This window comes from Pseudomonas sp. PB105 (assembly GCF_009764655.1).
In the GTDB taxonomy this organism is placed as follows: Bacteria; Pseudomonadota; Gammaproteobacteria; order Pseudomonadales; family Pseudomonadaceae; genus Aquipseudomonas; species Aquipseudomonas cyclaminis.
Window position 1 is genome coordinate 1 of the sequence record NZ_RWIO01000093.1, and the last position, 53,577, is coordinate 53,577.

Genomic DNA, 53,577 nt, shown 5'->3' on the forward strand with positions numbered 1-53,577 from the left:
AAGCCCCCTCCCACATATGGGAGGGGGCTTGCCCCCGATGGCGTCAGCTGAAACAGTGCAAAACCTTCAGGGATACCCCAACACCTGCTTCACCGAAGCCAGATTGCCTTCGATCCAGCGCCGATCAATTGCGCCCCAATCACGAATCCGATAGTGCCCGGCATGGTTACGGGCACCGTCCTCTTGCTCGAATTCACACACGATATCCAGGTCAGCCAATGCCGCAATCGTGTCCTGCGCCGTGCGCCGAGGCATGCCGGTGGCGTCGGTCAGCGCCGGCACACTGCTGGCCAGCCCACTGTCGATCAGGTACGCCACGTACAGGCGGCGGTAGAAGCTGCTTTTGGTCTTGCTCACATCCATGGTCAGTCGCCTTGTGCGGTCAGGGTTTGCCCTGCAGGTCGCGATACGTGAGGTACACCCGCAGGTCGAATTCCACCTGGTGGTAACCCGGCATCATGTAGTCGCAGAGTTTGTAGAACGCCTTGTTGTGGTCCGATTCCTTGAAGTGTGCCAGTTCGTGCACCACGATCATGCGCAGAAATTCCGGCGCGGCGTCCTTGAACAACGCAGCAATGCGGATCTCTTTCTTGGACTTGAGGTTGCCGCCCTGCACCCGCGAAATCGTGGTGTGCAGGCCGAGGGCGCGGTGGGTCAGGTCCAGGCGATTATCAAACAGCACCTTGTCGATGGCCGGCGCGTTGCGCAGGTGTTCCTGCTTCAAGGCCAGCGCGTAGGCGTACAGGGCTTTGTCGCTCTGCACCGCGTGGCGCTCGGGGTAGCGCTGCTCCAGGTAGGCACCCAACTGGTCCTTGGCGATCAGTTGGCGTACTTGCTCCTGGAGGGCGGCGGGATAGGCCTGGAGGTATTTCAGCGCGGTCATGGAGGTCTGCAACAGGGTTCGAATGGGCGCCAGTGTAGCGAATTCAGCGCATGCGGGCGCGAGACCAGTCGAGCACTTCATCGGCCATCAGCGGTTGTGCGGCCCACGGCCCTTGGATAAACGGGCAGCCATGGGCCTTGAGCCACTGAGCTTGTTCCTGGGTTTCCACGCCTTCGGCCACCACGACCACATCAAAATGCCCACACAGCTCGATAATGCTGCGCGCCATCGCCGTGTCCCTCACCGAACCCGGCAGGCGCGCAACCAATTGCGGGTCAAGTTTGAGGGTGTCGAACGCCAAGTCACGCAGATGCGACAAGGAGCACTGCCCCGCGCCGAAGTCATCCAGCGCAATGCGTACGCCGATGCGGCGCAGCAATTTAAGCTGTTTGGCGGCCTCTTCCAGGTTACTCATCAGGCAGTCTTCGCCGATTTCCACCTCCAACTGGTGCGTCTGCAGCCCATACCGCTCCATCATCTGCTGCAACTGGTTCGCCAGGTTGGGCATGTTGAACTGGCTGCTGCTCAGACTCACGCTCAATACCAACTCATCATCGAAGGCGCTTTGCCACATCTGACGCTGGGCAGCGACCTGCTGATAAATCCACGCGCTCAGTTGGCTGATCAGCCGCGCCTCTTCCAGCAACGGTAAAAACAGCCCTGGCGGCACGTCGCCGACGCTGGGGTGCTGCCAGCGCAACAACGCCTCGACGCCGCGCAAGCGTCCATCCGCCAGGGAAACCTGGGGCTGATAGACCAGGGTGAACTCCCTGTTTTGGATCGCCGTGCGCACACTGTCTTCGAGCATCAGCCGCGAGCGCGCACGGCCGTTCATTTCCTGGTCGTAATAACGATATTGCTGACGGCCTGCGCGCTTGGCTTCGTACATGGCGATGTCGGCCGCACGCAGCAAACCATTCAGATCCGAGCCGCAATCCGGGTAGGTCGCAATGCCGATGCTCACACCGAGCATCACATCCAGACCGTCGACCTGCTGGCACACCGAGACGCGCTCGATCAACTTCTCCGAAATCTTTGCCGCCTGCTCCGGGAATTCCAACTCCAGCAGCGCGGTAAATTCATCCCCGCCCATGCGGCCGATAATGTCGTAGGAGCGCAGGCAGCCCTGCAATTGCTCCGAGACCCAGCGCAGCACCCGATCACCGGCGTCATGGCCCAGGGAATCGTTGACCCGCTTGAAGCCGTCGAGGTCCAGGTACAGCAACACCAGGGACTGCTCCGTGCGCTCGCTGCGCAACAGTGTGTTTTCCACTGCCTGATGGAAGCCGCGCCGGTTCAGCAGCCCGGTCAGTGGGTCGGTGACGGCCTGGAATTCCAACTGCTGATGCAAGTGGCGGACCTCGGACATGTCCAGCACCGTCACCACCATGGCCTTCTGCTCGGCGGGCAACGGCGCGCAGGACAGTGCCACCGGCACCTGCTGGCCACGGCGGGTGCGCAGCAGCGCATCGTGCAGACGCCAGGTTTCGCCCTTGCGATAACCGGCGTACATCTGCGAGTCCAGCCAGGCGGGCACATGGGGTTTTTGCAGGAAACTCAGGAAGTCCTGATCTTGCAACTCCTGGATCGTGGCGTTGAGCAGCCGCGAAATCGCCGGGTTGGCGTATTCGATCACGCCCTCCTCACTCACCACCAGAATGCCCTCGGCGGCGTTATCCAGCACCGACGCATTAAAGGCCCGCGCGGACTCCAGGTCATGGCTCAGGCGCTGCAACGCCCGGCGATTGCGCTGGTGCTCCAGCAACGCCTGGACCTTGGGCTTGAGGATATGCGGGTCGAAGGGTTTGAACAGATAGTCGATGGCACCACTGGCATAGCCTTCCAGCACGGCGGCGGGCGACTGGGCGTTGGCACTCAGAAAGATGATCGGGGTCATGCGCGTGCGCTGGCTGCCGCGCATCAACCGCGCGACTTCGAAGCCGTCCATGCCGGGCATCATCACATCCAGCAACACCAAATCGACTTCATGTAGCAGCAACAACTCCAGGGCTTCCATCCCGGATGCGGCGGTGATCACCTGCCAGTCATCGCGTTGCAAAAGCGCACGCATGCTGATCAGGTTTTCCGGGTAGTCATCGACCACCAGAAGAACCGAACTGCCATCGCCGTGATGTGGAGCGCATTCCATGCTGGGACTCTTCCTTAGGTCTAATCCGGTCATTTCTGACAGAAAACCCGGACAAACATCAAGGCCTCACTCTAGCCCCGGATCCTGAAAATCAGAAGTGACGTGGATGCCATCATTGCGCCAAAGTTCAGTCAGCCGACTAACGGTCAACCTCTACAGCCCACGGTTCATGGGAAACATGGCTTTTTGGCATTCCTATGGCGTCAATAAATTGCCAGCAAATGTTTAACAACTGGACGGCCACCGCCTATAAAGAACCTGTCAGGCCCCCGGGCCAAAGCCGTCACCCCCTGTAAAAGGCCAACGCCATGATCGACCTCTCCACGTGGAACCTGAGCATTCCGGTCGGCTCGCCCCCCGCGACTATCGACACGCCAAAGCTGCTCAGCGGCTTCAACGACCAGTATTTCCAGGCCGAAGGCAGCAACGTGCAATTCTGGACCCCCGTCACCGGCACCCGCACCGAAAACGCCATCTACCCGCGCAGTGAATTGCGCGAAACCTACGCCGACGGCCGCCTGCGCAACTGGACCTACCCCGACGCCGACAACTTCCTGCGCGCCACCCTGGCCGTGAACCAGGTGCCCTCCAGCGGCAAGATCGTCATTGGCCAGATCCACGCCTATGACAGCCAAAAACCACTGATCAAGCTCGAATACCAGTTCAAGGAAAAGACCCAGACCGGCAACATCGTCGCCAAAGTGCGCATGCGCCCGGATGAAGATGAAAGCCGCGTGATCATCGTCGCGTCCAATGTGCCGCTGGAGAAAAGCTTCACTTACGTGATCAACCTCAACAAGGCTGGGCTACTCAGCGTGTACGCCGCCGACAGTGAATGGAACGAGCGCATCGGCGCGGCCTGGGCGGCCAAGCCGCTGTATTTCAAGGCGGGCGCGTATGTGCAGGACAACAGTGGGGACAGCAAGGAAGGGGCGAAGGTGACGTTTGCGAAGTTGGATATAGATCACGAGTGAAGTGTCCGGTGGTGCCAAGGACGATTCCTCGGTGAAGCTACCTTGTTAAACACACCGCGATTCCTGTGGGAGCCGGGCTTGCCCGAGATAACGGCAGAGTTATGCTTAAAGGCTGACACGTAACTCTGTGGTGAGCGGGCTTGTCCCGCGCTGGGCTGCGAAGCAGCCCCAAAACCTTCACCTCAAGTGATTCTGGCATTCTGCGGTGACCAAGTTGGGGCTGCTGCGCAGCCCAGCGCGACTTGAATAACGTGGCCAATACCGCACGCATTCCGGTGCAGGACGTGAGCGATGTGTTTCGAGTGATTGAACATCGGGGTTTCTATTCAACACCTGCAAGCTGATCAAATCCCAGACAAAAAAAGCCCGCATCGCTGCGGGCTTCTTTGTTAGACGCTTGAGGCTTAGTTCACCTTAGCGTTCAACTCACCTTTCAAATACCGCTGATACATTGCTTCCAACGATACCGGCTTGATCTTCGAAGCATTACCCGCAGTACCAAACGCTTCGTAGCGTGCGATACACACATCACGCATCGCGGTCACGGTGGCGCCGAAGAATTTACGTGGGTCGAATTCGCTCGGGTTGGTGGCCATCAGGCGACGCATTGCGCCGGTGGACGCCAGGCGCAGGTCGGTGTCGATGTTGACCTTGCGCACGCCGTGCTTGATGCCTTCGACGATTTCTTCAACTGGTACGCCGTAGGTTTCTTTGATGTCGCCGCCGTACTGGTTGATGATCGCCAGCCACTCTTGCGGGACCGAGGAAGAGCCGTGCATCACCAGGTGGGTGTTGGGGATGCGCTTGTGGATTTCCTTGATACGGTCGATGGCCAGCACGTCGCCGGTAGGCGGCTTGGTGAACTTGTAGGCGCCGTGGCTGGTGCCGATGGCGATGGCCAGGGCGTCGACCTGGGTCTTCTTGACGAAGTCGGCGGCTTCTTCCGGGTCGGTCAGCATCTGGCTGTGATCCAGCACGCCTTCGGCGCCGATGCCGTCTTCTTCGCCGGCCATGCCGGTTTCAAGCGAACCCAGGCAACCCAGCTCGCCTTCAACCGAGACGCCGCAGGCGTGAGCCAGGGCCACGGTTTGTTGGGTCACGCGCACGTTGTATTCGTAGTCGGTCGGGGTCTTGCCGTCTTCGCCGAGGGAGCCGTCCATCATTACCGAGCTGAAGCCCAGTTGGATGGAGCGCTGGCACACGTCAGGGCTGGTGCCGTGGTCCTGGTGCATGCACACCGGGATGTGCGGGAATTCTTCGATGGCTGCCAGGATCAGGTGACGCAGGAACGGGGCGCCGGCGTATTTGCGCGCACCGGCCGACGCCTGGACGATCACTGGGGAGTCGGTCTTGTCAGCGGCTTCCATGATGGCGCGCATCTGCTCAAGGTTGTTGACGTTAAAGGCTGGGACGCCGTAGCCGAACTCGGCTGCGTGGTCCAGCATTTGACGCATGCTGATAAGTGCCATTGTGTTGTCTCTCCCGGTCGAGGGTCGTTAATCGTGCAAGCCTGCCGTAGCGGCGGCTGCTATTCAAGTTATTGCCGGTCAGGTTTTGCATGCCTGGCCTGCTGAATCGTTATTGCTGTCAGGCTTATTGGGCTTTGCAGCCGCGCCCGATCAAATCGTCGGTAGCCACCCAGTAAACCAGGCCTTCCTCACCTTTCGTGTGAAACGCCAATTGGTCGTTGCTGTACAGCACGCCAGAAGCCGCAACATCCTGTTTAAGGCGGTAAACCTGGTCGGAACCACCGAGGCGTACATCCACCTCGGATTTGGCCGCATTGGCAAAGCGCCAGTTGACCTCGGCCTTGCTGTCGCAGGTCCAGGTGGTCCACTTGTCGGCAGGCTCTGCCTTGTTGAACATGTTCATGCTGCTGCAACCGGCCAGTAGGGCCACGGCTGCCAGGGCGAAAACGCCTTTCATTGCCAATCCTCGCAGCGGCGCCAAAGGCCGCCGATGCTGTCGGTTAGTTGATCAGACCCGTCAAGGGCAACCCTGTTCCTGACCGTTGGGCGCGGAGTCGTATTTCTCCAGCCGCTCATTGCCGATGCGCTTGTTGATCACCGGCATGGTCTCGGCTTGCCAGTCCGCCTGGTAGCAGCTCGTTTTCTGCTGCGATGCCGGCTTTCCAGCCTGCTGCGCCGCGCTTGGCGTGCTGCCGCAACCGGCCAAAAGGCCCGCTGCGATCACCAGTGCCAACGACTTGATCATGGGAATGCTCCTTTTCCTGATCACGGGCCTTAACCTTTGGCTCGGGTTTCCAGCACGTCAACGGCAGGCAGGACTTTGCCTTCGACGAATTCAAGGAACGCGCCACCACCGGTAGAAATGTAGGAGATACGGTCAGCCACGCCATATTTATCGATGGCCGCCAGAGTGTCGCCACCGCCGGCAATGGAGAAGGCCGAGCTTTCAGCGATGGCGTTGGCCAGCACTTTGGTGCCGTTGCCGAACTGGTCGAATTCGAACACGCCAACCGGGCCGTTCCACAGAATGGTCTGGGAGGCTTTCAGCAGTTCGGCGAAGTTGGCTGCAGTTTGCGGGCCGATGTCCAGGATCATGTCGTCTTCAGCCACGTCAGCGATGAGCTTGACGGTAGCGGCGGCGCTTTCGGCGAATTCCTTGGCTACCACTACGTCTACTGGCAGCGGCACACTGACTTTGGCAGCAATGGCGCGGGCGGTGTCCAGCAGGTCCGGCTCGTACAGCGACTTGCCCACCGGGTGGCCGGCAGCGGCCAGGAAGGTGTTGGCAATGCCGCCGCCGACGATCAATTGGTTGCAGATCTGGCTCAGGCTGTTGAGCACGTCCAGCTTGGTGGACACCTTGGAGCCCGCCACAATGGCAGCCATCGGCTGGGCCGGTGCGCCGAGGGCTTTGCCCAGTGCATCCAGTTCAGCAGCCAGCAGCGGCCCAGCAGCGGCGACCTTGGCGAACTTGGCCACGCCGTGGGTCGAACCTTCAGCACGGTGGGCGGTACCGAACGCGTCCATTACAAACACGTCGCACAGGGCCGCATATTGCTGGGCCAGTTCGTCGCTGTTCTTTTTCTCGCCTTTGTTGAAGCGCACGTTTTCCAGCAGCACGAGGTCGCCGGGCTTCACGTCAACGCCACCCAGGTAGTCAGTCACCAGTGGCACGTTGCGGCCCAGGGCATTGCTCAGGTAATCGGCTACAGGCTTGAGGCTGTTTTCTTCCGAGAACTCACCTTCGGTCGGACGACCCAGGTGGGAGCAGACGATGACGGCTGCACCTTTTTCCAGGGCCAGCTTGATGGTCGGCAGCGAAGCCCGGATCCGCGCATCGCTGGTGACAACACCGTCTTTGACTGGGACGTTGAGGTCTTCGCGAATCAGTACGCGCTTACCTTGCAGATCGAGGTCGGTCATCTTCAACACGGTCATGGGTCGCAGTTCCTGAGTTACTGTTGTTGAGGTTGTTTAGAGGCGATGTGCAGATAATGTTCCGCAACATCCAGCATACGGTTGGCAAACCCCCATTCGTTGTCGAACCAAGCCAGGATGTTCACCAACCTGGGGCCGGAAACGCGAGTCTGGCTGGCATCGACAATCGCCGAATGCGGGTCATGGTTGAAATCACAACTGGCGTGGGGCAACTCGGTGTAGGCCAGCAAGCCTTTGAGCGGGCCGCGGGTGGCGGCGTCGCGCAGAATCCGGTTGACCTCCACCGCATCGGTGTCGCTGACGGTTTGCAGGGTGATGTCCAGGCAGGACACGTTCACCGTCGGCACCCGTACGGCTTTGGCCTGAATTCGCCCGGCAAGTTCCGGCAGCAGGCGCTCGATGCCGCGGGCCAGACCTGTGGACACCGGAATCACTGACTGGAACGCCGAGCGTGTACGACGCAGGTCTTCATGATGATAGGCGTCGATCACAGGCTGGTCGTTCATCGCCGAGTGGATGGTGGTGATCGACACGTAATCGATGCCGATCGCCTGATCCAGCAGGCGCAACAGCGGCACGCTGCAGTTGGTGGTGCAGGAAGCGTTGGATACCAGCAGCTCATCGCCGGTCAGGCAATCCTGATTGATGCCGTAGACGATAGTGGCGTCGACATCCGCCTCGCTGGCCATCGGCTGGGAAAACAGCACACGCGGCGCGCCGGCATCGAGAAAACGCTGGCCATCGGCGCGGGTGTTATAGACACCGGAACATTCCAGCACCAAGTCGACGCCCAATGCTTTCCAGTCGATGCCTTCGGGGGTGGCACTGCGCAAGACCTGCACGCAGTTGCCATTAATATGCAGACAATCGTCTTCGACCCGCACTTCGCCAGGGAAGCGGCCGTGAGTGGAGTCAAAGCGTGTCAGGTATTCGATGCTGGCCATGTCGGCCAAATCGTTGATCGCGACAATTTCAAACCCGGCAGCCGCCCCTCGCTCGAACAGAGCACGCAAGACGCAACGACCAATGCGGCCGTAGCCGTTGAGTGCAACTTTGTAGGGACGCGGTTGGGGCATGGGGTTCTCGATCAAGGTTAGTTCGGTGTCGAATGTTCTGACGCCATCGCGGGCAAGCCCGCTCCCACATTAGACCGCGATCCAAATGTGGGAGCGGGCTTGCCCGCGATAGCGCCAGTACAGACAACGCAGACTGACTTAGTCTTCCAGCAGCTCTTCAGCCTGACCCAGGATGTTTTCCAGGGTGAAACCGAATTCTTCGAACAAGGCTGGCGCCGGCGCCGACTCACCGTAGGTGGTCATGCCGATGACGCGGCCTTCCAGGCCCACGTACTTGTACCAGTAGTCGGCGTGAGCCGCTTCGATGGCAATACGCGCGCTGACCTGCAACGGCAGGACCGATTGCTTGTAGCCAGCATCCTGGGCTTCGAACACGCTGGTGCACGGCATGGACACAACGCGCACGTTACGGCCCTGGGCAGTCAGCTTGTCGTAGGCCTGAACGGTCAGGCCGACTTCGGAACCGGTGGAGATCAGGATCAGCTCCGGCTCGCCGATACAGTCCTTGAGCACGTAGCCGCCACGCGCGATGTCGGCGATCTGTGCGTCGGTACGCACTTGGTGTTGCAGGTTCTGACGCGAGAAGATCAGCGCCGACGGGCCGTCCTTACGCTCGATGGCGTGCTTCCAGGCCACAGCGGATTCCACCGCGTCGGCTGGACGCCAGCAATCCAGGTTCGGCGTGGTACGCAGGCTGGTCAGTTGCTCGACCGGCTGGTGCGTCGGGCCGTCTTCGCCCAAGCCAATGGAGTCGTGGGTGTAGACATGGATCACACGCTTCTTCATCAGCGCGGCCATACGTACTGCGTTACGTGCGTATTCCATGAACATCAGGAAGGTCGCGCCGTACGGCACCAGGCCGCCGTGCAGCGACACGCCGTTCATGATGGCGCTCATGCCGAACTCGCGCACGCCGTAGTACATGTAGTTACCGCTGGCGTCTTCGGCCGAGACACCTTTGCAACCTTTCCACAGGGTCAGGTTGGAACCGGCCAGGTCGGCCGAACCGCCAAGGAACTCAGGCAGCAGCGGGCCGAAGGCATTCAGGGTGTTCTGGCTGGCTTTACGGCTGGCAATGGTCTCGCCCTTGGCCGCAACTTCGGCGATGTAGGCCGAGGCTTTTTCCGAGAAGTCGGCAGGCAGATCACCGGCGAGGCGGCGCACCAGCTCATTGGCCAGCTCTGGGAATTCGGCGGAGTAGGCAGCAAAACGCTGGTCCCACTCGGCTTCGGCCGCCAGGCCTTTTTCCTTGGCGCTCCACTCGGCGTAGATGTCAGCCGGGATTTCGAACGGGCCGTGGTTCCACTTCAGCGCTTCACGGGTCAGGGCGATTTCCGCGTCACCCAGTGGGGCGCCGTGGCAGTCTTCCTTGCCTTGCTTGTTCGGCGAACCGAAACCGATAGTGGTCTTGCAGCAGATCAGGGTTGGTTGCGCGCTCTTGCGAGCGGTGTCGATGGCGGTCTTGATTTCTTCAGGATCGTGGCCGTCGACGTTGCGGATCACCTGCCAGTTGTAGGCTTCGAAACGCTTTGGCGTGTCATCGGTGAACCAGCCTTCGACTTCGCCGTCGATGGAAATGCCGTTGTCATCGTAGAAGGCGATCAGCTTGCCCAGGCCCAGGGTACCGGCCAGGGAAGCGACTTCGTGGGAAATGCCTTCCATCATGCAGCCATCACCCAGGAACACGTAGGTGTGGTGATCAACGATGTCGTGGCCAGGACGGTTGAACTGCGCGCCCAGGACTTTTTCAGCCAGCGCGAAGCCAACAGCGTTGGCCAGGCCTTGGCCCAGGGGACCGGTGGTGGTCTCGACGCCTGGGGTGTAGCCGAATTCCGGGTGGCCCGGTGTGCGGCTGTGCAGTTGGCGGAAGCTCTTGAGGTCATCAATGGTGACGTCGTAGCCGGTCAGGTGCAGCAGCGAGTAGATCAGCATCGAGCCGTGGCCATTGGACAGCACGAAGCGGTCACGGTCGGCGAACGACGGGTTGCTCGGGTTGTGTTTCAGGTAGTCACGCCAAAGTACCTCGGCGATATCCGCCATGCCCATCGGGGCACCGGGATGGCCGCTGTTGGCTTTTTGCACGGCATCCATGCTGAGGGCACGAATGGCGTTGGCACGCTCACGACGGCTGGGCATCGCTGTTCTCCTGAGGATTTGAATAAAGAGTGAATAAAAAGAAACGCAAAAAAGGACCGGCATTTTCCCTCAGCCACCGCCTGCGGGCAATGACAGATAGTCACTTGAGGCTGTTTTTCCTGTGCGTTGCCGGCAATCGCCTGCAGAAATCGGCAACTTGTTCGTCTAACGGTTATAGCGGCGGCTTATAACCGCCACTTATCGATCAATATCAAAACTTTTTGATATTGGCCTTGCGAGGATATGCACCCGTCACTAGACTGCTGGCCTTATGAACCTACCCGTGCCCTCACTGCGTCCCGACGACGGCGATGAACTGGCAGCCTTGTGCAAGGCCGCTGGGGACCCGTTGCGCCTGAACGTCTTGCGTGCGCTGACCAACGATTCCTTCGGCGTACTGGAACTGGCGCAGATCTTCGCCATCGGCCAGTCCGGCATGAGCCACCATTTGAAGGTGCTGTCCCAGGCCGACCTGGTAGCCACGCGCCGCGAAGGCAATGCAATTTTTTACCGCCGCGCCCTGCCCCACACCGACCTGCTCGGCGGCAAGCTGCACGCCGCCCTGCTCGAAGAAGTGGACAACCTGAGCCTGCCAACCGACGTACAGTCGCGCATCGGCCAGGTCCACGGGCAACGCGCAGCGGCGAGTCAGGACTTTTTCGCACGGGTGGCCGAGAAGTTTCGTGCGCAGCAAGACCTGATTGCCGGCCTGCCGCAGTACCGCGACAGCGTGCTGGCGCTATTGGACAAGCTGAGCTTCAGTGATGAGGCGACGGCATTGGAAGTCGGGCCTGGAGATGGCGGTTTTCTGCCGGAGTTGGCGCGCCGCTTTCATCAGGTGACCGCGCTGGACAACAGCCCGGCGATGCTCGAACTGGCGCGACAGCTGTGCGAGCGTGAATCGCTGGGCAATGTGACCTTGCAACTGGCTGACGCCTTGAGCGGCACGCTGATCAAGGCCGACTGCGTGGTGCTGAACATGGTCTTGCACCATTTCGCCGCTCCCGCCGACGCATTAAAGCAAATGGCCGGGTTGCTGCACCCCGGCGGTAGCCTGTTGGTTACGGATTTATGCAGCCACAACCAGAATTGGGCCAGGGAGGCCTGCGGTGATCTCTGGTTGGGTTTTGAACAGGACGATCTGGCCCGTTGGGCCACCGCTGCGGGGCTCGTTCCCGGGGAAAGCCTCTATGTAGGCTTACGTAATGGTTTCCAGATCCAGGTTCGCCATTTTCAGCGACCGGCTGGCGACACTCACCATCGGTAATATCAGGAAAACATCGAGATGAGCGAATACTCCCTTTTCACCTCCGAGTCCGTGTCTGAAGGGCATCCGGACAAAATCGCCGACCAGATTTCTGATGCGGTGCTGGACGCCATCATTGCTGAAGACAAGTTCGCCCGTGTGGCGTGCGAGACTCTGGTGAAAACCGGTGTAGCGATCATCGCTGGCGAAGTGACCACCACCGCCTGGGTTGACCTGGAGCAGATCGTCCGTGACGTGATCACCGAGATCGGCTACACCAGCTCCGACGTCGGCTTCGACGGCGCGACCTGCGGTGTGATGAACATCATCGGCAAGCAGTCCCCGGACATCAACCAAGGTGTCGACCGTGCCAAGCCAGAAGACCAGGGTGCCGGTGACCAAGGCCTGATGTTCGGCTACGCCAGCAACGAAACTGAAGTGCTGATGCCAGCACCGATCACCTTCTCGCACCAGCTTGTGCAACGTCAGGCCGACGCGCGTAAATCCGGCCTGCTGCCTTGGCTGCGCCCGGACGCCAAGTCCCAGGTGACCTGCCGCTACGAAGGCGGCAAGGTGGTGGGTATCGACGCTGTCGTGCTGTCGACCCAGCACAACCCTGACGTGTCCTACGCCGACCTGCGTGAAGGCGTGATGGAGCTGATCGTCAAGCACGTACTGCCGGCCGAACTGCTGAGCAAAGACACCCAGTTCCACATCAACCCGACTGGCCAGTTCATCATCGGTGGCCCGGTGGGCGACTGCGGCCTGACCGGTCGCAAGATCATCGTCGACAGCTACGGCGGCATGGCGCGTCACGGCGGCGGCGCGTTCTCCGGTAAAGATCCGTCCAAGGTTGACCGTTCGGCCGCCTACGCCGGTCGTTACGTGGCCAAGAACATCGTTGCGGCTGGCCTGGCCGAGCGCTGCGAAATTCAGGTGTCCTACGCCATTGGTGTGGCCCAGCCTACGTCGATCTCGCTGAATACCTTCGGCACCGGCAAGATCAGCGACGACAAGATCGTCAAGTTGGTGCGTGAGATCTTCGACCTGCGCCCGTACGCGATCACCACCATGCTCGACCTGCTGCACCCGATGTACCAGGAAACCGCAGCCTACGGCCACTTCGGTCGTACCCCTGCGCAAAAGACTGTCGGCGACGACACCTTCACCACGTTCACCTGGGAAAAAACCGACCGCGCCAACGACCTGCGCACCGCCGCCGGCCTGTAAGCACGCGCTGCACCCAAAAGCCCTGCCGGGTTCGCCCGGCGGGGCTTTTTATGGCCTGCGCGACCCCTTTCACATTTTTTGGATCCAAACCTTGCAGGCCCAATGATGGCCCTCTAGAATCCGCGCCCTCTCGGGCCCTCTAACCTTATCTGGATATTGACCTGCGCCAGCCCGGGATAGACACGTGCACAGGCAATCGAACATTGAGGTTTTTCATGCGCATCTCCACGCTCGCCCCTGCTGCCCTTCTGCTCAGCCTGTTCGCCCTGCCGGCCCACGCCGCTGACCTGAGCGCACTGAGTGGCGCCCTGACCTCCCAGCTGGGCGGCGGCAACTCCGGCGACTGCCAAAAACAAGCCGCAGACCTGCAAACCAAGATCGATGCGGCCGAAGCCAGCAAAGACACCTTGAAAGTGAAGGCCTTCAAAGCGGCGCAAGACCAAATCAACAAAGGTTGTGACAAACTTTCCGAGGCCCAGGCCAAAGCCGACGCCAAGCAGCAAACCCAAGAGGCCAAGGCTGATAAGCCGGATGCCGTGAAAGCCTTGGGCGGTCTGTTCAAGTAAGTAGAAACACCCGGTAAAAAGCCCCGCACTGTCGGGGCTTTTTTGTGGCCGTGAGGTTCATTTAGGCTGGGCACCCTTTCCGAGCAAGGATGCTCATGATGCGTTTATTGGTTGCCCTGTTACTCAGCACGTTCCCCTTATTGGCATCGGCCGAAGACTGCCCCGACGAGGCCAGGGCACAGGTCGACACCCTGGCCGAACAGGTCCGCCTGTGGGATGACAGCTACCACCGCCTCGGCCAATCCCCCGTCCATGATGAGCTCTACGACCAGGCCCGCCGGCGCCTGACCCATTGGCGCCAGTGCGTCACTCCAACCCCCTCGAAACCTGATAACCCACTGGCTAGCGCTCGGGGCACCTTGCCACACCCGGTTGTGCATACCGGCCTGGAAAAACTCCTGGATGAACAGGCCGTCGGCGCCTGGCTGGACACCCGACACGACGTGTGGATCCAACCCAAGGTCGACGGCGTTGCAGTGACGCTGGTGTACCGTCAGGGCCGCTTGAAGCAGGTGATCAGCCGCGGCGATGGTACTCTCGGCCAGGACTGGTCAGCCTCCGCCCGCAGGATCCCCGGTATTGTCCAGCAACTGCCGGAGCCCATCGACGTGGTGCTGCAAGGCGAGCTGTATTGGCGCCTCGACGACCACGTGCAATCCGCCCTGGGCGGGCTCAATGCCCGCAGCAAGGTGGCCGGCCTGATGAACCGCCGACAGTTGAGTAACGCCGACGCCGCCGGTATCGGCCTGTTTGTCTGGGCCTGGCCGGACGGCCCGGCCGTTTTTACCGAACGCCTGGCCATCCTGGCACACTGGGGTTTCACCGACAGCCAGCGCTATAGCCAGCCCGCCCGGACAATCACCGAAGCCGCGCACTGGCGCACCTATTGGTACAACCACACACTGCCCTTCGCCAGCGACGGGGTGGTACTGCATCAGGCATCACGGGTGCCCGCCAAGCGCTGGCAAGTCAGCGCACCCTACTGGGCTGTCGCCTGGAAGTACCCCGCTTCCAGGGCCTTGGCCCTGGTCCGCAAGGTGCAGTTCAAGATCGGCCGCACGGGGCGCATAACGCCGATTCTGGAACTGGAGCCAGTGCGGCTGGACGACCGACAGATCAGCCGGGTCAGCGCCGGCTCGCTGAAACGCTGGCAGGCGCTGGATATTCGCCCTGGCGACCAGGTGTCCATCAGCCTGGCAGGCCAAGTGATCCCGCGACTGGACCAGGTGATCCTGCGCAATACCAAACGGATCGACCTTCCTGTCCCCGACCCGCAGGACTTTCACGCCCTGAGTTGCTGGCAACTGGACCCAGGCTGCGAAGAACAGCTGCTCGCACGCCTGACCTGGCTGAGCGGCAACCAGGGCCTGGCGTTGCCGCACATGGGTCGCGAGACATGGAACATATTGATCCAGGCCGGTCTAATCGCAGGCTTTCTCGATTGGTTAACCCTGGATACGACAGAGCTTGCTAACATTGATGGCTTGGGTGAGCGCAGCCGCGCACGACTGCTCGACAGCCTTCACAGCGCTCGGCAACGACCCTTTGCACAATGGCTCAAAGCCTTGGGTGTGCCGCCTGCGGCCCGCAGCAATCTGGAGGGCAACTGGCAGACGCTGGTCGCCAGAGATACCCAGGCCTGGTTGGCCATCGATGGCATAGGTCCGGGGCGTGCAGCGCAACTGAGCGCTTTTTTCCGCGATCCACAAGTACTGGCTTTGGCTGAAACATTACGCGTGGCAGGAATAGACGGGTTTTAAACCCCGCCCAGCCACCCTTAAACCACCGCAGAATTCACCCTGCACTTTGCGACCCTGGAGCTCCACATGAAATTCCTCGCCCCTTTTGCCCTGCTGACCGTCGCAAGCTTCATGGCCACGCCACTGCTGGCCGCTGAAGAAGCCCCCCAACTCACCGGCTGCGCCGCCAAGCGCCAAGCCATCAGCACCCAGATCGAACAAGCCAAGGCCCACGGTAACAGCGCCCAACAGGCCGGCCTGGAAAAAGCCTTGAGCGAAGTCACCGCCAACTGCACCGACGCCTCGTTGAGAAAGGAGCGGGAAAACAAAGTGCTCGACGCCAAGCACGAGGTCAGCCGCCGTCAGGCCGACCTCGACAAGGCGATGAAAAAAGGCGACTCGGAGAAGATCAACAAACGTAAGGACAAACTCGCCGAGTCCCGCAAGGAACTGCAGGACGCCGTGGAAGAACTCGACCAGTAAAACCGGTCAGTGGTCACGAAACTGTTTATGGCAGGCACTGCAGGCGTCTTCGACTTTCTGTACGGCAGGCGAAAGGTTACTGGCCTTGTAGGGCTGCACCTGGCTGGCGATCACCAACTCGCCGGTGGCCGCTTCCAGGTCGCGAGCCAATTGCTGGAATTGCGCCTGTTTTTGCCACACGTCATCCTTGGCGCTGGTGTGATCTTGCTCGCGCACGCTCGGAAAATGCTTCCATGGTTCATGGGACAACGCATCGAGCTTGACCGCGCCTTCGGCGAATTTCGCGCCGTCGAACGGAATGCGTCCACGCAACATGCCGCCCAGGTCTTCGCCGGTCTTGAGCATCTGCTTGAAGATCGCCTTGCGCTGGCCCAGGGGCGAATTCGGATCGACGCCACCGCAGGCAGACACCGCCAGGCAGGCCAACAGTACAACCGTCATTTTTTTAAAAGTCATGGTGGCTCAGGGTCACGGGAAACGGCGGCCAGTATCCTCGCCCCGCCCGCAAAGACCAATAGCCCTATTAATAACAAGGGTTGCCCAAGAGCGCCAAGGCGCGGGCAATCGTTTCAGGAAATACGTGTATGAGTCTCATGTTGAAACCCTGGAGCCGCCGTCTGGCGTGGGCTCTGCCGATGATTGCGCTGCTGGCCGGCTGCGACGCAGGCAAGGACACCGGTAAAGACACAGCTAAAGATGAAGCAGCCAAACCCCATGCCGTTGCCACTTACGTCAGCGCCCCCTGGGAAGCGCTGCCGACGGTATCCGACAGCGACCTGCTGGCCGGCTTTGAATCCTGGCGCAGCGCTTGCCAACGCCTCAAGGCCGACCCGGTATGGGGCGCGACCTGCGCGGCGGCAGCCAGCGTGCCGGGCAATGCCGTAGCGGTGCGCGGTTTTCTCAAGGAGCGCCTGGATGTGTTCGGGCTGCGCTCGGCTGATAACACCCCAAACGGCTTGATCACCGGCTACTACGAACCGGTCTACCCCGGCAGCCTGACCAAGACCGCCGCCGCCCATGTGCCGGTGTATGGCGTGCCGGATGACCTGATCATCGTCAACCTGGAAAGCATCTACCCGGAACTCAAGGGCAAGCGTCTGCGCGGTCGCCTGGAAGGCCGCGTGCTAAAGCCTTACGACGATGCCAGCGCCATCAACGGCCAAGGCTCCAGCGCCAAGCCGATTGCCTGGTTGACCCAGCCGATGGACCTGCAATTCCTGCAGATTCAGGGCTCGGGGCGCATTCAACTCAAAGACGGGCGTCAACTGCGCGTCGGTTACGGCGACCAGAACGGCTACCCCTACCGCCCTATCGGCCGCTGGCTGGTGGAGCAAGGCGAGCTGAAGAAAGAAGACGTGACCATGGGCGCCATCAGTGCCTGGGCCAAGGCGCACCCGGAGCGAATCCCGGAGTTGCTGGCGAGCAACCCCAGCTACGTATTCTTCAGCGCCCGCCCCGACAGCAACGAAGGCCCACGCGGTTCGCTGAATGTGCCGTTGACCGCCGGCTACAGCGTGGCGGTGGATCGCAAGGTGATTCCGCTGGGCAGTTTGTTGTGGTTGTCGACCACCAAGCCTGACGGCACGCCGTTGGCACGTCCGGTTGCGGCACAGGATACGGGTGGTGCAATCACCGGCGAAGTGCGTGCGGACTTGTTCTGGGGCACCGGCGATGCGGCAGGGGAACTGGCCGGGAATATGAAGCAGCAAGGGCAAATCTGGATGCTGTGGCCCAAGGGCGCGGCGTTGCCACAGGTTCCGGAGACCCTCTAAGTCAAATGTGGGAGGGGGCAAGCCCCTTCCCACAAGTGGATCTGCGTCACAGGTCAGATCGAGACAAAGAAGAAACTCGCAATCAACGCCATGCCGACAGACCACACCACCGAGCGCAGTATCGCCCAGTCGGCCAGGTAGCAAATGATGTACAGCAGGCGGCTGGTGATAAACAGCACGGCCAGCACATTGATGGTCACCAGCTCGGCCGTACCGGCCAGATGCGCGATAATCACCGCCGCCGCAAACGCCGGGGTGACTTCAAAGCCGTTGAGTTGCGCACTGTGGGCACGCTTGGCAACCCCTTGCAGGGTGTCCAGAAAAGCACGCGGGTCGTGGTTCTGCCGAGGCCCGAACTTGCCCTGGCTGAACTTGGCCACACCCGTACACAGGTAAGGCAGAAAAATTGCGATCAACACACACCAGAAAGCGACCGTCATCACTCATTCCTTTTGTCGTTTTAAACAGCGATTAGAGTTTTAGCACTAAACATACCAAACCGCACTTACCCGCTAAGAGCCGCCCCGCACCAAAAGGTTCTATCGTGCGCGGTGCAACCTCATGCCGCTGCTGCGGTCCATCCCCCCACTCATCACTGATCTTCCTCCCACTCCAAGGACCCCGGATGCTTGAACTTGTCGCCGCCTTCATTTGCCTCACCACCCTGCTCACCTACGTGAACTTCCGCTTTATCGGCCTGCCGCCCACCATCGGCGTCATGGTCACGGCCCTGCTGTTTTCCCTGATCCTGCAAGGCCTGAGCGTGCTCGGCTACCCCGGCCTGGAGGAACGCATCCAGCAACTGATAGGCCAGATCGACTTCGGCGACCTGCTGATGAACTGGATGCTGTCGTTCCTGCTGTTCGCCGGTGCCTTGCACGTCAACCTCAGCGACCTGCGCAGCTACCGTTGGCCCATCGGCCTGCTGGCGACCTTCGGCGTGCTGATTGCCACGGTAGTGATCGGCAGCCTGGCGTACTACATCTTTGCCCTGTTCGGCTGGCACGTGAGTTTCCTCTACTGCTTGCTGTTCGGCGCGCTGATCTCACCCACCGACCCGATTGCGGTGTTGGGTGTGCTGCGTACTGCCAATGCGTCGAAACCGCTTAAAACCACCATCGTCGGCGAGTCACTGTTCAACGACGGCACAGCGGTGGTGGTCTTTACCGTCCTGCTGGGCATCGCGCAATTGGGCGAGACGCCTACCGTGGGCGCCACAGCCATGCTGTTCGTCCACGAAGCCGTTGGCGGCGTGGTGTTCGGCGGGCTCATCGGCTACCTGGTGTACCTGATGATCAAGAGCATCGAACAGCACCAGATCGAAGTCATGCTGACCCTCGCCCTGGTGATCGGCGGCTCGGCCATGGCCACCGAGCTGCACGTCTCTGCACCGATTGCGATGGTGGTGGCCGGGCTGATCATCGGCAACCTGGGGCGCAAGCTGGCGATGAACGACATGACCCGGCGCTACCTGGACGGTTTCTGGGTTTTCCCAAAGGGGTCAGAAAATCCTCAATTCTTGTCACATCGAGAGGGGGCGTACAACGCCACTTGAGCTGACAATCCCCCTCTATTCCTGCCAGGCTGACTACACTAACCGCCATACCTGCAACACCCTTCAAACCCCAAACTATCTAGGTCGTGGTCACTGCCCAGCCAAGACGCCTGACACATTCCCCCCGAGCCTTCCATCGGACAGGTGATCCTAGGTGAAACATCCTGCTGGAAAACACCCCCTACAAGTGTATATTCATACAGTAGTGCTTTATGGCAGAGACTATGGAAGACCCTAGGCATAATGCTGGAAAGGTGCTTATATCGATGATTGATGTCATGTAGCCACCAACAAGGATGGGGAATTAGCTTGGCCACTCTTACCGATAAAGAAATAGACGCCCTGAAAATCGTGAATTTTATATTTCACGTGGTACATCACCGGGCCGACGATCCCATACTTTTTGACGACACGCCCCTAGGGACATTCGAGCCGTTCTTCATTGAACGTATCAAAGAAACTCTAAAAGGCAATAAGTTCTCTTTCGCTGAAATATCCCAGGTCAAGGCAAAGCTGAAAGGGTGGGAGAAAGGCGAGTCTGATTTTGTCGACGTTTCTAAGAGCCTAGCACGTCAATTTCACCGACTTGGTGATAGACGGATGAAATCAGGGGTGCTAATTGTTATTGGGTTGGTTACAGGAAACAAGAAATTCTACTCGCTTATTAAATATGACTCTGAAAAGGTAGTAACATTCCAGACGCAGGGAGCTAAAGCCATACTCCAAGCTGTAACTAATAACTTTACGGAGTCACCAAAAGCTCTTCAAAAGTCCGCGCTAATTGATTTGGATTCGCATGACTCCGAGGTAGTAATCATCGACAAGATGAGTCGCTCCGGAATTAGCGATTTTTTCAAAGAATTCCTAGGTGTGGAGCGCCTGCGAAACTCCAAGGAAATGACAGCGGATTTTGTCAAAGCGATAAAAAAGACTGTCAGAGCGCATTTAAGCGACCTACCGCCCGCCATCACCTCTAAGGTTGCTGAAAAAGTTATTGAGATAGCGAAGAAGCGCAAGGAGTTTGAGGTCGAAGAGTTTTTCACCGACTTTTTTGGCATCAATGGCGGAGATGAAATTAGAGAAACTTTCAACAAAGATTTGGAAGATCTCAACCTGACAGGTGAGGTATTTGCTTATGATAACGATGAACTACCAACCAATGAAGCGAAAAAATACGTAACAAGCGAAGGCATAACCATCAATATGCCTGCACGGGCAAAGGGAAGTTTAACTATTGAAAACAAAAAGGATGAAACTGTCATTACTATTCGTACAAGTCGTTTGCGTGAATCATGAAACAGCTAGCGCTAGAACTTCGCAGTTTCTTTGAGCGACTTACTGCGTCGGGTGGTTCTGCGCAGGTCGAAACCGCAACTGTTCTTCGAATTGATGAAGTAAGCGTTACTTCCTCCGATTTTGTCCGAGAATTGAAAGATCTTACCTTGCGCCTTGGCTCTGAGGGCATCGGAACGATAGAGCTTTTCGGAGAGGTGTCCGATAGCATCGACATCAAGGATTTCGATTTAGCGGATGTAGAGAATGACAGACTAACGGTCATCCTGGAAAAACCAGCGAATGATGGCTGGTGTTATTTTCTCACCATTAAAGGTTTCGAAAATTGGCTGAGGACAAATCAATTTTCAACACAGAACTCACAGAAAAAGATGTGTGTATGGGTTGCAGGAGAAACTTTTGAGTTTTCTACTCATCAGTTTTTAGTGAAAGAAATTGGTGGGGATAAAAATTTACCGACCGCCACTCAACATCCTGAAAAGCCTTGGAAGACGGTACGGGATCTTACCCACTCCCTTACCCCTCAATCGCTTGAGCCATGGCTGCTCACTGCTGAGCCAATTTCTGAAAGCGACCCTTTTTCGGCCTGGAAACGCGTGGCGGTGGAAAAGCTTTCATTTTGCTTGCCTGCTGAGATTCGCAAGGAAGATGATGAGACTCACGTAATATTCCGAGGCGGGCGCTCGCTCCCCATACCTATAGACCAGCCTATTAACTGGGCTGATATCGAGTTTGAAACACTTCACGACACCTGCCAGTGGATCTACTCTACCCCTAGGGAGTCTGAAACGAAATTTCAACTTTTCAACAACCACATTGCTATCAACTGGATTAGTGGGACAACATGGCCATCTGGCTCAACGACGCTATTAAAAAATAGTCTCTCCGGGGCCAAGGAAGCGTTCGCCTTTCATCTCCAGGATCAAAGCAAAGAGGCTGTCAAAAGCCTGGGGGATCTGCGCAAGGGTTTGCAGGAAGAGGTTAATAAGACACAAACTGCGACAAGGGATTTAATATCAGCTCTCTGGCGTGATTTCGCGGTGGCGGGTGTTGTCTTAGCTCTCAAGACTCCGATAGCGACTACAGGCGTAGCCGATACAGCAACCACTATTCTTTATCTCGGCGTTTCTGTGCTTCTCATATTAAGCATAGTTATCAACACTCTATCAACCTTGCGTTTTAACAGCCTTGCTGACAGCAGTCGAGAAGGATGGCGGAAGAAGATCTACAACTTCATGTCTGCGGACGACTGGAAGCGTTTGGTTGAAAAACCTATATCCTCCGGACGTACAGTTTACTGGCTTGCTTGGGCTGTGTGTTTCTGTCTGTACGCAGCGATTGTCCATTACTTCCTATCACTTGCGGCACCTAGTTTTGTAGCGAGTTACATCAATTATTATTTTTTCTGCGCGTGGAACTACATTTCAGCCTTTTTTTCATAAAGCTATAATACAACTACGGTTGGCTTTTTATGGTTGCAGGCTGAGGTAAGAGTTGTAGTCACCTTTGTCCGTATCCCGTTGCTCAGCGTAATGTCCCCAGATAGGGTCATTAAGCCTAAAAATGACGGTTAATGTGCCGTATTGGGGACATTAAATTTGCATCTCAGAGCACCCTACCACTAGGTCTCGACTCTAATTGGCAGTTAACTTTCTGATTCGCTGGGCTCTTGGCGAGCCCAGCGCAAGCTAGCTATCGACATGAATTGCCTAATAGCCAGCGCTCCACGTTCATTTCTGGCTTTCGACCCAGGTAAGGTCAGCGCTGCCTCTACCTTGGCACGACTCGCTTCGTACATTGCAAATGCGTTGAACTTAGAATCAAGCAGCACCAAAAGCACAATATCGAAGGGCTGTCGTAGATCAATTGCACCCATACGGCCAGTAATCTTTAGCGGGTTCAGGATACAGCGGCCCTTGATCTGGATTCTCGCGACGCCATCTTCCAGCGTCTCTGTAGCGTCGTAACCTGCTTGCCTTGCTGGATGTAGTGACAGCCCGAGTCTAGTAGCAGCTTCGTACTCTGCCACCTCGCCGGTCACGCCCAGCGGCTTGCCGGTGAGGCGATAGAATCTACGCGCGAGCACCTTGGCTTCTTTCAGAATCTCTAGGATTTCATCCTGTATTAATGCAGCCTGGTGAGGTTCCTGGCCATGACTGAGCTCAGTCATCTGCAAATGCCTCGAGCGCAGCGAGCAGCTTGGCTAGCTCAGTCAGGTTGGCTGCAGTCACGATGTCATATTCTCCTCGACTACTCAGCCGATACACCTCTCGTGCCTTTTTAACGCGCTCGAGAAGAGGGACGACGATGCCTGATGCCCGCTCTAGGAAGTCATTAATGTCCGCACGTGTTTGGGGAATTTTATAACCCTTAACGGCGCTAGAGATGATTACCCCCGCATCGCGAAGTTTTGCAACGCCACTGGAGCGAATTCTCTGGTCGTTGACCTCTCCGAAGCCACTATCTTTGAGGTGGGCAATGATCTCTGCAGTTGGCACGTAGTCTTTGGTGACGAATTCGCTCTGAAATCTCAGGAATCGTAAAATGCTTAGCTGCAGGTGCTCATTCTCATCAGGATGCTCCTCAACGCGCTCGCTAAAATGGTCTGCTTGGCGTAAAGCTTCCTGGTGTATTTGATAGTCTGCATATCCAGCCTCATTCGTTGGTGGCGGCAGAAGAGACTGGTACTTGGATGGCCACTCCAGCATTCCAAGAGTCAGGCTGCGGAGGATCTTCTTATAGGCAAGAACTGCTTCTTCCGATGCTTTCTCCTCGTAAATCTGAGCCACTGAGCCAGCAAAAAAATCTGCGACCTGAACCAAAACGTTGTCCTTACTGGCTACCGCCTGGAAGGCATCCTTATCGCCAAATAGGTCGTCGATGAACCGTTCTGCAACGTAGCTTTTGAGGCTCTCCTGAAATTCCAGGCCACCATGCTCGTCTACGATCATCTGAAGGTCTGGGTATGCGCGGAACAAACGATCATAGAGCAACCCGTTCACGTATTTTATGAACGAGGTTTTGATACGGAGGCCACCGTCTTTGTGAATTCGGGATTTATCAACGACAGTGAAATAGAGCTTGAATGGCAGCTCGGCTAGCTCGTTGAGGATTCGGGCACGGCGATCTGAATCCTTCGGCTTTAGATTGCTGGATTTGATCTCACCTGTTTGAAAATGACGCATGCGGAGTGCTTCAGCTTGGGTATAAGCAGCTTCCAGGTCTTTCTCTGCCACCAGAATGGAGCACACGATGAAGAAGCCCGAGCTTCCTCCCTTTGACGTATCAAGGTCGGAATTCCCGGACTCATCCACGAAGGCATATGTTCTGTCCATGAGCATGCTCCATCAACAACGTACTGAGCGCGGTGGGTCGCCCAATGGCAAGGTGGTGAACTTAGTTCGTCGCAGTGGTAGTGCCTGGAGCGGGGCCTTCGCTGAACGTGTAGTTGATGACCACGTCATTTCGGATCAAGACGTCGAGAGTTTTCTGAGTGCCTGTAGTCGTAACCTTCATGGTAACCACGTAGCTTTGAGCATGGGCTGAGCCATTGGTGTAAGTGTAGATCCACTTCTCGTCAGTCTCGCTGACTGCGCTCTTAGCGTAGGGCTCACCAAACAGCGACTTCAACTCAGTAGTCGTCGTTTTACCTTTGGTGATGCTCGCTACACTGGCCGACGGAAAGTCTCGCCCTGCGGTGTAGTGGGACGTAGCGCAACCGCCAAGTGCGACACAGATCCCCATTACTGCGATGAGCTTTTTCATATCCATCCTTGATCGTAGGAAGCTCCAAATCTAGCTGGCATCGAGGCTAAAAGCCATCACCAAGGTGATCAGCTACTTTCGTGCATTCGCAGATAATGCTTTGCACATGTAGCAAGCCGAGCCAGGGCAAAGCCCCCTGAACTGCTCCGTCTGAGAAATCAGAGGCGGCGCAGAGACTCGTTGATTTACTGCATAGCCCTGCTGCTCAAAAAAGCCTGACGCAGTTGTTGTCAGCAAATGAAATCGAGCGATTCCTTGCTCGGCGGCTATCGCTTCAATTATCCGAAGCACGGCGACACCGACCCCCTTCGATCTGTAGGCCGACACTACGACCAAGGAACGCAGCAACCCGTCCGTACCATGCGTTTCAAACCCTCCCCATCCAACAGTCTCACCATCCCGTGAGAACTCAAAAAAGGTTCGGCCTGGAAGATCAATATCGTCTGCTGGAAGGTCAGCAGATTTCAGCGCATCGCGAAAGCGCTGCCACTGTCCTCCGGCTATTTCCTTTGCCTGGATCATCATCTTCCCCTCCATCCTCTCATCTCCGTTATGCCGACACGCATGGAACGTTAGGGCACATGCCAAACAGCAGACATCATATTCGCTTTACCGAATATTCGCTAAAGCGTATATTCGATTTCCCATATGCATCGAATTCCACCATGAGCCCTGCTATCAAAGTGCTTTTCGTGTGCGTTGCCAACTCAGCCCGCTCCCTGCTTGCAGAGGCTTTGCTGCGGCACACCGACCCGCGCTTCGAGGCCTTCAGCGCAGGATCTGAACCGTCTGAGGTTGATCCGCGCACGACTCAAGCATTGGAGGCAGTTGGAGTCGATGCTACGGGCCTGCACAGCAATTCCATCAGCGAGTTTCAAGCTGATCGATTCGATTACGTAATCACTCTTTGTGATAAATCCGCAAGCGAGTGCCTACCAATGCCCAGTGCAGGTGAAGTCATTGCATGGGATTTTCCTGACCCAGTAACTAGCGATGATCCTGGCGCATTTCGCCACACGCTCCACGACATCCACGAGCGCATCAAGCTCTTCGTTTTGGTCAAGACCAAACACCTGGAGGATCTATGACAGAACCCTTGAACCCCACCACCTTATTCAAGTGCCTGGCGGATGACACCCGAGCAAAAATTTCGCTGCTTGTCGTGAGTGAAGGTGAGCTTTGTGTATGCGAGCTAACGGCAGCACTCGACCTGAGTCAGCCGAAGATTTCTCGTCATTTGGCGCTACTGCGCTCTGCCGGTTTGCTGTTGGATCGTCGCCAAGGCCAATGGGTGTACTACCGGCTGAATCCTGACTTGCCCACGTGGGTGACTGCAGTTTTGAAGGAAGTGGTAGACGCCAATCAGCAATGGCTAGAAACCGAGGCTAAGCGCCTCTGCGGCATGAACGACCGCCCGATCAACCAAGCCGTGTGTAGCTGATTCGCGCCCAACCGGATTAATGAAATGCTGATTGCCGTATTGATCTTTATCGCAACCATCGTCCTTGTCATCTGGCAACCCAAGGGGCTTGGGGTTGGCTGGAGTGCGATGTTCGGTGCCATCGTGGCGTTGCTGGCAGGCGTCGTTACCCTCGCAGACATACCGGAGGTATGGCGCATAGTCTGGAACGCTACCGGAACGTTCATCGCGGTCATTATCATTAGTCTGTTGCTTGATGAGGCAGGCTTTTTCAAATGGGCTGCGCTGCATGTGGCCCGATGGGGAGGCGGGAGCACCCGCAAGTTGTTCGCATTTATCGTCCTGCTGGGCGCAGCGGTGTCTGCCCTGTTCGCTAATGACGGAGCAGCGTTGATCCTCACACCCATTGTGATCGCGATGTTGTTGGCGTTGCGTTTTTCTCCTGCTGCTACGTTGGCATTCGTCATGGCAGCCGGTTTTATCGCGGATACGGCGAGCTTACCGCTGGTGGTTTCCAACCTGGTCAACATCGTTTCTGCCGACTACTTCGATATCGGCTTCAACGAATATGCTTCGATCATGGTGCCGGTAAACATCGTCAGCGTGGCGGCGACGTTAGCCATGCTGCTGTGGTTTTTCCGCAAAGATTTACCAAAGACCTATGACCTCAACCAACTGGACAATCCGGACGAAGCAATCCACGACCGGGCCACTTTTGTAGCCGGCTGGTGGGTGTTGGCACTACTCCTGATCGGCTTCTTTGTCATTGAGCCATTGGGGGTGCCAATCAGCGCCATTGCAGCGGTCTGTGCATTCATTCTTTACGTCATCGCGGCTCGTGGTCACGCCATCAATACAAGCAAGGTGCTCAAAGAGGCGCCATGGCAGGTGGTGATTTTTTCTTTGGGTATGTACCTGGTTGTTTATGGCCTGAAGAACGCCGGTCTGACCGACCACATCGCGCAGATCCTGAACGTGTTCGCCGGTTATGGCGTTTGGGGCGCGTCCCTTGGTACAGGGCTGCTAACAGCGTTGCTGTCTTCGATCATGAACAACATGCCCACCGTTTTGGTAGGCGCCTTATCCATTCATGCCGCCGAAGTCGATGGTGTTGTCCAGCAAGCGATGGTTTACGCCAACATCATCGGCTGCGACCTGGGCCCGAAGATCACCCCAATTGGGAGCTTGGCAACTCTGTTGTGGCTGCACGTGCTCGCCCGGAAAAATATAACGATCAGTTGGGGTTACTACTTCAAGACCGGGATCGTGCTGACCGTGCCCATCCTCGTCGCCACATTGTCCGCCCTGGCACTGCGCCTCAGTTTTTGAATCAAGGAAATCGTCTGATGAAAGTCTTGTTCATGTGCACCCACAACAGCTGCCGCAGCATTCTGTCCGAAGCGCTTTTCAACCACTTGGCGCCCGAGGGTGTAGAAGCCGTCAGCTCAGGAAGCTTTCCCAGTGGCAGGGTGAATCAACGGGCATTGCAAACGCTGGAGGCGGCGGGTATCTCCACGGCGGGCTTGAGCAGCAAGGCTTCGGATGCTTTTGAAGCCTCACCTCCAGACATCGTGATCACTGTCTGTGACCGGGCAGCGGGTGAGGCATGCCCAATCTTCTTTGGGCCAGCTTTGAAGGCGCATTGGGGTCTGGCCGACCCGTCTGACGCTAGCGGTTCGGAAGCCGAGATCACCGCAGCTTTTGAAACCACACTCGCCAAAATTCACGAGCGCGTGAGCGCATTTCTTGCGCTGCCACTGAAGACCATCAGCGCTGAACAGTTGAAAGCTGAACTGAACCGCATCGGTTCGCTTTAAAGATCAACCGAGGCGGCACCCAACCAGGCGCCGCCGTAGGAGTTTATATGCAAGACACATTGCCGAACGTACACGCCGACCTGATCGACATTCCGTCGCTGGAGCAACTGTCGCCTCGCACGCCTTCGCTCCATAAACCTCGCATTCTTCTGCTGTATGGATCAACGCGAGAGCGCTCATTCAGTCGGTTAGTCACGCAAGAGGCGGCACGCCTGCTGAATGAGTTTGGCGCTGAAACCAAGATCTTTGACCCATCGGGTCTGCCGCTTCCGGATGACGCTGCCGATACACATCCCAAGGTCGCAGAGCTGCGCGAGCTGATGCAATGGTCTGAGGGGCAGGTGTGGTGCTCCCCTGAGCGTCACGGTTCTATGAGTGCAGTATTCAAAGCCCAAATTGACTGGGTTCCGCTGGCGATAGGTGCTGTACGACCTACGCAAGGAAAGACCCTTGCAGTGATGCAGGTCTGCGGTGGCTCGCAATCTTTCAACGTGGTTAATCAGCTGCGCGTACTGGGCCGATGGATGCGGATGTTCACCATCCCAAACCAATCTTCGGTTGCCAAGGCATTTACCGAGTTCGACGAGGCAGGTCGTATGAAGCCGTCCTCGTACTACGACCGTCTCGTGGACGTGATGGAAGAGCTGATGAAGTTCACCCTACTGTTGCGGGATCGCCAGGATTATTTGGTTGATCGGTACTCCGAGCGTAAAGAGTCCGCCGAAGAGCTTTCCAAACGCGTCAACCAGCGCTCCATCTAACGTCAGTACGAGGAAGCGATATGAGCCAGATCACGATCTACCACAACCCCGAATGCGGCACCTCTCGCAACACCTTGGAGTTGATCCGTAACAGCGGGGAAGAACCGACGGTTATCGAGTATCTGAAGACCCCGCCTGATCGCACCACACTTGTCAGACTCATTGGGGATATGGGTATCGGAGTGCAGGCTCTTTTGCGTATCAAAGGCACTCCGTACGAGGAGCTGGGATTGGGCGATGCATCGCTGACTGACGAGCAGCTCATCGATGCCATGATGGCTCATCCTATCCTGATCAATCGCCCCATCGTCGTGACGCCGTTGGGCACACGCTTGTGTCGCCCGTCAGAGGCCGTTCTCGACCTTCTGCCTCAGGAGCAGAGCGGCAGTTTCGTCAAGGAAGACGGACAAGTCGTCATTGATGAGAATGGCAACAGGGTTTGATCCCACCCGAAGTACGTGGCCTTGGAGTCCCATTCGCACTCCACTTGGCCACCGTCTGCATTCGACCTAACCAGCAATTGCATCTCGTTTGACCTGCTCGCTTTGTCAACATCATAGCAAAGAGCGGCCAATAGCAGAGTCCTGATCATCCTGTTTCGCCCTTCCTCCTATCTGAAGCCAGTTTCGGCAAATAGCTGTTTATGAGCTTTCCGTCAAACGGCGCTTGCATAGGTATAGGGGGTATACCTATGATGCGCGTATGCACAGTCAAAGGGGGTTCTCCCATGGGCCATATAGCTTCAAACAAAGACGATCTTCTCAAGCGCGTGAAACGCATCGCGGGGCAAATCCAAGCCGTTGAGCGTGCACTGGAATCGGATGCCGATTGCGCGAAAACATTGCATCTCGTAGCTGCCACACGTGGAGCTATCAACGGATTGATGGACGAAATTATTGAGGATCACGCCAGAGAGCATGTAGCGAGCCCAACGCTTAGCGATGAAGAGCGCAACAAGGGTGTCGAAGAGCTTCTTGAAGCCATTCGCCGCTATTCCAAGTGAAAAATCTAGGTACATGCTCATGAGCAGCAGCCACAACATCGAAATTAATCACGTACATGACCATGTGTTCCTCGGGTCAGCACACGAAGAAAATGCCAAACGTACCCTTTGGGTTGTGGCGCTAACGGTGGTGATGATGGTCGGCGAAATCGTCGCCGGCTATATCACTGGCTCGATGGCTCTACTCGCCGACGGCTTTCACATGGCAACCCATGCAGGCGCTTTGGGCATCGCTGCAGTTGCGTACAGTTACGCAAAACGCCACGCCTCCAGCAGTCGTTATAGCTTCGGTACGGGCAAGGTTGGAGACCTGGGTGGATTTGCATCGGCGCTCATTCTCGGCATGGTGTCCTTGGTAATCGCCGTAGAGTCGGTCATGCGTCTTTTGCAGCCGACGGAGGTTCAATTCGGAACCGCTACGCTCATTGCGATTGTGGGTTTGATCGTAAACATTGTGAGCGCGCTTCTGCTTGGCCACGGTCACAGTCATGGGCACGATCATGATCATCATGGGCACGGCGATAACAACCTGAAATCAGCTTACGTCCATGTGATAGCGGACGCTCTGACCTCCGTCCTGGCAATTGCAGCACTGCTCGCTGGCCGGTATCTCGGATGGGTGTGGCTGGATCCGGTAATGGGCATTGTGGGCGCCATAGTTATTGCGCGTTGGGCATGGAGTTTGATGGGCGTCACCTCGGCTGTACTGCTGGATCAAACTGATGAGCACGTTGCAGATGAAATCCGCGAGCTGGTAGAGAAGCCGGGTGATGCAACCATTACAGACCTGCATGTCTGGCGGGTCGGGCCAGAGGCGCATGCGGCTATTGTCAGCGTCCTCGGCGAATCCACTTTGAACGCTGAAAGCATTCGTGAACGACTGAAGCCTGTCCACGAAGTCAGCCACCTTACGGTCGAGTTTCGATTAGTTTGATTCACCGGCTCCCCAACCTCGACTTCATAGGAACTCCTAATGCCACTAGGGAAACGTGAGCTTGCGCGTATCGAACGTCGATTAATTACTACCCTCACCGAAGCGTGCGAAACAGCAAAAGGGGAGATCGAAGGATTTACGTGGCTCACTCACACCGCCGACCTGAATGCGTTGAGTGAAACCCTCAAGGTAGTCTGGGTGTTCGAAACACTGGCTGACAAGAAGCTCGCCCAGGCTATAGCGAAGGCGCGCATTGTTGAGTTGACCTCTATCGCGTTGAACGAGGCCGACATCGATCTGAACCTTTCAGACCGCTATGTCTGCTTTGACTCTGAGGAGGAGTGCCAGCGCACGCATGGTGGCAACTGGAAAAATCGCCTTGCTCAATCAGGCGCGACTAAAGGGGACTGACAATGGCTAAAGAAATCGAAAATCCCTGTATCTCGACTTGCCAGCTAAGTGGTGATCTCTGTGTGAGTTGCGGGCGCAGCAAGGAAGACATTAGAAAGTGGAAACGCATGAAGCGGCCTGAAAAAATGGCAGCTGTGCAAAGAGCGAACGTGCGATTGAAAGGGCTGAAAAAAGCGCAAGGTTAGTCACTTCCACAGGATGACCGTTGCCCGAGCTGTGCTCAAGCAGCTGCAAGGCCACCTCACTGCCGAAGTCTGATAGTCACAACGCACAGCGAGTGAACCTACTGCGATGCAACCTCAAGCTTGGGGAAAAGAATGGGTTCCAACGGAGGGGTTGCCTGACACAGCCCAAGCCTCCAGTAACCGACGTCGTGCCATTTTCCAAGCTTGAAGCCCACTTCTGGATACGTCCCAATGTGTACGAATCCTAGCGACTCGTGCAGACCGACACTTCCTTCATTGGGCTGCGCAATTCCGGCGTAAGCTGCGCGAAACCTCTGCTTTTCGAGAATCGGAAGCAAGGTTTCATAGAGTTCACGGCCAACGCCCTGCCGGCGAGCCGACTCGGCTATATACACCGTCACGTCCACAGCCCATCGGTAGGCCGGACGAGCGCGATGCTGGCTTGCGTAGGCATAGCCCTTGATCTCCCCACCTTCTTCGGCCACCAAGTAGGGATATGTCAAAAGCGTTGTCGCTATTCGCTGAGCGATTTCCTCAGCGCTTGGCGGAATCTCTTCGAACGAGATGGCCGTTGTCGAAACGATGGGGGCGTAAATGCGCTGGATGGCTACAGCGTCTGCTACCGTCGCCGTACGGATTTTCAAAGCCATGCAAGTCGTCCCTGATTCGAAAGCTGAACATTACCCTTTTTAGATCAGCCTTGGACATGGTCGAAATGTGAAGATGTTATGAGCGCCACCATTCGCCTGAGTAGTTCAGCTAGGCCTCTACATCGATCTGACTGATACGACCTCAACATATTTGTACTTCTTCCTTGCAGCCCTCACGGCCTCCTGCTCCGCAAGCAACGAGCTCAACGTATCAGCCTCGTGAATCAACTCGGTCATTTTCCCCTCAAACTCGTTCCCAACCCGGAGCGTGACCCGCAGCCTGGGCGTAAACGCCTTCGTCACTTTCTTCTTGGCTAGTGGAGCCTCTGCGGGCTTCGTGAAAACGATCTCTGGCACAGGCTCCAGCACTAGCGGAGTAGAAACTTGCTCCTTTGGCTGAGGCGTACCAAAAAGGGCACGACGCATTTCTTCTTCGGTTAATTCAGAGTTCATAGAGCATCTCAAAGGGGTGGCACTTCACTGGTAAAATTCTACAAGGATTGCTGCTGACCGGCGTCCATCGGGAAACTGCTTGGACGTTAAATCCCCAGTTCGATTTCAATACATGAGCCTCGCAGGGCACGCGAAAGCTGCGCCTTTGGTAGCAATGTGATGAGCCCATCAACCAAGCTGCTGGCGTGACGAGCGTATAAGGTGACTGTGCCTGCAGCCCGAATTCGACCCGGTACGAAGGCACCGACTCGTTCCTGGGCAATTTTCAGTATATTCAAGACTTCTTGGCTAACCTTGTCGTGGGATAGATGCTCAACGACTGGTCTGGACGGGCACCCGGCGCGGCTCCACATTTCTATGACAGCTTCGAGGAGTCCGTCTGAGCCAAGATGCTCGAGGGCCATTTCCCATAGCTGACCTTCCTGCACCATATCCAGGCGAGCCCTAGTCATAACGGAGTTCCAGCAAAATGAGGCTCTTTCTTGATTGCGAGTTCACCAAGCTCTCAGCCACAGCGAAGCTGATATCACTCGCACTGGTAGCTGAAAATGGACGCGAATTCTACGTGGAATTGCTCGACACATGGCGAGAGGAAGATTGCAGCGACTTCGTCATAGAGATCGTTCTTCCGCAGCTCTGGGGCGGTGGCAATGCACAACCCATTATCAGGGCAAGAACTGCACTGCTCGATTACCTAGCCTCGTTCGACGAAGTCCTGGAGATTGTCACAGACGCTCCACAGTACGACTGGGAGCTTTTCTGCGAACTCGCATATGACAATGGTACATGGCCAAGGAACGTTCGGAATTACCCCACCGATGCAACCACTCTAGATGCCTCAAGTGACGGGGCTCCGCTTCCGCATCACGCTCTTCTTGACGCCCGTATCATCGCTAGCATGTTCACCGAAAGCGATCTGAAGAAAGGGTAATGAAGTCCTAAGAGGCCAAGGTGAGCTAAAGCTGTCTTTCACAGCAAACCTTCCTGAGGCATTTTCAACCTGGTGCTGGTCATTCAAAAATCAGGCCTGTTCGGACTTGCTGGTCAAATACCTACGAATAGTAGTTTTAGACAGACCCAACGCTTCCGATATCTCAGTCACTGACACTCCCTCACTGTTCAGGCGATTTGCCTCTGCGGCTTTCTGCGCTGCTCCGGATCGCGCCGGTCGACCAGGAGGAAGCTTCCCTGCACTTACCAACGACTCCATCTCAATATCTACGCTGTCCTTTTTTATCCTATTTAGTTGCTTATTCAGACGCTTCAGCCCCTCCCTAAGCGGCTCGTTGGACTGTAGACACGTCGCCATGAGAATCAATGAGGCCGGCTCAACCTCAAGCAGCGCTGCGAGACGAATGAGCACATCAATCGTGATGTTCACCTCCCCACGCTCAATCCGGCCCCAATAGGAACGGTCAATAGTGATCAGGTTTTCTTGCGTAAGACCTTTTTTTCTACGCAGTGCTCGCACCACTACAGCTAGGGCTTCTGCGGCCTCCATGACATTTCCCCACGCAAATCGAGGATAAGGCCATATTGCGACGCACCATAACACGGGCTATGATCCGTATTACGGCGCTATCAGCGTTTTTGAGGCCTGCTTTTCGATGCATATACATCCGTAAGCGGAGCTAAGCACCTTGCTTGCGGCAGCCATCTGCTCGAGTGCGAGCGACAACAAGCGGGATTGAATTGTCAATTTCCCGGTTATTAATGAAAGGAAGCCCTATGGCTAGCGTCGAAGAACCCGACTTCATGAATGCGCCACGGACACCACTTGAGGGCCTGTCGAGCACCTCTGCAGCTCGAGCTTTAGCAGTCGAACGCTTTCCTAAAAAGCCTTACTGCCTAGTCCGCGACTGGACAATATTTCGCATTGAAGTCACCCGCGACGAACTCTTCAAATGTCATGCAGCGGGCCAGCTCCCGATGATCCTGTTTGCTCACAACGTGGCCGAGGACAGCCAAGGCCGTTTCGAACGCGGCGATTGGGTTCGTTCAAGCATGTGCACCGGTCTCCACGACGGTATTGCGTTCGAGACCAGAAACTCTGTTTACGTATTGATTGGCCCTGGTCATGAACAGCTCGCAAGCCTGAAAGACGTTTTCTCCCTCTTCTAACCTGCGCTCTATATCGGAGCCCCTTCAGGCCAAGGACATACGATGTTTAGAACACACGACGCCGACATGCTGGGCCTACCAGGCATGTTCGGTGAGGGTCAGTACCAATGGCATCAGGTATCCAAAGTGCTTCGTAATCACTGGTATCACGTAACCGTCCAGGCCAAGACCAAGGGCCGAATTTCAGAGGCGGTTCTGATGATCGACAGCGAACCACGGCTTCAGCAACTGCTGATTGCCCAGGACTCGGAGACGATCATCACAGAGGTGCAAGTTGTCACACCTGCCCACATGAATGGCACGGGAGTTTGGCGCATGGAGAAGCTGACCAAAGTGACGCTTGGTGAAGACCAAAACGAGTGTGTTGTGTGCCTGCTAGAGGTGGAGACCGGCTCCAAATACCACAGCTCTCACCAACCTAGCTTCAACACTGATGTGCTGAGCAACCTTCGTCCGATCTATCACGCAAACATGATTCGTACAGCCTGAGATTTACCAAGATTTCTGCACGATACCAGCACAGATGGTTGCGTGTGGAATTCCTGGTTACGCCGTATATACCGCCAACGGAGTGCAACAATGCTGAACATGATTGGCTTGGATTTTTATGGGAAGCGCCACACAGAATTCGACCTAATACGAATCAAAAAAGCTCAGGCGCAAGGCTTCGATAGACCGATCACAGCGTATCTTTGCAGCGCCTCCATCAAAGCCCGAACGGGCATAGGCGTAGTGTTTGGTCACAACCGTAAAGACCAGTATGGGCGGTTCGGCGACGGCCATTTGATCCGCACTTCTGATGTGATCAAAGTCGAGCGTGAAGGCAGGTTTTGGGTGATGACGACGGAGAATAGTCGTTACGTCTTGGCGACGTTCCAGAGGGGTAATGGACGTGCAAGCCTGCGTGAGTTTCTGCGGCTTTCACGGGGGATGCACCACTTCACCCCGCGAGGGTTACAGTAATGGTCGTGGTCTTCTTCCACTGGCGAACCCTCCTGAATGGCTTCGAGGTGGTGTCATGATCGTCAAGGCAGGCGAAGTCATCTGCATTGCCTCGGGCATTTTTGAGAATTACGACCGCGCTGGGCCCTTTGTTGCAACGCAGGACTTCGACCTCGATTCATTAATAGCAGCGGCAGTGAAGCCGCTCACAGAGAAATGGGAAGTGTCGAGTTTGTTTGGCGATATACCCAGGGTGCTTTTCGAAAACGGGCTTATCACCAAGCTTCCTTGTCGCAAAATTTACCTAGGAGCGATGGGCGAAGTCGACATTCGGGAAGAGCAGGATGACCTTTGATGACGACGCTTCAAGCATTTTACTAAAGCGTCATGATGGTAGCGATAGAGCTGAGATGGTTTGCCTTGCAGTAGCCGCAGTTAGGATCGCGGTAAACGTCGATGACTTCAGCGGCTTGTGCCGCTCCGGTCATGGGTAGTGTCGTGAACGCGGCAATTCGCAGACTGGCATTCATGCGAGTTCTCCAGTTTATTACTAATTCTTACCGGCAGCAGCAACCGCCGCCGTTCCCGCCACAGCCCGAGTTTTTCTTACTCGCTACGCTTTCCACTGTCGCCAGCTGTGCTGGATAGCCCGCGTTCTCCAGGGCTGTAAGCAGCGCATGGCTGTGCGAATCGCCGCTGACCTTCACCCGTCCGGCTTTTAAATCCACCGATACGTAACTCACGCCTTCAACTGGGCGCAGCGCTTCGGTGACATGTTTGACACATGAACCACAGCTCATGCCTTGGACTTGCAGTTCAACAATTTTCATTGGTGACTCCTCACAACAAAGTTGATCATGGAAAGACTAACGCATGAGGCTTTTTTGCGGCGTTGGCTTATCCTCAACCTTGCCGCCATGGCAAGGTCAAGCGGTCGTTGTCACTCAATCAATGGAAGCCTGGCGCAGACGTAAGGCGTTGAATACTACCGACGCCGAGCTCACGCTCATGGCCAGTGCGGCAATGAGCGGTGACAGAAGGTGACCGGTAAGTGGATAGAACAAGCCGGCAGCCAGTGGGATGCCCATGGCGTTATAAAGGAAGGCGAAGGCCAGGTTCTGGTGCATATTTCTCACCGTCGCGACTGACAGGCTGCGCGCCCGTAGGATACCGAGCAGATCCCCCTTCACCAGAGTGACCTGAGCGCTGTTCATCGCCACGTCAGTGCCAGTGCCCATGGCGATTCCTACATCAGCGCGAGCCAGTGCGGGGGCATCATTAATGCCGTCGCCGGCCATCGCCACCCGGTGTCCGGCTAGTTGCAAAGATGCCACCAGACGTTCTTTATCTTGCGGCTTGACCTCGCCGTGAACCTCCTCGATGCCCAACTGGCGGGCTACCGAGCGAGCAGTTGTAAGGCCGTCGCCAGTGGCCATGATGACCTTGACGCCATCCGCCTGCAGACGCTCGACGGCCAGCTTCGTGGTGGGTTTGATGGGGTCGGCAACAGCCAGTAAACCCGCCAGGGCGCCGTCCACTGCCAGGTACATGATGCTCGTACCGTCGCCGCGTAGCTTCTCGGCATGTTCTTGCAAGCTGTCTGTGGAAACGCCGGCTTCCTGCATCAACGCGGTATTGCCTATCATCAGTCGGCGACCCTCGACCTGACCGCTTACACCAATACCTGAGGCTGACTCGAAGGTTTCAGGTGTCACCAGTTTTAGCCCTGCGGCACGAGCCTGCTCGACGATGGCGTGGGCCAATGGATGCTCACTGCCCTGATCGAGACTTGCGGCCAGGCGCAACACTTCATCCTGAGTAAATCCGGGTACGGCCTCGACGCTATGGAACGCTGGTCGACCTTCCGTGAGGGTGCCAGTTTTGTCGACTATCAAGATGTCTATCTTGCGCAGGTTTTCGATAGCGGCGGCATCGCGAAACAATACGCCGCTGCCAGCAGCCTTGCCGGTGGCAACCATGACTGACATCGGTGTCGCTAGGCCAAGGGCACAGGGACAGGCGATGATCATGACCGCGACAGCGTTGATCAGTCCGAACACCCAACTTGGCTCGGGCCCCCAAAGCCCCCAGCCGAGTAGAGTCAGCGCGGCGATAGCAATCACCACAATCACGAAGTAACTAGCAATCACATCTGCCAGCCGTTGCATCGGCGCTTTTGAGCGTTGTGCCTGCACAACCATCTGCACAATCTGTGCGAGGAGGGTCGCTGATCCTATCTTCTGCGCCTGCATCACCAGACTACCGTGGATGTTGAGAGTGGCGCCGATCAGCGCGTCGCCGGCCCTCTTCATGATCGGTATCGGTTCGCCGGTGAGCATCGACTCATCTACAGCGCTTTCGCCTTGCAATACCTGGCCGTCTACAGGTACTTTTTCTCCCGGACGCACACGTAATGTGTCGCCGCTGTGTACGTGTGTCAGAGGGATGTCTTCTTCCGTGCCATCGGCATTGATCCGTCGGGCAGTTTTTGGGGCCAGTCCAAGCAGCGACTTGATGGCAGCCGAGGTTTGCGAGCGAGCCTTGAGTTCAAGCATCTGGCCGAGAAGGGTCAGTGAGATGATCACAGCCGCTGCTTCGAAGTACACACCGATGCGGCCCTCCATCATGAAGTTGCTGGGGAATACATCGGGGGTCAGGGTTGCCACGACGCTGTAAAGGAAGGCCGCCGCCGTGCCGAGGCCGATTAGCGTCCACATGTTCGGACTTCGCTGAATCACCGAACGCACACCACGCACATAAAACGGCCAGCCAGCCCACAGCACGACGGGTGTAGCCAATCCCAGCTCGACCCAATTTTGCGTGGTGCCATGGAACAACTCCAGGGCATGGCCACCCATAGCCAGCACGGTGACGATCACTGTCAGCGGCAATGTCCACCAGAAGCGCCGGGTGAAGTCCTTGAGTTCTAAGTTCTCTTCTTCCTCCAATTCGGGAATCACCGGCTCTAAGGTCATGCCGCACTTAGGGCAGACGCCGGGGCCGATCTGGCGAATTTCCGGATGCATGGGACATGTGTATTCAGCGGCACCCGTTAACGGTTCTGCTGTTGTCTGAGGGACTGGTTCGATTTTCGGTTGAGATATTCGATAACGCTCGGGCGCTGTCCTGAAGGCCGTTTGGCATTTCAGACTGCAGAACCGGTAGTGTTGCCCCTCATATTCCGTGCTGAACTGGCTGTCGTTACTGACGGTCATGCCACATACCGGGTCATGGGAGCCAGTGGCTTGGGGTTCAGAGTTCTGTATTGGGCCGTGCTCTTGACGAACCTCAGGGGTGTGCATGAGCTAACTCCTGTTCGCATCCTTGGTTGAGACTGAGGTTTCGCCGTGATGATTGTGACCACCGTGGTGGTGCCCGAAAAAATGCATCAGCGGGCACAACAGCAAAATCATATAAGGCAGTAAACCCAGCATATGGCCGTAGTGTTCTCTTGCCAGATAGAACAGCACGATCACCAGCAGCATACCCAGCGCTATGCCGGGTTTGCTCCTCCAAAATGTTGGAGAGGTGTTAGCGGAATGTGGCGAATTCACCATGGTTCTGTACTCCTGAGGGAGTGCGGTTTAGTGATACGTCGTATAGGTGCAACGGGCGGCAGTTTTACCCTTGGCATATTGGTTAAGGTAAAACCGTCGCTGCATTGCCTACAGGCTTGTGCGCGTCACTTGCTCGTCGGCATGTTCATCATGCTCGTTTGCTGATCCATCATTTTCATCATCATGTTCATCATTCCCATCTCCATGCCGTCTTTGTTGCTGCCCATGCCCTTGCCATGACAGTTCTTATGCATCATGTCCATGCTTTCCTTCATCGTCTTCATGCTCTCCTGCATGGCGGCGTGTCGCTCGGCAGGGGTCTTGGCGGCGGCTGCCTTGTCGTGTGCAGCCTGCATTTTTTGCATTTGCTCGGTCATGACATTGTTTTGCATCGGCGTAGCTGCTTCGCTTGTCTTGGCGGGCGCGGTCTGCCCCTCCGGGTGATGCTCATCGACTGCCGAGGCGATAAGTGGGCTGCTCACGAGCAGGGTGGCGAGGATAAATTTCAATGTGGCATGCATGGCAATCTCCAAAGGGTCAGGACAATTCAGGTAATACCAAGCCGCGCCAGGTTGGCGCAGTCAGACAGTGCGCCGAAGATCGGCGCGCAGAAGGTCGGATTAATCGTTGAAACGGACGAAAATCAGGCGGGCAGGAGGTCTGGCCGGTACAGGACGCCGTAATGCAAGAAAGGCAAAAGCGGAGGGATTGGCGGGATACAAAATCAGCAACGCTGGGATAAGGAGCAGAAACGTCCAACTGAACAGGTCAAATATTTGAAGATGGAGCGAAGGACTTACAGCTATTGCCGCATCGGAGCAGTGCTGAAGGCAACCGAGGGCATGGGCGTCGTGGCTATCGTGATCTTGCGTGGTGATCAGCGAGACATGAGTTGTAGCCGGATTGTGGCTGGGCTGTGCCAGACATCCCTGGGTCGCTGCCAGACCAAACGCTAACACCCACAGCACGATGGCGAGGCGTATGAACGTTGGTTGACGATGGCGAAACCAGAACATGGAGAATCTCCGGTACTGATTAGCGGATTTTGATTTTTCAACATACTCCACATTGAAGTGCCACAGTTGATCTACATCAATTTATGCAGCCGGCTGTCGGTTCTGTGGTGCGGTCAAATTTTATGACGCCCATCGATCTTTCAGATGTTGAGTTTCTCCGGGTGCTGTCAAAAGTGTAATCACCGGCTAAGCGTGCTGACAGGTACGTTCCCTCATCATCCTCATCGAGCTGACGCTCAAACTCTCTGGTTTCATCGAGAGTCAATTCCTTGAAGGAGATGCACTATGAAAGCAACCAACGTTGTGATTCTTACACTCAGTTTGGCTATATCGTCCCTGGCCTTTGCCGAAGGTGGCGGCGACCGTGCGGTTGAGCGCATGGAACGAGCTCGCGAGACGGCAATGGCCACCGGAAAGTCTGCCCCCGGAGCTGAGGCGCAAGAAAATATTGCACAAGAGAAGCTCAAGGCTGAAAAGCAGCCTCACCATTGCTGAGCCAACCAGCTTACTGAAATGTAATCACCCCGTTTGCTGGCTTATGGCATCTTCCGATACATCAAGCGCACTAGCTCGTCTAGCGTTAGCCCTTAGGGGCACGCCCAGTGCGCACATCTAACATCCGACTGACGGGACATGAATCGGTATGCAAGCCAAAACCTCTCGGCGCACCTTTGTGAAAGGACTCACCGCAGGCGGGATTCTCGGTGGTTTAGGCCTCTGGCATACCCCTATCTGGGCCGCCCCTAGAGTGGGCGATGCCAATGTCTTGTCAGGTACAGAGTTTGACCTCTTCATCGGAGAAACACCGGTAAATATCACTGGGAACTCCCGGACGGCCATGACCATAAATGGCGGGATTCCTGGGCCCCAGCTGCGCTGGCGTGAGGGCGATACCGTGACCTTGCGGGTCAAGAACCGCCTCAAGGATATGACTTCTATCCACTGGCACGGAATTATCCTTCCGGCAAACATGGACGGTGTTCCAGGCCTTAGCTTCCATGGAATTGAGCCTGATGGCACGTACGTCTATCAGTTCAAGGTCAAGCAGAACGGAACGTACTGGTATCACAGTCACTCCGGCTTCCAAGAACAGGTTGGTGTGTACGGCCCACTGGTCATCGATGCCAAAGAGCCTGAGCCTTTTGAGTATGACCGCGACCTCGTGGTGATGCTTAGTGACTGGACTGATGAAAATCCTGCTTCGCTGATGAAAACACTGAAGAAACAGGCGGACTACTACAACACCCATAAGCGAACAGTGGGTGACTTCATCAATGACGTGGCTGACAAAGGTTGGTCAGCGACCGTCGCTGATCGCAAGATGTGGGCCGAGATGAAGATGAATCCTACGGACATTGCGGACGTCAGTGGTGCGACGTACACCTACTTGATGAACGGACAGGCTCCGGACTCCAATTGGACTGGCACCTTCAAACCTGGCGAAAAGCTCAGGTTGAGGTTCATCAATGGTTCAGCCATGTCCTACTTTGATGTACGAATTCCAGGTTTGAAGATGACTGTTGTGGCCGCTGATGGCCAATACGTCAAACCGGTAAGCGTGGATGAGTTCAGGATCGCCACTGCCGAGACTTTCGACGTGATCGTCGAACCCACGCAAGAGGCCTACACACTGTTTGCGCAGTCGATGGATCGGTCGGGTTACGCCAGAGGCACCTTGGCTGTCCGGTCTGGCATGACTGCTCCAGTGCCTGCGCTAGACCCTCGTCCTCTAGTCACCATGGCCGACATGGGTATGGCCGGTATGGATCACGGTGGGATGGCCGGTATGGGCGATATGGCTGGAATGGATCACAGCAAAATGGCCGGTATGGGAGACGACTCGATGCAGGGTATGTCAGGTATGGACGGCGGAGCCATGAAAGATAGCTCTGGTGCTATGCAAGGCATGTCCAGCATGCAGGGAATGGATCACAGCAATATGTCCATGGGCGGCATGAATGGTATGGGAGAAATGCAGTCGCACCCAGCCACAGAGTCCAACAATCCCCTCGTCGACATGCAAGCAATGTCGACCTCTCCGAAGCTCGATGATCCTGGCATGGGCCTTCGCGACAATGGACGAAAGGTGCTGACGTACTCTGATCTAAAAAGCACGTTTGAGGATCCAGATGGCCGTGAGCCAAGTCGCACTATTGAACTGCACTTGACCGGTCATATGGAGAAATTTTCCTGGTCTTTCAACGGCGTGAAGTTTTCAGACGCCGAGCCGGTAAAACTGAAGTATGGCGAGCGAGTTCGGTTCGTTCTTGTGAACGACACCATGATGACTCACCCCATCCACCTGCATGGGATGTGGAGCGACCTTGAAGATGAAAACGGGCAATTCCTTGTCCGCAAACACACCATCGATATGCCGCCAGGATCAAAGCGCAGCTACCGGGTGACTGCAGATGCGCTGGGACGCTGGGCCTATCACTGCCATCTCCTATACCACATGGAAATGGGCATGTTCCGTGAAGTGCGCGTGGAGGAATAAGGAGATGGCTATGAGTAATTTCTTAAGCGGGACTCGCATGCACTCGGCTGTACTCACGGTCGCTCTCACTGCTGGTGTTGCCTTGCCGGCAGCTGCTGAGTCTAGCCAGGGGGTGGCCGCTGGGCAGATGCAGGGCATGGATCACAGCCAGATGCAGGGTATGGATCACAGCCAGATGCAGGGCATGGATCACAGCCAGATGCAGGGCATGGATCACAGCAAAATGGAGGGTATGCAGCCCGCCAAGCAACCACTAACTCAAAGCCGGACTCCGATACCACCACTTACCGATGCTGACAGAGCCGCAGTCTATAACGCCCCTGGTGGTCATGAAGTTCATGACACTGCAATCAACTCATTTTTTATATTTGAGAAACTGGAATGGCAGGATGCTGACGATGGAAGCGCGCTGAACTGGGAAGCACAAGGTTGGATAGGGGGAGATGTTGATCGGCTATGGTTGCGCTCCGAAGGTGAGCGCACCAATGGGAAGACTGAAGAAGCAGAGGTTCAGGCACTTTGGGGCCACTCCATTAGCCCTTGGTGGGATTTAGTCGGTGGGGTTCGTCAAGACTTCAAACCAGGCGACCCACAAACGTGGGCTGCTTTCGGTATTCAGGGCCTGGCTCTCTACAATTTCGAGGCCCAGGCTACTGCTTATCTGGGTGAAGGTGGCCAGACCGCTGCTCGGTTGGAGGGTGACTACGACATTCTCCTTACCAATAAGCTGATTCTGCAACCGACGGCAGAATTCAATTTCTATGGCAAAAACGATCCTCAACGCGGGGTCGGTTCAGGGCTGTCTGAAAGTGAGGTTGGTTTGCGGCTTCGGTACGAAGTCCGCCCGCAATTCGCACCTTACGTCGGTGTAACTTGGAATCGGGCTTATGGCAGAACCGCAGACTATGCCCGCGAGGAAGGCGAAGATAACAACGAAGCACGCCTAGTGCTCGGCGTCCGAGTGTGGTTCTGAAACAAAGTTAGCGGTACTAAATAATTATCTAACCTCATTACAACAGCTTCGCGCTGTGAGGAGCCTTGCATGTCCGTATTCAAATCCTGTGTTGTGGCCGTCGCTCTTTCTTCTAGCCTGCTGCTCAGTGCAGTTGCCCAAGCTCACCCGAAGCTGCTGTCTTCAACTCCGGCTGAAGGCGAGAGCGGCCCAGCTCCTGCGAAGATTGAACTGCATTTTTCCGAAAACCTGGTTACTCAGTTTTCCGGGGCCAAGTTGGTCATGACGGAAATGCCTGGCATGTCACACTCCCCTATGCCCATGAAAGCCAGCGTGTCTGGCAGTACCGATCCTAAAACCATGATCTTGACCCCGGCCTCTCCTCTCACCGCTGGTACTTACAAAGTCGAATGGCGAGCGGTCTCCTCCGATACCCATCCGATTACCGGCAGCGTTACTTTCAAAGTGAAATAAGCGTGGGCGACCCATTGAATGTGGCGCTGCGCCTCGCGCTTTATCTGGATCTAATGCTCCTGTTCGGCCTGGCGGTCTTTGGACTGTACAGCTTTCGGGGTAAAGAGCGCGTGTCCGGAGCGGTGCTGCATTTTGGGTGGATACTGCCCGGCACCGCTGCTATAGGCATGCTTTTGTCCGTAGCAGCTTTCATGATTATCACAAGCAATATGAGCGGCGCCTCCGACTGGGACGAGCTGCGGCCTCATCTGGAAATGATGCTGTACGAGACTGAGATCGGCTATAGCTGGGTGACGCGCATGATCTCGCTGGCAGTGGTGATTTTTGTCGCAAGTCAGAGCAAGCGATGGCCAACAGGGAGTCTCTGGGTTGCTACCTTGGCAGGCAGCATCGCCTTGTCCACGCTTGCTTGGACAGGTCATGGGGCAATGGACGAAGGTACTAAGCGGTTCTGGCACTTTGCAGCTGATATTCTGCACCTCCTCTCCGCTGGGGGCTGGATCGGAGCTCTTGCGGCGTTTGGCCTGATGTTGAGGATTAAAGGGGCTAATCCGGAGCAACTCGTAAGAGTGCTGTCACGAGCGCTTAAAGGATTCGAAACAGCGGGTGGATTTATTGTTGGCACAATCATAATTACTGGCGTCGCTAATTATCTCTTCATTGTCGGGCCGACAGTAATCGAACTCGTAACTAGCACCTACGGCATTCTCCTGCTGATGAAAGTCCTGCTTTTCGCTGGGATGATTGGGCTTGCTGCACTCAATCGTTTCTACCTGAGTCCCTCACTTGAACGTTCTTTGAAGGCTGGGGATTATTCTCTGGCAGCAACTGCCTTGAGAAAAAGTGTGATGCTCGAATCGACCTGTGCAGTTGTCATCGTTTTCTTGGTGGCATGGCTAGGAACGTTGAGCCCTTCAATCGAGATGGCTCAAGGGTGATTCATGAGCCAGATCTGAGCGTCACTATGGACGCTCAGGACTAGGTAAAAACTATCGGCTCGAGGGGTAGTCAGCGACCACTTCTTGCGCACCTGCCTTGGTGAGCCCCAATACTTGATAAGGTTGATGATTCTGGCCGTAGTCCATGCCGGGGGAGCCTGCTGGCATGCCTGGTACTGCAATTCCTGCGAGGTCTGAGCGGCCACTCAGCTTCTTGATTTCTTCCGCAGGGACATGCCCCTCTACGAACTTGCCGTCAATAACAGCCGTATGGCATGACGCGAGTCCCTGCGGCACTCCTAAGCTCTGCTTAATAGCGCTCATATTGCTTTCAACATGGTCGACCACCTTGAATCCATTCGATTCAAGGTGCTTGACCCACTCCTTGCAGCATCCGCAGTTCGCGTCACGATGCACATCGATTGTGAGCGGCTCAGCCGCCTGCGCGACAGCACAAATCATCAAGCCCACGGCGAGCGATAGCTTTCGTTTGAACATTCGATGCACCTCGTAGCGTTTTAGTATGCGGTTGCTCTGCAAGCCCCCTAGCCTTGGGCCAGCCGTCATGCTTCCACAGTGGTTGGAATTAGGTTAAGCGCAAAAAGCTCAAATCGCTGATTACATTTTTGTAAGCCGCCTGCCAATTCACTCCATCCAACCCATCACACACCGACCTGTCGTGGCATCGGGCGATCCGTGGGCTGTTGAGGCAATTACATTTACGTAAGCTTGCGCACAGATGTCAGATTGGTAGCACACTAGAACACCGCAAACCGGAGCCCGTGCATGAAACTCTTGGTCGCAGAAGACGAACCCAAAATCGGAATGTACCTACAGCAGGGTCTTGTGGAGGCTGGCTTCACTGTCGACCGAGTTGTTACGGGAACAGAGGCGTTGCACCATGCGTTAAATGAGACCTATGACCTTCTGATCCTGGACGTAATGATGCCCGGCCTGGACGGCTGGGAGGTCATTCAATCTGTCCGCATAGCCGGGAACTCAGTTCCTGTTTTGTTTCTGACAGCCAGGGACGGGGTTGATGACCGGGTCAAAGGGTTGGAACTAGGAGCGGACGATTACCTAGTCAAACCCTTTGCATTTTCCGAATTGCTTGCTCGCGTCAGAAGCTTGCTCCGCCGTGGTTCCGCCGTACCCAACCAAACATCTATCAAAATCGGCGATCTGGAGGTCGATCTTCTGAAACGACGTGCCTCCCGCTCAGGTCGACGCATTGACCTCACCGCCAAAGAATTCTCCCTCCTAGAACTCCTTATGCGCCGTAGAGGGGAAGTCCTGCCAAAATCACTGATCGCATCGCAGGTTTGGGATATGAACTTCGACAGTGATACCAACGTGATCGAAGTAGCAATTCGCCGGCTCCGGGCCAAAATCGATGATGATTTCGACACTAAGCTGATTCAGACCACCAGGGGAATGGGCTACATGCTAGATGCGCCGGATACTGAATGAAGCGTGTATCTCTTACCTTCCGTTTGAGCATGATGTTTGTCTGTGCCGTGGTAGCCGTGCTGGTTGTAGCAGGCTTTACCTTCGATGCTTTTAGTAGACATCACTTCAAAGCGCTCGACCGTCAAGCGATGACGGAAAAGCTCGTATCCATTCGGCAAATCATGGATGGCGAGGCCGGCTCCGTAGACTCTTCAGAAGTGGTGTTACAACTGCAAGCCCTGCTGGGCGCCCATCAGGAGCTTTCAGCATCGATTGTCACCAACGGAGGGAGGACGATCTTCGCTACTCCCAACGGAACTGCACAGCCTACCGCTGCGGTTCATGAGGCTGGGGAAGGTTTGTTGGAGTGGACGGCTGGCGGCCATACGTATAGAGGCATGAAGGCCCAAGTTCATTTAGTGAATGAAGCTGAGCCACTAACCGCATGGTTAAGTATGGATATCACCAGTCACATGCACTTCGTTGAAACTTTGCGTTGGTGGCTGGTCATTGGGCTGGCTATCAGCGCTCTGGTCAGCGCAGCGTTAGGGTGGCTGGTGGCGCGCAGCGGGTTAAAGCCGGTCGCACAGGTGACGCAAGTCGCGGCCTCAATGTCAGCCGGTTCGCTGAAAGAACGCATCCCGATGGACTCGGTGCCTCGTGAGCTTGAGAGCCTTGTCTCTTCTTTCAACGCCATGCTTGCTCGCCTTGAAGAGTCTTTTGTTCGGCTGTCCAACTTTTCAGCCGATATTGCGCACGAGCTACGAACCCCTATCAGCAATCTGCGTACACACACCGAAGTCATCCTTTCAAAGAAACGTGCACCGGACACTTATGAAGAGAATCTCTATTCAAACCTGGAGGATCTGAACCGACTCTCCAGCATTATTGACGGCATGCTTTTCTTAGCAAAATCGGACAACGGTCTGGTTCTACCTGCCAAAGAGAAAGTCGAGTTGCGTTCGGTGGTCGAAAAACTTTTCGAGTATTACCAGTTGCTGGCAGAAGACACCGGAGTAAAGCTACAAGTCTCCGGACACGGCGCGGTCTATGGTGACGGTACGATGTTGGATAGGATGATCTCGAATTTACTTTCTAATGCGCTCAGGTATACCCCTCCTGACTGCACTGTCTCCGTAAAAATCGAGTCGTTGGGTAGCATAATCAGCTTGTCAGTGAAGAACCCCGGCGAGGAAATAGCTGGAGAACATCTGCCCCGGTTGTTTGACCGTTTTTACAGAGTCGATCCTGCACGTAGAGAGGGTGCTACGAACAACGCGGGGTTAGGTTTGGCAATCGTCAGATCACTGGTTGACGCCCATGATGGCGCCGTTGAGTGTGTCTCCGGAGGAGGCTATACGACCTTTGAGATCCGCTTACCTGCTTGGCCTGCTGACTGAGAATAAAAGAAAACTCCCGTGCCTCTTCTTTGAGGAACAAGGCCGCAATGCGGCCTTGTTTATTTACGGCGTCACTCGTGTGAATGGCCGTGCCCAGCGATCTCAGAAGTTGCGTCTTTTTCATCGCCTCCGCAGGCCGTCATCAAACCAAGGAAGCAGATCAGGAGCATCGAACGGATCATGGTTGTTGGGGTTTTCATTGGAATACTCTTCAAAAATGGATGAAATTGAATGACATGTGGTCAAGCAGCACGCTGCGTTTCTTGCCGTAGCACAGCCATCGCTGCTTCTGATTACTGTTTGACGCCCAAATAATCGCCGCTGGTTTTCAGTGTGATGGTCACGTCGTTAGTGCTGCGATTACGCCAAAACCAACCATGGGTGCCGTCAAAGATGGCGGTAAATTCACCCTTATCACTTTTGACCTGCTTGCCCTTGTTGTAGCTATGGAAGTAACCCTTCTCACCGTTGTAGGGTTCGCCATGGGTATCGAAGTTCACAGGCCCACCAACCGCAGTCCATTCGTAGCCAACAGACTTGCCCTTCAAGACTTCGAACTTTATTTCAGTCCCTTCACCTGGCTTGAGCGTGACGCTCATTTGATTAGTCTTCAAAGCTGAAGTGGGTGTGGGAGCCGGCTGAGCAGCAGGTTTCGCAATAGGCTGGACTTGCGCAACCTGTGGAGCTGGAGCTGGAGCAGCAGCTTGCGGTGGCGCGGCATCCGCCAAAGCTTCCTGAGCAAGGATGATCTTCAATTCGCCCATTTGGGTCAGTCCCAGTGCTCGGCCCACACCCGTTGGATCGACGGCATATTCCGAAGGCATAACCACTGTCACCAGCAGGCCGACCGCAGTCAGCAGTGCAATGACAGTGGAGCGCACCAGTTTGCGAGTGCTTGGCAATTCATTAACAGTGGGAAGCGGAGTATTGAACATGGTCAGAATTCCTTACGCGGAGACAAACAGGCCGGTGATCTGGTAACCCATCAAGAGGAAACCGGCACTCATCATGGCGACGTTGGCGGTATAGGCGTGGCGCCAGAAACTGCCGGTGCGCCGCCAATACCCCATCAGAATGAGAATCGCGCTGAGGGCCAGTAACTGGCCGATCTCAACACCAACGTTGAAGGCGATCAGGTTCGGAATCAGGCCATCAGGTGAGATCTCGTATTCCTGGATCTTCGTCGCCAGACCAAAACCGTGGAGCAAGCCGAAGATCAGCGTGGCCACTTTGGTGTTGGGTTGGAAACCGAACCAGCGCTGGAATGCGCCCAGGTTATCGAGCGCCTTGTACACCACCGAGAAGCCGATGATGGCGTCGATGATGTACGAGCTGATGCTGACCTCTGTAAGTACGCCAAGCAGCAGCGTGACCGAATGACCTACAGCAAACAGCGTGACATACAGCCCCACGTCTTTCAGGCGATAGAGGAAGAAGATCACCCCGAACAGAAATAGCAGGTGGTCGTACCCGGTCATCATGTGCTTGGCGCCCATGTAAATGAAAGGCAGCAACATGACGCCGGAGCTTTCCTGGATGAAGCCTTTGTCACCTTCCGCGACGGCGTGAGCCATCGCCTCGGGCATTCCCAGGAAAAGTGCAGCGATAAGTAAAAACAACGTAACCGTCTGGCCAACTCACCTCTCAGCACACAGACCAGCTCAGACAAGAACGGGTGGAAAACAAAGCCTTGCCCGCAGGTATACCCATTGAATAAGCCTGTATCTGACGTAGCTCATGCGGAGCTTGGCAGCGGGTCGCAATCGACGATGGCTTCATTGTATACTTCTGCTCCGCATACCCCTTGAGCTACAGGAACATCAGCATGACTGTACTCCAAACGATCTACTGGCAGCCTACGCCGCCTTAGCGCTACGCCCCCTCGCAACAACCTGCTTCCGCTAGCCTCGCTCGCGGGTGCGCACTGCTGTACGCCTGGTTATACGCCTTAAGCACACAGCAAAAAAATCCTCAAAATTTGAATTTGTATCGATTCGCTCGCCATTCCCTTGGCGTGCGCGATGCTTTGCCTTGGATATTTTCTATGCTGCAAAAACTTAGACAAACGTGGTTTTCCAACGTCCGTGGAGATGTGCTCGCGGGGCTCGTAGTCGCACTTGCGCTGATCCCTGAAGCCATCGCCTTTTCCATCATCGCCGGCGTTGACCCAAAGGTCGGACTTTACGCCTCCTTCTGTATCTGTGCTGTTATTGCCTTTGTCGGCGGTCGTCCCGGCATGATCTCGGCGGCTACCGGCGCCATGGCACTTCTCATGGTCACTCTGGTTAAAGAGCACGGACTTCAGTATTTGCTGGCAGCCACGTTGCTCTGTGGGGTACTTCAAATCCTCGCGGGTTACCTGAAGCTAGGTTCGCTGATGCGCTTCGTCTCTCGCTCTGTGGTCACGGGTTTTGTGAACGCATTAGCGATTCTGATTTTTATGGCGCAGTTACCTGAATTGACCAACGTGACCTGGCACGTCTACGCGATGACCGCAGCGGGCCTTGGAATCATCTACCTGTTTCCGTATATACCTAAGATCGGCAAGCTGGTTCCCTCACCACTGGTGTGCATCCTGACCCTGACTGCCATCGCCATTTATCTGGGGCTAGATATCCGTACCGTGGGGGACATGGGCCAACTGCCGGATACGCTGCCGATTTTTCTGTGGCCTGAAGTGCCGCTGAACTTTGAAACCCTGCGCATCATCTTTCCTTACTCCGCTGCGCTGGCAGTTGTAGGCCTACTGGAGTCGATGATGACCGCGACCATCGTCGACGACCTGACCGATACCACCAGCAACAAAAACCGCGAGTGCAAAGGCCAGGGTGTGGCCAACATCGCTGCCGGCATGCTTGGCGGCATGGCAGGTTGCGCCATGATCGGCCAGTCGATCATCAACGTGAAATCTGGTGGCCGCACCCGTCTCTCGACATTGTGTGCCGGCGTTTTCCTGCTGCTGATGGTGGTATTTCTTGGCGAATGGCTCTCCAAAATCCCTATGGCGGCACTCGTGGCTGTGATGATTATGGTGTCCATCGGCACCTTTAGCTGGGATTCCTTGCGCAATCTGAAAGAGCATCCGCTGTCGACCAACCTCGTCATGGTGGCGACCGTCGTGGTCGTCGTGGCCACTCACAACCTAGCCTACGGCGTACTGGTAGGTGTGCTGCTGGCTTCGCTGTTCTTTGCCAATAAGGTTGGGCACTACCTGGATATCAAGAGCACTTTGGAAGAGACGGAATCGCATCGGACTTACCGCGTCGTGGGCCAGGTGTTCTTTAGCTCTGCGGACAAGTTCACTGAAGTTTTTGACTTCAAGGAAGCGCTCAACAAAGTCACCATCGATCTCACACAAGCGCATTTCTGGGATATCACCGCCGTCGCAGCGCTGGATAAGGTCGTGATCAAGTTCCGCCGTGAAGGCGCTGAGGTTGAAGTGCTCGGTCTCAATGAAGCCAGCACAACAATCGTTGACCGCTTCGGCGTGCATGACAAACCCGGTGCCATCGACAAGCTCATGAGCCACTAAGGAGAACGACAATGACCCACGTAATGGCATGCATTGATAACTCACAATCCTCATTGGCGGTCTGCGATTACGCAGCATGGGCCTCGCAACGACTCAGCGCTCCCCTGACCTTGCTCCATGTGCTGGATAGGGAAAAATATCCTGCATCCGCTGACCTCAGCGGCAATATCGGTCTCGGTAGCAGAGAACATCTACTGGAAGAGTTGGCCACGCTGGATGCGCAGCGTGCAAAACTGGCCTTGGAGCATGGGCAGCACATGCTTGAAAAAGCTCGCGAGCGAACAGTCATCTCTGGCGCCATGTCACCTGATCTGAAGCAGCGCCATGGCCATCTCGTCGAGAGCCTGAGCGATCTCCAAGACGATATTCGATTACTGGTGATTGGAAGAGTCGGTGAGGACAGCACGCGCAGTGCCCAAAGTCTTGGCAGCCAGATTGAAGCGGTAGTCCGAACAATCCACCGCCCCATCCTGATTACAACCAGCCATTTCAGGAAACCTGAAACGATCATGGTGGCATTTGACGGCAGCGCTACAGGCCACAAGACCGTACAGATGCTTGCTTCAAGCCCGCTGTGCGAAGACCTGCCAATTCATATCGTCATGGTTGGTACGGACTCTGAAGAAAACCAGAACGAGCTGGAGAAAGCACGAACCACACTTGCCTCTTCTGGCCCGCTAGTGCATGCCGAGATCCGCCCAGGCGAAGTAGAGTCGGTACTTCATGCGTATCAGGCAGAGCACGGCATTGACCTCTTGGTCATGGGGGCGTACGGGCACTCACGCATCAGGCAGTTTCTGGTAGGCAGCACGACCACGACGATGCTGCGAACATCCACTTTACCCGTATTGCTGCTTCGCTGAGCCAGTTCCACTGGCCACAGTATTTCCAGAACTGCGGAAATGCCGTGGCCACCCTGGACGATGACTAACTGATTTTGCCGTAACGAGACCACATGCAACTCATAACTGAAATTGTTCACCCCGAGCTGAAATCCAAACAGGGCAGAGTATTCCGTCGACATGCAGCACGCGGCATCGTGATGCGGGATGAACAGATCCTGTTGCTGTTCACCGAGCGCTATAACGACTTCAGCTTTCCTGGAGGCGGCCTTGATGGTGACGAGGACATTGTCACAGGCCTGAAGCGTGAGCTTGAGGAAGAGACTGGTGCTCGTGACATAAAGGTGCTCCAGCACTACGGTTACATTGAGGAGTACCGGCCCTACTGGGGGCCACAGTACGATCTGATGCACATGACCTCGCATTTTTATCAATGCGAAGTAGCGCCCCAGCTAGAGCCCGTGAGAATGGAAAGCCACGAAATCGCTAATGGTATGCGGCCTGTCTGGATCAACCTGCATGAAGCCATCACGCACAATGAAGCCGTTATGCAGCGTCACGAGTCTTCGATGGGGCAATCAATTCTGCGCGAAACCTATATGCTGAGAAAAGTCGCTTCCGAATTGTTGATACAAGTCAGCCTTTGAGCTGACTATTTGGCGAAGTCCACTTAGCCTGTCTCAGGCAAGCATCCAATGCTGCGGGAGTAATTGCGTGATTTCGCTCGCCCGCTGTGTCGGCAGCCGCATCAGCACATCCTTGAGATAGGTATACGGATCGTGCCCATTCATACGCGCCGACTGGATCAGGCTCATGATTGCCGCCGCCCTTTTTCCACTGCGCAGCGACCCGGCAAATAACCAGTTCGAGCGCCCAAGCGCCCACGGCCGGATCAAATTCTCGATCTGGTTATTGTCGATGGGTACAGCACCATCTTCCAAGTAGCGCGTCAGCGCTACCCAGCGTTTAAGGCTGTAATCCAGGGCCTTGGCCGTGGCCGAACCCTCGGGCACAAGTTCGCGTTGGGCCAACATCCACTCATGCAGTTTTTCAGCGATGGGCACCGCTGTTTCCTGACGTAATCGCCAGCGGTCTTCGTCGCTCATTTCCTTGGCGTGTCGCTCGACTTCATACAACCCGCCAATCGAGTGAAGCGCCTGCTCCGCCAACTGGCTTTTATTGGCTGCATGCAGGTCGAAGAATTTGCGGCGTGCATGGGCCATGCAGCCGATTTCGGTGATGCCCAGCTCGAAGCTGGCCTTGTAGCCGGCGAAGTCATCGCAGACCAGCTTACCGTTCCACGTGCCCAGGAAGTTACGCGCATGTTCGCCGGCACGGCTGGGGCTGAAGTCGTAGATTACGGCCTTGAGGGCCGAGAAAGGCGTGGTGCTATAGGCCCACACGTAAGCGCGGTGGGTTTTCTTTTCGCCTGGTGCGAGCATCTGAACCGGGGTCTCATCGGCGTGGATCACGCCCTGGGCCAACACATGCTCACGCAGCGCATCGACCAGAGGCTGGAGCTGCACACCGGTCTGTCCGACCCATTGCGCCAGTGTCGAACGGGCGATGGGCAGTCCGGCCCGACCAAAAATCTTCTCCTGCCGGTACAGCGGTAAATGGTCGGCGAACTTCGCCACCATCACGTGGGCCAACAGGCCTGCGGTCGGGATGCCCTTGTCGATCACTTGGGCCGGTACAGGCGCCTGGATCAGTGTTTCACACTGACGGCACGTCCATTTTCCACGCACATGCCGCTCAACGGTGAACACGCCCGGAGTGTAATCGAGCTTCTCGCTGACGTCTTCGCCGATTCGCTGAAGCTGGCAGCCGCACACGCACTGAGTATTCTCTGGTTCGTGACGGATCACGGTTCGCGGAAACTGCGGCGGCAGTGGTGCACGCTTGGGCTTATTACGTGGCTCGGCCGGTGCGGCCGGCGGATTGGCTGC

General features: G+C 56.0%; 61 protein-coding genes and 3 pseudogenes (1 of these 64 only partly in view). 36 read left to right on the forward strand and 28 right to left on the reverse strand.

Annotation, left to right across the window (positions count from 1 at the left end; genetic code table 11):
* Nucleotides 1–66: 66 nt before the first annotated feature.
* Genes EJD88_RS23075 through EJD88_RS23085 form a run of 3 tightly spaced genes read right to left on the reverse strand, consistent with a single transcriptional unit; the run spans nucleotide 67 to nucleotide 3,032 of the window.
* Entirely contained in the window at nucleotides 67–363 is a 297-nt protein-coding gene (locus EJD88_RS23075) for a helix-turn-helix domain-containing protein (protein ID WP_099585782.1), read from the reverse strand.
* Nucleotides 364–382: 19 nt separating this feature from the next.
* A complete protein-coding gene (locus tag EJD88_RS23080; RefSeq protein WP_017735682.1) occupies nucleotides 383–883 on the reverse strand; it encodes a M48 family metallopeptidase in 501 nt (166 codons plus the stop codon).
* 43 nt (nucleotides 884–926) lie between these two features.
* Entirely contained in the window at nucleotides 927–3,032 is a 2,106-nt protein-coding gene (locus EJD88_RS23085) for a bifunctional diguanylate cyclase/phosphodiesterase (protein ID WP_099585783.1), read from the reverse strand.
* Nucleotides 3,033–3,340: 308 nt separating this feature from the next.
* On the opposite strand from EJD88_RS23085, the gene EJD88_RS23090 reads away from it, so the two are divergent.
* On the forward strand, nucleotides 3,341–4,006 hold the full coding sequence (locus EJD88_RS23090; protein WP_099585784.1) for a polysaccharide lyase family 7 protein: 666 nt from the start codon (nucleotides 3,341–3,343) through the stop codon (nucleotides 4,004–4,006).
* A gap of 230 nt (nucleotides 4,007–4,236) precedes the next feature.
* A pseudogene (locus EJD88_RS27320) lies at nucleotides 4,237–4,350 on the forward strand (fructose-bisphosphate aldolase); the annotation flags it as partial.
* A 60-nt stretch (nucleotides 4,351–4,410) separates the two neighbouring features.
* Here the strand turns inward: EJD88_RS27320 and fba are convergent.
* The 6 genes from fba to tkt all read right to left on the reverse strand — a co-directional run bounded on the left by fba (nucleotide 4,411) and on the right by tkt (nucleotide 10,625).
* Nucleotides 4,411–5,475 (reverse strand): class II fructose-bisphosphate aldolase, encoded by a 1,065-nt coding sequence (gene fba, locus EJD88_RS23095; RefSeq protein ID WP_099585785.1) that lies wholly within the window; start codon nucleotides 5,473–5,475, stop codon nucleotides 4,411–4,413.
* A 124-nt stretch (nucleotides 5,476–5,599) separates the two neighbouring features.
* Nucleotides 5,600–5,932 carry an MliC family protein gene (locus tag EJD88_RS23100; protein WP_158879125.1) on the reverse strand — a complete coding sequence of 111 codons (333 nt, stop codon included), beginning with the start codon at nucleotides 5,930–5,932 and terminating at the stop codon, nucleotides 5,600–5,602.
* Nucleotides 5,933–5,992: 60 nt separating this feature from the next.
* Nucleotides 5,993–6,220: a hypothetical protein gene (locus EJD88_RS23105; RefSeq protein ID WP_099585787.1), complete on the reverse strand. Its 228-nt coding sequence runs from the start codon at nucleotides 6,218–6,220 to the stop codon at nucleotides 5,993–5,995.
* Between the two features lie 29 nt (nucleotides 6,221–6,249).
* Nucleotides 6,250–7,413 (reverse strand): phosphoglycerate kinase, encoded by a 1,164-nt coding sequence (locus tag EJD88_RS23110; RefSeq protein WP_158879126.1) that lies wholly within the window; start codon nucleotides 7,411–7,413, stop codon nucleotides 6,250–6,252.
* 17 nt (nucleotides 7,414–7,430) lie between these two features.
* Nucleotides 7,431–8,489 (reverse strand): erythrose-4-phosphate dehydrogenase, encoded by a 1,059-nt coding sequence (gene epd / locus EJD88_RS23115; RefSeq protein ID WP_099585789.1) that lies wholly within the window; start codon nucleotides 8,487–8,489, stop codon nucleotides 7,431–7,433.
* Nucleotides 8,490–8,627: 138 nt separating this feature from the next.
* Entirely contained in the window at nucleotides 8,628–10,625 is a 1,998-nt protein-coding gene (tkt, locus tag EJD88_RS23120) for a transketolase (protein WP_158879127.1), read from the reverse strand.
* Between the two features lie 271 nt (nucleotides 10,626–10,896).
* Here tkt and EJD88_RS23125 point away from each other — a divergent pair, with 271 nt between their 5' ends.
* From EJD88_RS23125 to EJD88_RS23145, 5 genes are all read left to right on the forward strand, one after another.
* Nucleotides 10,897–11,892 (forward strand): metalloregulator ArsR/SmtB family transcription factor, encoded by a 996-nt coding sequence (locus tag EJD88_RS23125; RefSeq protein ID WP_099585791.1) that lies wholly within the window; start codon nucleotides 10,897–10,899, stop codon nucleotides 11,890–11,892.
* 18 nt (nucleotides 11,893–11,910) lie between these two features.
* Nucleotides 11,911–13,101: a methionine adenosyltransferase gene (gene metK / locus EJD88_RS23130; protein WP_099585792.1), complete on the forward strand. Its 1,191-nt coding sequence runs from the start codon at nucleotides 11,911–11,913 to the stop codon at nucleotides 13,099–13,101.
* A gap of 215 nt (nucleotides 13,102–13,316) precedes the next feature.
* Nucleotides 13,317–13,667, forward strand: a complete 351-nt coding sequence (locus EJD88_RS23135) for a hypothetical protein (protein WP_099585793.1) — start codon at nucleotides 13,317–13,319, stop codon at nucleotides 13,665–13,667.
* A 95-nt stretch (nucleotides 13,668–13,762) separates the two neighbouring features.
* Entirely contained in the window at nucleotides 13,763–15,427 is a 1,665-nt protein-coding gene (ligB, locus tag EJD88_RS23140) for an NAD-dependent DNA ligase LigB (RefSeq protein WP_158879128.1), read from the forward strand.
* 66 nt (nucleotides 15,428–15,493) lie between these two features.
* The gene (locus tag EJD88_RS23145; protein WP_099585795.1) at nucleotides 15,494–15,889 is read left to right on the forward strand and encodes a DUF1090 domain-containing protein; all 396 of its coding nucleotides are present in this window, start codon (nucleotides 15,494–15,496) and stop codon (nucleotides 15,887–15,889) included.
* A gap of 6 nt (nucleotides 15,890–15,895) precedes the next feature.
* On the opposite strand, the gene EJD88_RS23150 is transcribed toward EJD88_RS23145, so the two are convergent.
* Nucleotides 15,896–16,345 carry a cytochrome c gene (locus EJD88_RS23150; RefSeq protein WP_099585796.1) on the reverse strand — a complete coding sequence of 150 codons (450 nt, stop codon included), beginning with the start codon at nucleotides 16,343–16,345 and terminating at the stop codon, nucleotides 15,896–15,898.
* A 128-nt stretch (nucleotides 16,346–16,473) separates the two neighbouring features.
* On the opposite strand from EJD88_RS23150, the gene EJD88_RS23155 reads away from it, so the two are divergent.
* Nucleotides 16,474–17,661: a murein transglycosylase A gene (locus EJD88_RS23155; RefSeq protein WP_099585797.1), complete on the forward strand. Its 1,188-nt coding sequence runs from the start codon at nucleotides 16,474–16,476 to the stop codon at nucleotides 17,659–17,661.
* Nucleotides 17,662–17,714: 53 nt separating this feature from the next.
* On the opposite strand, the gene EJD88_RS23160 is transcribed toward EJD88_RS23155, so the two are convergent.
* Nucleotides 17,715–18,101: an MAPEG family protein gene (locus tag EJD88_RS23160; protein ID WP_099585798.1), complete on the reverse strand. Its 387-nt coding sequence runs from the start codon at nucleotides 18,099–18,101 to the stop codon at nucleotides 17,715–17,717.
* Between the two features lie 185 nt (nucleotides 18,102–18,286).
* Here EJD88_RS23160 and EJD88_RS23165 point away from each other — a divergent pair.
* From EJD88_RS23165 to EJD88_RS23175, 3 genes and pseudogenes are all read left to right on the forward strand, one after another.
* Nucleotides 18,287–19,147: pseudogene (locus EJD88_RS23165) on the forward strand (cation:proton antiporter); the annotation flags it as partial.
* Between the two features lie 378 nt (nucleotides 19,148–19,525).
* Nucleotides 19,526–20,512 (forward strand): nucleoid-associated protein, encoded by a 987-nt coding sequence (locus EJD88_RS23170; RefSeq protein WP_064361252.1) that lies wholly within the window; start codon nucleotides 19,526–19,528, stop codon nucleotides 20,510–20,512.
* The gene (locus EJD88_RS23175; protein WP_064361253.1) at nucleotides 20,509–21,951 is read left to right on the forward strand and encodes a hypothetical protein; all 1,443 of its coding nucleotides are present in this window, start codon (nucleotides 20,509–20,511) and stop codon (nucleotides 21,949–21,951) included. Before EJD88_RS23170 ends, EJD88_RS23175 begins: the two co-directional genes overlap by 4 nt.
* Before the next feature lie 203 nt (nucleotides 21,952–22,154).
* Here EJD88_RS23175 and EJD88_RS23180 read toward each other — a convergent pair whose 3' ends face one another.
* The 4 genes from EJD88_RS23180 to arsN2 form a co-directional block, all read right to left on the reverse strand.
* Nucleotides 22,155–22,679, reverse strand: coding sequence for a hypothetical protein (locus EJD88_RS23180; RefSeq protein ID WP_064361254.1), 525 nt, complete (start codon nucleotides 22,677–22,679; stop codon nucleotides 22,155–22,157).
* The gene (locus EJD88_RS23185) at nucleotides 22,672–23,844 is read right to left on the reverse strand and encodes a DUF3800 domain-containing protein (RefSeq protein WP_064361255.1); all 1,173 of its coding nucleotides are present in this window, start codon (nucleotides 23,842–23,844) and stop codon (nucleotides 22,672–22,674) included. Before EJD88_RS23185 ends, EJD88_RS23180 begins: the two co-directional genes overlap by 8 nt.
* Nucleotides 23,845–23,905: 61 nt before the next feature.
* Complete coding sequence (locus EJD88_RS23190; RefSeq protein WP_038443869.1) at nucleotides 23,906–24,274, reverse strand: hypothetical protein; 369 nt, start codon at nucleotides 24,272–24,274, stop codon at nucleotides 23,906–23,908.
* Between the two features lie 72 nt (nucleotides 24,275–24,346).
* On the reverse strand, nucleotides 24,347–24,799 hold the full coding sequence (gene arsN2 / locus EJD88_RS23195; RefSeq protein WP_256673683.1) for an arsenic resistance N-acetyltransferase ArsN2: 453 nt from the start codon (nucleotides 24,797–24,799) through the stop codon (nucleotides 24,347–24,349).
* A gap of 140 nt (nucleotides 24,800–24,939) precedes the next feature.
* On the opposite strand from arsN2, the gene EJD88_RS23200 reads away from it, so the two are divergent.
* The 10 genes from EJD88_RS23200 to EJD88_RS23245 all read left to right on the forward strand — a co-directional run bounded on the left by EJD88_RS23200 (nucleotide 24,940) and on the right by EJD88_RS23245 (nucleotide 30,805).
* On the forward strand, nucleotides 24,940–25,362 hold the full coding sequence (locus EJD88_RS23200) for an arsenate reductase ArsC (RefSeq protein WP_158879130.1): 423 nt from the start codon (nucleotides 24,940–24,942) through the stop codon (nucleotides 25,360–25,362).
* On the forward strand, nucleotides 25,359–25,715 hold the full coding sequence (locus EJD88_RS23205) for a metalloregulator ArsR/SmtB family transcription factor (RefSeq protein ID WP_053177965.1): 357 nt from the start codon (nucleotides 25,359–25,361) through the stop codon (nucleotides 25,713–25,715). Before EJD88_RS23200 ends, EJD88_RS23205 begins: the two co-directional genes overlap by 4 nt.
* Before the next feature lie 24 nt (nucleotides 25,716–25,739).
* Entirely contained in the window at nucleotides 25,740–27,023 is a 1,284-nt protein-coding gene (locus EJD88_RS23210; RefSeq protein WP_007247284.1) for an arsenic transporter, read from the forward strand.
* Nucleotides 27,024–27,040: 17 nt separating this feature from the next.
* Nucleotides 27,041–27,511, forward strand: a complete 471-nt coding sequence (locus EJD88_RS23215; RefSeq protein WP_099455476.1) for an arsenate reductase ArsC — start codon at nucleotides 27,041–27,043, stop codon at nucleotides 27,509–27,511.
* A 47-nt stretch (nucleotides 27,512–27,558) separates the two neighbouring features.
* Complete coding sequence (arsH, locus tag EJD88_RS23220; protein WP_038443860.1) at nucleotides 27,559–28,272, forward strand: arsenical resistance protein ArsH; 714 nt, start codon at nucleotides 27,559–27,561, stop codon at nucleotides 28,270–28,272.
* A gap of 20 nt (nucleotides 28,273–28,292) precedes the next feature.
* Entirely contained in the window at nucleotides 28,293–28,715 is a 423-nt protein-coding gene (arsC, locus tag EJD88_RS23225) for an arsenate reductase (glutaredoxin) (RefSeq protein ID WP_038443859.1), read from the forward strand.
* Between the two features lie 284 nt (nucleotides 28,716–28,999).
* Nucleotides 29,000–29,275, forward strand: coding sequence for a metal/formaldehyde-sensitive transcriptional repressor (locus EJD88_RS23230; protein ID WP_080725266.1), 276 nt, complete (start codon nucleotides 29,000–29,002; stop codon nucleotides 29,273–29,275).
* Nucleotides 29,276–29,294: 19 nt separating this feature from the next.
* A complete protein-coding gene (gene dmeF, locus EJD88_RS23235; RefSeq protein ID WP_038443855.1) occupies nucleotides 29,295–30,209 on the forward strand; it encodes a CDF family Co(II)/Ni(II) efflux transporter DmeF in 915 nt (304 codons plus the stop codon).
* A gap of 39 nt (nucleotides 30,210–30,248) precedes the next feature.
* On the forward strand, nucleotides 30,249–30,620 hold the full coding sequence (locus EJD88_RS23240) for a hypothetical protein (RefSeq protein ID WP_038443854.1): 372 nt from the start codon (nucleotides 30,249–30,251) through the stop codon (nucleotides 30,618–30,620).
* A 2-nt stretch (nucleotides 30,621–30,622) separates the two neighbouring features.
* The gene (locus tag EJD88_RS23245; RefSeq protein ID WP_080727717.1) at nucleotides 30,623–30,805 is read left to right on the forward strand and encodes a DUF1289 domain-containing protein; all 183 of its coding nucleotides are present in this window, start codon (nucleotides 30,623–30,625) and stop codon (nucleotides 30,803–30,805) included.
* A gap of 98 nt (nucleotides 30,806–30,903) precedes the next feature.
* Here EJD88_RS23245 and EJD88_RS23250 read toward each other — a convergent pair whose 3' ends face one another.
* Both EJD88_RS23250 and EJD88_RS23255 read right to left on the reverse strand, forming a co-directional pair.
* The gene (locus tag EJD88_RS23250) at nucleotides 30,904–31,455 is read right to left on the reverse strand and encodes an arsinothricin resistance N-acetyltransferase ArsN1 family B (RefSeq protein WP_038443853.1); all 552 of its coding nucleotides are present in this window, start codon (nucleotides 31,453–31,455) and stop codon (nucleotides 30,904–30,906) included.
* Nucleotides 31,456–31,572: 117 nt separating this feature from the next.
* Nucleotides 31,573–31,908: a hypothetical protein gene (locus tag EJD88_RS23255; protein ID WP_038443850.1), complete on the reverse strand. Its 336-nt coding sequence runs from the start codon at nucleotides 31,906–31,908 to the stop codon at nucleotides 31,573–31,575.
* 469 nt (nucleotides 31,909–32,377) lie between these two features.
* Here EJD88_RS23255 and EJD88_RS23260 point away from each other — a divergent pair, with 469 nt between their 5' ends.
* Nucleotides 32,378–32,839 carry a 3'-5' exoribonuclease gene (locus EJD88_RS23260; protein WP_032894853.1) on the forward strand — a complete coding sequence of 154 codons (462 nt, stop codon included), beginning with the start codon at nucleotides 32,378–32,380 and terminating at the stop codon, nucleotides 32,837–32,839.
* A 90-nt stretch (nucleotides 32,840–32,929) separates the two neighbouring features.
* On the opposite strand, the gene EJD88_RS23265 is transcribed toward EJD88_RS23260, so the two are convergent.
* Complete coding sequence (locus EJD88_RS23265; RefSeq protein WP_050499464.1) at nucleotides 32,930–33,409, reverse strand: helix-turn-helix domain-containing protein; 480 nt, start codon at nucleotides 33,407–33,409, stop codon at nucleotides 32,930–32,932.
* A gap of 227 nt (nucleotides 33,410–33,636) precedes the next feature.
* Here EJD88_RS23265 and EJD88_RS23270 point away from each other — a divergent pair, with 227 nt between their 5' ends.
* From EJD88_RS23270 to EJD88_RS23285, 4 genes are all read left to right on the forward strand, one after another.
* Nucleotides 33,637–34,029 (forward strand): hypothetical protein, encoded by a 393-nt coding sequence (locus EJD88_RS23270; protein WP_051903165.1) that lies wholly within the window; start codon nucleotides 33,637–33,639, stop codon nucleotides 34,027–34,029.
* A 42-nt stretch (nucleotides 34,030–34,071) separates the two neighbouring features.
* Nucleotides 34,072–34,518 (forward strand): hypothetical protein, encoded by a 447-nt coding sequence (locus tag EJD88_RS23275; RefSeq protein WP_158879131.1) that lies wholly within the window; start codon nucleotides 34,072–34,074, stop codon nucleotides 34,516–34,518.
* Between the two features lie 90 nt (nucleotides 34,519–34,608).
* Nucleotides 34,609–34,992, forward strand: a complete 384-nt coding sequence (locus tag EJD88_RS23280; protein ID WP_032894847.1) for a hypothetical protein — start codon at nucleotides 34,609–34,611, stop codon at nucleotides 34,990–34,992.
* Nucleotides 34,993–35,047: 55 nt separating this feature from the next.
* The gene (locus EJD88_RS23285; RefSeq protein ID WP_158879132.1) at nucleotides 35,048–35,326 is read left to right on the forward strand and encodes a hypothetical protein; all 279 of its coding nucleotides are present in this window, start codon (nucleotides 35,048–35,050) and stop codon (nucleotides 35,324–35,326) included.
* A gap of 61 nt (nucleotides 35,327–35,387) precedes the next feature.
* Here EJD88_RS23285 and EJD88_RS23290 read toward each other — a convergent pair.
* The 6 genes and pseudogenes from EJD88_RS23290 to EJD88_RS23310 all read right to left on the reverse strand — a co-directional run.
* Nucleotides 35,388–35,501 (reverse strand): annotated as a pseudogene (locus tag EJD88_RS23290) (DUF411 domain-containing protein); the annotation flags it as partial.
* Nucleotides 35,502–35,528: 27 nt separating this feature from the next.
* Nucleotides 35,529–35,801: a heavy-metal-associated domain-containing protein gene (locus tag EJD88_RS23295; RefSeq protein ID WP_032894845.1), complete on the reverse strand. Its 273-nt coding sequence runs from the start codon at nucleotides 35,799–35,801 to the stop codon at nucleotides 35,529–35,531.
* Nucleotides 35,802–35,915: 114 nt separating this feature from the next.
* A complete protein-coding gene (locus tag EJD88_RS23300) occupies nucleotides 35,916–38,186 on the reverse strand; it encodes a heavy metal translocating P-type ATPase (RefSeq protein ID WP_032897731.1) in 2,271 nt (756 codons plus the stop codon).
* A gap of 90 nt (nucleotides 38,187–38,276) precedes the next feature.
* A complete protein-coding gene (locus EJD88_RS27325; RefSeq protein ID WP_032894843.1) occupies nucleotides 38,277–38,528 on the reverse strand; it encodes a DUF2933 domain-containing protein in 252 nt (83 codons plus the stop codon).
* A 125-nt stretch (nucleotides 38,529–38,653) separates the two neighbouring features.
* On the reverse strand, nucleotides 38,654–39,049 hold the full coding sequence (locus EJD88_RS23305; RefSeq protein WP_032894840.1) for a hypothetical protein: 396 nt from the start codon (nucleotides 39,047–39,049) through the stop codon (nucleotides 38,654–38,656).
* Between the two features lie 99 nt (nucleotides 39,050–39,148).
* Nucleotides 39,149–39,544 (reverse strand): hypothetical protein, encoded by a 396-nt coding sequence (locus EJD88_RS23310; protein ID WP_032894838.1) that lies wholly within the window; start codon nucleotides 39,542–39,544, stop codon nucleotides 39,149–39,151.
* Between the two features lie 285 nt (nucleotides 39,545–39,829).
* Here EJD88_RS23310 and EJD88_RS23315 point away from each other — a divergent pair, with 285 nt between their 5' ends.
* The 5 genes from EJD88_RS23315 (at nucleotide 39,830) to copD (ending at nucleotide 44,405) form a co-directional block, all read left to right on the forward strand.
* Nucleotides 39,830–40,039 (forward strand): co-regulatory protein PtrA N-terminal domain-containing protein, encoded by a 210-nt coding sequence (locus EJD88_RS23315; RefSeq protein WP_032894835.1) that lies wholly within the window; start codon nucleotides 39,830–39,832, stop codon nucleotides 40,037–40,039.
* Between the two features lie 148 nt (nucleotides 40,040–40,187).
* Nucleotides 40,188–42,041 (forward strand): copper resistance system multicopper oxidase, encoded by a 1,854-nt coding sequence (locus tag EJD88_RS23320; protein WP_032894833.1) that lies wholly within the window; start codon nucleotides 40,188–40,190, stop codon nucleotides 42,039–42,041.
* 127 nt (nucleotides 42,042–42,168) lie between these two features.
* Complete coding sequence (locus EJD88_RS23325; protein ID WP_232964630.1) at nucleotides 42,169–43,014, forward strand: copper resistance protein B; 846 nt, start codon at nucleotides 42,169–42,171, stop codon at nucleotides 43,012–43,014.
* Nucleotides 43,015–43,083: 69 nt separating this feature from the next.
* Complete coding sequence (copC, locus tag EJD88_RS23330) at nucleotides 43,084–43,467, forward strand: copper homeostasis periplasmic binding protein CopC (RefSeq protein ID WP_032894831.1); 384 nt, start codon at nucleotides 43,084–43,086, stop codon at nucleotides 43,465–43,467.
* A 2-nt stretch (nucleotides 43,468–43,469) separates the two neighbouring features.
* Entirely contained in the window at nucleotides 43,470–44,405 is a 936-nt protein-coding gene (gene copD / locus EJD88_RS23335; RefSeq protein ID WP_032894830.1) for a copper homeostasis membrane protein CopD, read from the forward strand.
* A gap of 51 nt (nucleotides 44,406–44,456) precedes the next feature.
* Here the strand turns inward: copD and EJD88_RS23340 are convergent, their stop codons facing one another.
* Nucleotides 44,457–44,903: a DUF411 domain-containing protein gene (locus tag EJD88_RS23340; protein WP_032894829.1), complete on the reverse strand. Its 447-nt coding sequence runs from the start codon at nucleotides 44,901–44,903 to the stop codon at nucleotides 44,457–44,459.
* 288 nt (nucleotides 44,904–45,191) lie between these two features.
* Here EJD88_RS23340 and EJD88_RS23345 point away from each other — a divergent pair, with 288 nt between their 5' ends.
* Both EJD88_RS23345 and EJD88_RS23350 read left to right on the forward strand, forming a co-directional pair.
* Complete coding sequence (locus EJD88_RS23345) at nucleotides 45,192–45,875, forward strand: heavy metal response regulator transcription factor (protein WP_032894827.1); 684 nt, start codon at nucleotides 45,192–45,194, stop codon at nucleotides 45,873–45,875.
* Nucleotides 45,872–47,254: a heavy metal sensor histidine kinase gene (locus EJD88_RS23350; RefSeq protein ID WP_047338274.1), complete on the forward strand. Its 1,383-nt coding sequence runs from the start codon at nucleotides 45,872–45,874 to the stop codon at nucleotides 47,252–47,254. Before EJD88_RS23345 ends, EJD88_RS23350 begins: the two co-directional genes overlap by 4 nt.
* A 293-nt stretch (nucleotides 47,255–47,547) precedes the next feature.
* On the opposite strand, the gene EJD88_RS23355 is transcribed toward EJD88_RS23350, so the two are convergent.
* A complete protein-coding gene (locus tag EJD88_RS23355; RefSeq protein ID WP_158879133.1) occupies nucleotides 47,548–48,189 on the reverse strand; it encodes a transmembrane anchor protein in 642 nt (213 codons plus the stop codon).
* Between the two features lie 12 nt (nucleotides 48,190–48,201).
* A complete protein-coding gene (locus tag EJD88_RS23360; protein WP_240344226.1) occupies nucleotides 48,202–48,840 on the reverse strand; it encodes a HupE/UreJ family protein in 639 nt (212 codons plus the stop codon).
* Nucleotides 48,841–49,298: 458 nt separating this feature from the next.
* Here EJD88_RS23360 and EJD88_RS23365 point away from each other — a divergent pair, with 458 nt between their 5' ends.
* The 3 genes from EJD88_RS23365 (at nucleotide 49,299) to EJD88_RS23375 (ending at nucleotide 52,275) form a co-directional block, all read left to right on the forward strand.
* On the forward strand, nucleotides 49,299–50,786 hold the full coding sequence (locus EJD88_RS23365) for a SulP family inorganic anion transporter (protein WP_083376071.1): 1,488 nt from the start codon (nucleotides 49,299–49,301) through the stop codon (nucleotides 50,784–50,786).
* An 11-nt stretch (nucleotides 50,787–50,797) separates the two neighbouring features.
* Nucleotides 50,798–51,649 carry a universal stress protein gene (locus EJD88_RS23370; RefSeq protein WP_083376070.1) on the forward strand — a complete coding sequence of 284 codons (852 nt, stop codon included), beginning with the start codon at nucleotides 50,798–50,800 and terminating at the stop codon, nucleotides 51,647–51,649.
* A gap of 92 nt (nucleotides 51,650–51,741) precedes the next feature.
* Nucleotides 51,742–52,275, forward strand: coding sequence for an NUDIX hydrolase (locus EJD88_RS23375; RefSeq protein ID WP_083376069.1), 534 nt, complete (start codon nucleotides 51,742–51,744; stop codon nucleotides 52,273–52,275).
* 33 nt (nucleotides 52,276–52,308) lie between these two features.
* Here the strand turns inward: EJD88_RS23375 and EJD88_RS23380 are convergent, their stop codons facing one another.
* A protein-coding gene (locus tag EJD88_RS23380) for an IS66 family transposase (RefSeq protein ID WP_083376068.1) crosses the window boundary here: on the reverse strand, nucleotides 52,309–53,577 show its 3' portion. It continues 267 nt past the right edge of the window; only the last 1,269 of its 1,536 coding nucleotides appear in the window; the start codon falls outside the window, past its right edge; it ends in the stop codon at nucleotides 52,309–52,311.

What these genes read in the sequence shown, in the direction of transcription:
- EJD88_RS23275 (WP_158879131.1), top strand. Translation starts at nt 34,072, where the DNA reads ATGTTTAGAACACACGACGCCGACATGCTGGGCCTACCAGGCATGTTC.
- EJD88_RS23200 (WP_158879130.1), top strand. Translation starts at nt 24,940, where the DNA reads ATGAGCCCTGCTATCAAAGTGCTTTTCGTGTGCGTTGCCAACTCAGCC.
- EJD88_RS23270 (WP_051903165.1), top strand. Translation starts at nt 33,637, where the DNA reads ATGGCTAGCGTCGAAGAACCCGACTTCATGAATGCGCCACGGACACCA.
- EJD88_RS23145 (WP_099585795.1), top strand. Translation starts at nt 15,494, where the DNA reads ATGAAATTCCTCGCCCCTTTTGCCCTGCTGACCGTCGCAAGCTTCATG.
- arsN2 (WP_256673683.1), bottom strand. Translation starts at nt 24,799, where the DNA reads ATGATGATCCAGGCAAAGGAAATAGCCGGAGGACAGTGGCAGCGCTTT.
- arsH (WP_038443860.1), top strand. Translation starts at nt 27,559, where the DNA reads ATGCAAGACACATTGCCGAACGTACACGCCGACCTGATCGACATTCCG.
- EJD88_RS23280 (WP_032894847.1), top strand. Translation starts at nt 34,609, where the DNA reads ATGCTGAACATGATTGGCTTGGATTTTTATGGGAAGCGCCACACAGAA.
- EJD88_RS23340 (WP_032894829.1), bottom strand. Translation starts at nt 44,903, where the DNA reads ATGTTCAAACGAAAGCTATCGCTCGCCGTGGGCTTGATGATTTGTGCT.
- EJD88_RS23180 (WP_064361254.1), bottom strand. Translation starts at nt 22,679, where the DNA reads ATGACTGAGCTCAGTCATGGCCAGGAACCTCACCAGGCTGCATTAATA.
- EJD88_RS23125 (WP_099585791.1), top strand. Translation starts at nt 10,897, where the DNA reads ATGAACCTACCCGTGCCCTCACTGCGTCCCGACGACGGCGATGAACTG.
- EJD88_RS23310 (WP_032894838.1), bottom strand. Translation starts at nt 39,544, where the DNA reads ATGTTCTGGTTTCGCCATCGTCAACCAACGTTCATACGCCTCGCCATC.
- EJD88_RS23185 (WP_064361255.1), bottom strand. Translation starts at nt 23,844, where the DNA reads ATGGACAGAACATATGCCTTCGTGGATGAGTCCGGGAATTCCGACCTT.
- EJD88_RS23355 (WP_158879133.1), bottom strand. Translation starts at nt 48,189, where the DNA reads ATGTTCAATACTCCGCTTCCCACTGTTAATGAATTGCCAAGCACTCGC.
- EJD88_RS23300 (WP_032897731.1), bottom strand. Translation starts at nt 38,186, where the DNA reads ATGACCGTCAGTAACGACAGCCAGTTCAGCACGGAATATGAGGGGCAA.
- dmeF (WP_038443855.1), top strand. Translation starts at nt 29,295, where the DNA reads ATGAGCAGCAGCCACAACATCGAAATTAATCACGTACATGACCATGTG.
- copC (WP_032894831.1), top strand. Translation starts at nt 43,084, where the DNA reads ATGTCCGTATTCAAATCCTGTGTTGTGGCCGTCGCTCTTTCTTCTAGC.
- EJD88_RS23370 (WP_083376070.1), top strand. Translation starts at nt 50,798, where the DNA reads ATGACCCACGTAATGGCATGCATTGATAACTCACAATCCTCATTGGCG.
- EJD88_RS23345 (WP_032894827.1), top strand. Translation starts at nt 45,192, where the DNA reads ATGAAACTCTTGGTCGCAGAAGACGAACCCAAAATCGGAATGTACCTA.
- EJD88_RS23375 (WP_083376069.1), top strand. Translation starts at nt 51,742, where the DNA reads ATGCAACTCATAACTGAAATTGTTCACCCCGAGCTGAAATCCAAACAG.
- EJD88_RS23155 (WP_099585797.1), top strand. Translation starts at nt 16,474, where the DNA reads ATGAGTCTCATGTTGAAACCCTGGAGCCGCCGTCTGGCGTGGGCTCTG.
- EJD88_RS23080 (WP_017735682.1), bottom strand. Translation starts at nt 883, where the DNA reads ATGACCGCGCTGAAATACCTCCAGGCCTATCCCGCCGCCCTCCAGGAG.
- fba (WP_099585785.1), bottom strand. Translation starts at nt 5,475, where the DNA reads ATGGCACTTATCAGCATGCGTCAAATGCTGGACCACGCAGCCGAGTTC.
- EJD88_RS23230 (WP_080725266.1), top strand. Translation starts at nt 29,000, where the DNA reads ATGGGCCATATAGCTTCAAACAAAGACGATCTTCTCAAGCGCGTGAAA.
- EJD88_RS23260 (WP_032894853.1), top strand. Translation starts at nt 32,378, where the DNA reads ATGAGGCTCTTTCTTGATTGCGAGTTCACCAAGCTCTCAGCCACAGCG.
- EJD88_RS23315 (WP_032894835.1), top strand. Translation starts at nt 39,830, where the DNA reads ATGAAAGCAACCAACGTTGTGATTCTTACACTCAGTTTGGCTATATCG.
- EJD88_RS23285 (WP_158879132.1), top strand. Translation starts at nt 35,048, where the DNA reads ATGATCGTCAAGGCAGGCGAAGTCATCTGCATTGCCTCGGGCATTTTT.
- EJD88_RS23150 (WP_099585796.1), bottom strand. Translation starts at nt 16,345, where the DNA reads ATGACTTTTAAAAAAATGACGGTTGTACTGTTGGCCTGCCTGGCGGTG.
- EJD88_RS23365 (WP_083376071.1), top strand. Translation starts at nt 49,299, where the DNA reads ATGCTGCAAAAACTTAGACAAACGTGGTTTTCCAACGTCCGTGGAGAT.
- EJD88_RS23085 (WP_099585783.1), bottom strand. Translation starts at nt 3,032, where the DNA reads ATGGAATGCGCTCCACATCACGGCGATGGCAGTTCGGTTCTTCTGGTG.
- EJD88_RS27325 (WP_032894843.1), bottom strand. Translation starts at nt 38,528, where the DNA reads ATGGTGAATTCGCCACATTCCGCTAACACCTCTCCAACATTTTGGAGG.
- ligB (WP_158879128.1), top strand. Translation starts at nt 13,763, where the DNA reads ATGATGCGTTTATTGGTTGCCCTGTTACTCAGCACGTTCCCCTTATTG.
- EJD88_RS23090 (WP_099585784.1), top strand. Translation starts at nt 3,341, where the DNA reads ATGATCGACCTCTCCACGTGGAACCTGAGCATTCCGGTCGGCTCGCCC.
- EJD88_RS23325 (WP_232964630.1), top strand. Translation starts at nt 42,169, where the DNA reads ATGCAGGGCATGGATCACAGCCAGATGCAGGGTATGGATCACAGCCAG.
- EJD88_RS23105 (WP_099585787.1), bottom strand. Translation starts at nt 6,220, where the DNA reads ATGATCAAGTCGTTGGCACTGGTGATCGCAGCGGGCCTTTTGGCCGGT.
- EJD88_RS23110 (WP_158879126.1), bottom strand. Translation starts at nt 7,413, where the DNA reads ATGACCGTGTTGAAGATGACCGACCTCGATCTGCAAGGTAAGCGCGTA.
- EJD88_RS23250 (WP_038443853.1), bottom strand. Translation starts at nt 31,455, where the DNA reads ATGGCTTTGAAAATCCGTACGGCGACGGTAGCAGACGCTGTAGCCATC.
- EJD88_RS23305 (WP_032894840.1), bottom strand. Translation starts at nt 39,049, where the DNA reads ATGCATGCCACATTGAAATTTATCCTCGCCACCCTGCTCGTGAGCAGC.
- epd (WP_099585789.1), bottom strand. Translation starts at nt 8,489, where the DNA reads ATGCCCCAACCGCGTCCCTACAAAGTTGCACTCAACGGCTACGGCCGC.
- EJD88_RS23255 (WP_038443850.1), bottom strand. Translation starts at nt 31,908, where the DNA reads ATGAACTCTGAATTAACCGAAGAAGAAATGCGTCGTGCCCTTTTTGGT.
- EJD88_RS23160 (WP_099585798.1), bottom strand. Translation starts at nt 18,101, where the DNA reads ATGACGGTCGCTTTCTGGTGTGTGTTGATCGCAATTTTTCTGCCTTAC.
- EJD88_RS23350 (WP_047338274.1), top strand. Translation starts at nt 45,872, where the DNA reads ATGAAGCGTGTATCTCTTACCTTCCGTTTGAGCATGATGTTTGTCTGT.
- EJD88_RS23295 (WP_032894845.1), bottom strand. Translation starts at nt 35,801, where the DNA reads ATGAAAATTGTTGAACTGCAAGTCCAAGGCATGAGCTGTGGTTCATGT.
- EJD88_RS23360 (WP_240344226.1), bottom strand. Translation starts at nt 48,840, where the DNA reads ATGCCCGAGGCGATGGCTCACGCCGTCGCGGAAGGTGACAAAGGCTTC.
- EJD88_RS23245 (WP_080727717.1), top strand. Translation starts at nt 30,623, where the DNA reads ATGGCTAAAGAAATCGAAAATCCCTGTATCTCGACTTGCCAGCTAAGT.
- EJD88_RS23320 (WP_032894833.1), top strand. Translation starts at nt 40,188, where the DNA reads ATGCAAGCCAAAACCTCTCGGCGCACCTTTGTGAAAGGACTCACCGCA.
- EJD88_RS23100 (WP_158879125.1), bottom strand. Translation starts at nt 5,932, where the DNA reads ATGAAAGGCGTTTTCGCCCTGGCAGCCGTGGCCCTACTGGCCGGTTGC.
- EJD88_RS23210 (WP_007247284.1), top strand. Translation starts at nt 25,740, where the DNA reads ATGCTGATTGCCGTATTGATCTTTATCGCAACCATCGTCCTTGTCATC.
- EJD88_RS23175 (WP_064361253.1), top strand. Translation starts at nt 20,509, where the DNA reads ATGAAACAGCTAGCGCTAGAACTTCGCAGTTTCTTTGAGCGACTTACT.
- EJD88_RS23190 (WP_038443869.1), bottom strand. Translation starts at nt 24,274, where the DNA reads ATGAAAAAGCTCATCGCAGTAATGGGGATCTGTGTCGCACTTGGCGGT.
- EJD88_RS23135 (WP_099585793.1), top strand. Translation starts at nt 13,317, where the DNA reads ATGCGCATCTCCACGCTCGCCCCTGCTGCCCTTCTGCTCAGCCTGTTC.
- EJD88_RS23075 (WP_099585782.1), bottom strand. Translation starts at nt 363, where the DNA reads ATGGATGTGAGCAAGACCAAAAGCAGCTTCTACCGCCGCCTGTACGTG.
- EJD88_RS23265 (WP_050499464.1), bottom strand. Translation starts at nt 33,409, where the DNA reads ATGGAGGCCGCAGAAGCCCTAGCTGTAGTGGTGCGAGCACTGCGTAGA.
- arsC (WP_038443859.1), top strand. Translation starts at nt 28,293, where the DNA reads ATGAGCCAGATCACGATCTACCACAACCCCGAATGCGGCACCTCTCGC.
- metK (WP_099585792.1), top strand. Translation starts at nt 11,911, where the DNA reads ATGAGCGAATACTCCCTTTTCACCTCCGAGTCCGTGTCTGAAGGGCAT.
- EJD88_RS23205 (WP_053177965.1), top strand. Translation starts at nt 25,359, where the DNA reads ATGACAGAACCCTTGAACCCCACCACCTTATTCAAGTGCCTGGCGGAT.
- EJD88_RS23215 (WP_099455476.1), top strand. Translation starts at nt 27,041, where the DNA reads ATGAAAGTCTTGTTCATGTGCACCCACAACAGCTGCCGCAGCATTCTG.
- tkt (WP_158879127.1), bottom strand. Translation starts at nt 10,625, where the DNA reads ATGCCCAGCCGTCGTGAGCGTGCCAACGCCATTCGTGCCCTCAGCATG.
- EJD88_RS23240 (WP_038443854.1), top strand. Translation starts at nt 30,249, where the DNA reads ATGCCACTAGGGAAACGTGAGCTTGCGCGTATCGAACGTCGATTAATT.